Raw genomic sequence first — 56841 nt, 5'->3', positions numbered from 1 at the left:
TGTGCATCGCCGCGCCGATGAAGGCGAAGATCGCAATCAGCAATAAGGCATAGCGTTGCAGGATACACAGCGGACATGGCGCTTCGCCCAGCACCACCTGCATGTACAGCGCACCGCCGATCAGCGCCAGGCAGATCACACCCAGCAAGACCAGAAACCGTCGCTCGCGCCCCAAACGCAGTATTTCGTCACTCATCCCCGTATCCCTTTGCCAAAGTGGTGGTTTTCGTCTGTCCGCAAGTTTACACGCTGGCCGTGAGCGCACGCGGGCGGTTCGGTGGTTTTAACAGGAGGAATTAACGGCAGGGGAATTAACGGGGAATTAAACAGGGGGGGCTTGCTAGCTTGATCGTTCCCACGCTCCCGCGTGGGAATGCCTCACCGGACGCTCTGCGTCCGCTTTTGTGACGCGCAGCGTCACGGGCTGCATTCCCACGCAGAGCGTGGGAACGATCATTCACGATCATTCAATAAAGGTTTACTCCAGCGCCGCAGCCGGACCGAAGAACTCGTAACGGCTTTGTTTCTCCGGAACGCCCAACGCCTTGAGGTGACGTTTGATTGCGCCCATGAAGCCTTTGGGACCCAGGAAGTAAGCGTCCAGATCACGCTCTTCAGGCATCCAGGCAGCAAGCTGATCCTGACTCAACAGCCCGACCCGGTGCGCCGCCGGACTGACGCCATCATCTTCGGCGTAGCAGTAGAAACGCTTGAGTTGCGGGTGACGCTCGGCCAGGCCATCCACCCAATCACGGAAGGCGTGGACACCGCCATTACGCGCACAATGAATGAAGTGCACCGGGCGTTTGCTCGCCAGAGCTGCTTCAAGCATCGGCAAAGTAGGTGTAATGCCGACACCGCCACTGATCAGTACCAATGGTTTGTCGCTGGCGGTCAGGGTGAACTCGCCGGATGGCGGAAACAGCATGATGCTCGCGCCGACATGGAACCGGTCATGCAGGAAATTCGAGGCACGACCGCCAGCTTCGCGCTTGACGCTGATGCGGTACTGGCCGGCGTCAGCCAGGGCCGACAATGAATAGTTACGACGAATCTCTTCGCCATCGAGGATCAGTTTCATGCCGATATATTGGCCAGGCTCTGCCGCCAGAATCGGGCCCTTGTCTGCAGGCTCGAAGTAGAACGAAGTAATTTCCGAGCTTTCCTCGACCCGCGCGACCAGTTTGAATTCCCGCTCACCGCGCCAGCCGCCCGGTGCTTCGGCCTTCTGGTCATAGATCACCGTTTCAGCACCGATCAGGATATCGGCCAGCTGGTTATAGGCTGCGCCCCAGGCGCTTATGACTTCAGGGGTGGCAATCTCGCTGCCGAGCACTTCGGAAATGGCCCGCAGCAGGCAGCTGCCAACGATTGGGTAATGCTCAGGGAGGATTTGCAGGGCAACGTGCTTGTTGATGATTTTCGCCACCAGATCGCCCAATTGGTCCAACTGGTCGATATGCCGCGCATACATCAATACGCCGTTGGCCAGTGCCCGAGGCTGATCGCCACTGCTCTGGTGGGCCTGGTTGAACAACGGACGCACTTGCGGGTATTCAGAAAGCATCATGCGATAGAAGTGAGTGATCAACGCTTCGCCACCGCTTTCCAGCAGAGGGACGGTCGATTTGACGATGGCACGGTCTTGAACGCTAAGCATAAGGGCAACTCCTGAGCTTTTTGGTTTCCAGCTGACTACCCTTTACTCATCAGTTTCCATGCCAACAATTAAATCTATATAAATCAATAAGTTAATAAAATAGTAGTCATATCGACAATGCCTGATTTATAGTCATTAAGACTATATGGAGTCAATATGACTGCAAAATCACTGCTCACCGCCCTGCTCCCCCTGGTCTCCGACCTGTCCCGCGAACTGCCGGAGGGCGAGCGCTATCGACGCCTGCTCGAAGCCATGCGCGCTCTGCTGCCGTGTGACGCCGCCGCCCTTTTGCGCCTCGACGGCGAATGGCTGGTGCCCTTGGCGGTGGATGGCCTGAGCCCCGACACCCTGGGCCGACGCTTCAAGGTCAGCGAACATCCGCGCTTCGAGGCGTTGCTCAGCAGTCCCGGGCCAACCCGTTTCGCCAGCGACAGCGAGTTGCCGGACCCTTACGACGGTCTGGTGGACGGTCTCGACGAACACCTGGAAGTCCACGATTGCATGGGTTGCCCACTGTTTATCGACGAACGCCCTTGGGGTCTGCTGACCCTCGATGCGCTGGACCCGCAGCGTTTTGAACCCATCGAACTGGACGCCCTGCAGGCCTTTGCCAGCCTCGCCGCCGCGACCGTCAATGCCGCCGAGCGTATGGAGCGTCTGGCCCTGCGCGTCGAGGACGAACACCAGCGGGCCGAGGTTTACCGTCAGGCCAGCGGCCAGCAAAACCGCGAAATGATCGGCCAAAGCAAAACCCATAAACGCCTGATGGAAGAGATCAGCCTGGTCGGCGGCAGCGACCTTACGGTGCTGATCACCGGCGAGACAGGAGTCGGCAAGGAGCTGGTGGCGCAGGCGATACACGCGGCTTCGCCGCGAGCCGACAAACCGATTATCAGCCTGAACTGCGCCGCCCTGCCGGACACACTGGTGGAAAGCGAGTTGTTCGGCCATGTGCGCGGCGCCTTCACCGGCGCGATGAACGACCGCCGCGGCAAGTTCGAACTGGCCAATGGCGGCACGCTGTTCCTCGATGAAGTTGGCGAGTTGTCGCTGACCGTTCAGGCCAAGTTGCTGCGAGTGCTGCAAAGCGGCCAGCTGCAGCGATTGGGTTCGGATAAGGAACATCAGGTCGATGTGCGCCTGATCGCTGCAACCAACCGCGATCTGGCCGAAGAAGTGCGCAGCGGCCGCTATCGAGCCGACTTCTATCATCGCCTCAGCGTTTACCCGCTGCTGGTGCCGGCGCTGCGGGATCGCGGCCGTGATGTGCTGCTGCTCAGCGGCTTCTTCCTGGAACAGAACCGCTCGCGCATGGGCCTCAACAGCTTGCGCTTGACCAGCGATGCCCAGGCGGCGCTGCTGGCTTATGCCTGGCCGGGCAATGTCCGTGAACTCGAACACTTGATTGGTCGCAGTGCGCTGAAGGCGCTGGGCAATTGCCGCGAGCGCCCGAAGATCCTCAGCCTCAGCGCGGCGGATCTGGAGTTGCCGAATGTCGCGCAGCAAGCATCCCCGTCAGAGCCTGCCAGCTCCCCCGTGGCTTTACCCGACGTCGCCGGGGATCTGCGCCTGGCTACCGAGAACTACCAGCGTCAGCTAATCAGCGCCTGCCTTGAGCGCCACCAGAACAACTGGGCAAGCGCGGCCCGTGAGCTAGGCCTGGACAGGGCAAACCTTGGTCGAATGGCGAAACGCCTGGGGATGAAATAACACACATCCCCCGTAGCAGCTGGCGAAGCCTGCGTTCGAGGACGAAGTCCTCGCAAAACGGTCACCGTGTTCTACCTGTTACACCACGGTTTCAGGTTTTACGACTGCTGCGCAGCCGAACGCAGCCTTCGGCAGCTGCTACGAAGATCGCGCCGGTCTGGTTTACCGGGATTAACCCTAAAGCCAGCCCTGAACAAGTCGATAACCCGTTATCGATAGCTGTTCACGGCCCCGTTTCCGCGAACCACCTTATCCACAGAAGGTTTTTATGTCCTCCGATAAAGCCCGCGCAGACTCACTCTCGCTTCTGCTGTTTACCTTGCGCAGTGGCAAGCTGATGGCGATCAATCTGCTGAAAGTCAGTGAAATCATTCCCTGCCCGCCGCTGACCAAGCTGCCGGAGTCGCATCCACACGTCAAAGGCATCGCCACTCTGCGCGGCGCGTCGCTGTCGGTGATCGATCTGAGCCGGGCGATTGGTGAAAAACCGCTGGTCGACCCGGACGGCGGCTGCCTGATCGTCACTGACGTCAGCCGCTCCAAGCAAGGTCTGCACGTTCAGGCCGTGAGCAAGATCGTGCATTGCCTGACCACCGATATCCGCCCGCCGCCCTACGGTGCCAGCGGCGCCAAGTCGTACATCACTGGCGTAACCCAGGTCGACGGCACCCTGGTACAAGTACTGGATATCGAGAAAGTCATCCACGGCATCGCCCCGGTACGAATCGAAATAGCACCGACCGAACTGAGCATGGAAGATGCCGAAGTGCTGGGTAATGCCAGGATTCTGGTGGTCGATGACAGCCAGGTGGCGTTGCAACAATCGGTGCACACCCTGCGCAACCTCGGCCTGCAATGCCACACCGCGCGCAGCGCCAAGGAAGCCATCGATTGCTTGCTGGACCTGCAGGGCACTGAACAGCAAATCAATCTGATCGTCTCGGACATCGAGATGTCGGAGATGGACGGTTACGCCTTCACCCGTACCCTGCGCGAAACCCCGGACTTCGCACACCTCTACGTGCTGCTGCACACCTCCCTGGACAGCGCGATGAACAGCGAAAAAGCCCGACTGGCCGGAGCCAACGCGGTGCTGACCAAGTTCTCCTCGCCGGAGCTCACCAAGTGTCTGATCGAGGCTGCCAAAGCCGTCGCGGCTCAGGGTATTTGAGCCTTGGCCGAGGACTACTGCCTGCTGCTGCGTCGAGACCTCACCAAGGTTTTGCCGCCCGTCGCCTGGCCGGCCGGCATCAGCCTGACCGTTTACCGTGCGCCGCTTGCCAAGACGGTTCATGGGCTGATGGAGCTGGGTTATCGGCAGGGCGGCGGCAGCGTGCCGGCACTGGACATTTGGCGTGAACGCTTCGAAACCGATGCCGAGTATGACCCGGCCCTGTGTTTTATCGCCACGCACGCCCAAGGGATTGTCGGCGTCGCCCAATGCTGGACCAGTGCCTACATCAAAGACCTGGTGGTGCATCCCAGGGCTCAAGGCCAGGGGCTTGGGCGGGCTTTGCTGTTGCATGCATTCCGGGTTTTCCAGCAAAAACGCGAAGAGTATGTCGATTTGAAAGTGCTGGAAGATAACCATCGGGCCCGGCGCTTGTATGAAAGCGCGGGCATGCGTCTGGTGCGCAGAGAACTCGTTCCAGCGTAGCCCAGGCTGCGATCCTGGCGGTCCGGGATCCACCCAAGGATGACTGGCGCATAACTTGCTTCGTAACAGGCCTTTGCAGTGACTCTGTGGGTAATCCCGTCACCGCTCTCGTCTATCAATTGCAGCCGGCCGTTCAATGAATACAACGTTTTCCTGCGTAGGTTGCGGCAAGTGCTGCACCGACCATCACGTCCCCCTGACCCTCGCCGAAGCCCGGCAGTGGGCGGCTGACGGCGGCAACCTGATCGTGCTGGTGGAAGGCTTTCTCGGCAATGGCCTGGGCTTGCCTTTGCAGCAACGCGAGCATGCCGAACGACGTTCCTGTGTGGTGCCCAGCGGTGTGACCGAAGCTTATGTGGCGATCACCTTCGCCGCGTACAACGTTGGCCCCTGCCGGAATCTTGACGAAGACAACCTCTGCCGGATCTATGAACGCCGGCCTTTGGTGTGTCGCATTTACCCCATGGAAATCAATCCGCACATTACACTCAAGCCAGCCGCCAAGGACTGCCCGCCAGAATCCTGGGAAAAAGGCCCGCAGCTGATTGTTGGCGGCGAGTTGGTCGACCGGGAACTGGCCGGCTTGATCCAGCGTTCGCGCCAGGCTGATCGGGACGACATCCAGACCAAGGAAGCCATCTGCGAACTGCTGGGCATTCGGACTACCGCGCTCAAGGGCGACGGTTTTACCGCTTACCTGCCGGACATGACAGAGTTCGCCATGGCCATCGAGCAGATTGAAGCGCAGCCACCCGCGAGTTCGGCCAGCGAGTGGTTGTTCCATGTATCCGGGACAGATATCGCCGAACAAGTGCAGGCCGCCGGAGCGCAGGTGGCAACGACGCAGCCTTCAAACTACGCCTTCATCTCGCTGCGTGCGGCTTGATGCATCTGTGATCGTTCCCACGCTCTGCGTGGGAATGCAGCCGTAACGCTCTGCGTCACTGCCGAAAGCGGACGCGCAGCGTCCAGTGAGGCATTCCCACGCAGGAGCGTGGGAATGATCCAACGATCCATCCGGATCAATGACTCAGCGCTTCCCCATCGAGCGACGGGTGCCGGGAGGCGCTGCGCCCGGAGTCTTGGTGTGGCCGTTCTTGGCACCGTTTTTATACCAGGGCTGGCTGGCATTCTTCGCCGCGGCAAGTTCGCCCGGCTTGAACGGGAACTTGAACGCTGGGATTGCGGCTTTGTCTTCGGTGTCTGCGCTGGAGTCGACGCTGTTTTGCAGGTCAGCCTGTTCCTCGCTCTGGACGTCAGCAGCAGGCGGTTGTTTACGGGAAGTCATGAAAGCTCCAAGGGTGTAAAAATGGATCTGGCCGGAGTGACGGGCCGCAGAAGCCGGCAGTATACCTGTGCGACTGCGATCTTTAACCTGCGCACCGCGCGAATGGTCAGCCATTACTGACAGCGCTGTCAGTTAGCAGTCATTTTGCTGACCGGGTTTGAGGACTATAAGTAAGCCATTGATACTGGCCAAATCCCTCGACCACTTTGCTCTGGCGTCCTACAAGCATGCGTATTCAAGAAAAAACGGTGTTGATCGCAGGATTGCTGATTGCCTTGGCCGCAATGGCCACCTGGTTTGTGACCGGGCCGACCACCGCCAAACCGGCGGCGCCGAGCGCGATCCCCGTGCGGGTGATCAGCGTCGAGCAGAAGGACGTGCCACGCTATGTCAGCAGCATCGGCTCAGTGTTGTCGTTGCACAGCGTAATCATCCGGCCGCAGATCGATGGCATCCTGACCAAACTGTGGGTCAAGGAAGGCCAGCTGGTAAAAACCGGTGATCTGCTGGCCACCCTCGACGATCGCTCGATTCGCGCCAGCCTCGATCAGGCCCGCGCTCAGCTGGGGCAAAACCAGGCGCAGCTGCAAGTGGCCGAGGTCAATCTCAAGCGATACAAACTGCTAAGCGTCGATGATGGCGTCTCCAGGCAGACCTACGATCAGCAACTGGCGCTGGTGAACCAGTTGAAAGCCACCGCGCAAGGCAATCAGGCGGCCATTGACGCTGCGCAAGTCCAACTGTCCTACACCCAAATTCACTCTCCGGTGACCGGTCGAGTTGGCATTCGCTCCGTCGATGAAGGCAACTTTCTGCGCATGAGCGATACCCAAGGCTTGTTCTCAGTGACCCAGATCGACCCGATCGCCGTCGAGTTCTCCCTGCCGCAACAGATGCTGCCGACCCTGCAAAGACTGATCGGCGCCCAGACCCAAACCCAGGTCAACGCCTATCTTGGCGCCGACACCGATGGTGTAACCGGCGACTTGCTCGGTGAAGGTCATATGACCCTGATCGACAACCAGATCAACACCAACACCGGGACCATTCGCGCCAAGGCCGAATTCAGTAACGCCGGGCAAAAGCTCTGGCCGGGGCAATTGGTGACCATCAAGATCCAGACCGCCCTCGACAAAGATGCCTTGGTAGTGCCGCCATCCGTGGTGCAACGCGGGCTCGATCAGTATTTCGTCTATCGGGTCAAAGCCGACGAAGTGGAAGTGGTGCCGGTGCAGATGGTTTATCAGGGCAGTGACCTGAACATCATCAAGGGTGTGCAGCCCGGTGATGTGCTGGTGAGCGACGGCCAGTCGCGGCTCAAGGCAGGTTCCAGGATCGAGGTACTCAATGAGCCGACACCGGTCATTCAAACCGCGAAATCGGAGCTGCAACCATGAAGGGCCATGGCTCGGTTTCGGCCTGGTGCATCGATCACCCGGTCTCCACCCTTCTGCTGACCTTTGCGCTGGTGCTGCTGGGGCTGATCGCCTTCCCGCGGCTGCCCATCGCGCCGTTGCCGGAAGCGGAGTTTCCGACCATCCAGGTCACTGCGCAGTTGCCCGGTGCCAGCCCGGACACCATGGCCTCCTCAGTGGCCACGCCACTGGAAGTACAGTTCAGCGCCATCCCCGGCATGACCCAAATGACCTCCAGCAGTGCCTTGGGCTCTACCAACCTGACGCTGCAATTTACCCTCAATAAAAGCATCGACACCGCAGCCCAGGAAGTTCAGGCGGCGATCAACACCGCCTCCGGCAAGCTGCCCAAAGACATGCCGAGCCTGCCGACCTGGAGGAAACTCAACCCGGCCGACAGCCCGGTTCTGATCCTCGCTATCAGCTCGACGCAGATGCCCGGCACCGAACTCAGCGACTATGTGGAAACCCTGCTGGCGCGGCAGCTCAGCCAGATCGACGGTGTCGGCCAGATCTACGTCACTGGCCAGCAACGCCCGGCCATCCGCGTCCAGGTCGCGCCGGACAGACTGGCGGCCGTCGGTCTGACCCTGGCCGATATCCGGGTAGCCCTGCAGCAGGCTAGCTTGAATCTGGCCAAGGGTGCGCTATACGGCCCGTCGAGCATTTCCACGCTGTCGACCAACGACCAGCTGTTTCACCCCGAGGAGTATGGGCAGTTGATCGTCTCTTACAAGGACGGTGCACCGGTCCACCTCAAAGATGTCGCGCGGGTGATCAATGGCTCGGAAAACGCCTATGTTCAGGCCTGGTCCGGTGATCAACCAGGGTTGAACCTGGTGATCTTCCGTCAGCCCGGCGCCAACATCGTCGGGACCGTCGACCGCATCCAGGCTGAACTGCCGCGCCTGCAAGCGATGCTCCCGGCCACGGTGCAAGTGACCGTACTCTCGGACCGGACCAGGACCATCCGCGCCTCGTTGCATGAGGTGGAAATCACCCTGCTGATTGCTGTGTTTCTGGTGATCGCGGTGATGGCGCTGTTCCTGCGCCAGTGGTCGGCGACGATGATTGTTTCCAGCGTGCTTGGCGTGTCGCTGATCGCCAGTTTAGCGCTGATGTACGCGATGGGTTTCAGCCTGAACAACCTGACCCTGGTGGCGATCGTGATCTCCGTGGGTTTTGTGGTGGATGATGCGATCGTTGTGGTGGAGAACATTCACCGTCACCTCGAGGCCGGTGACGGCATGCGCGAGGCTGCAATCAAGGGCGCCGGCGAGATCGGATTTACGGTGGTCTCCATCAGCTTCTCGCTGGTGGCGGCGTTTATCCCGTTGCTGTTCATGGGTGGTGTGGTCGGACGGCTGTTCAAGGAGTTCGCCCTGACCGCGACCTCGACCATTTTGATTTCGGTGGTGGTGTCGTTGACCCTGGCACCAACCCTGGCCGCACTGTTCATGCGAGCCCCGGGACACAATGCCCATACCAAACCCGGCTTTGGCGAACGACTGCTGGCGCTCTACGAAAAAGGCCTGCGGCGCGCGCTCGCCCACCAACGGCTGATGCTCGGGATTTTCGGCCTGACGTTCGCCATGGCGATCGTCGGTTACGTGATCATTCCCAAAGGTTTCTTTCCGGTGCAGGACACCGGTTTCGTGCTCGGGACCAGTGAAGCGGCGGCCGATGTGTCCTACCCGGACATGGTGGCCAAACACCTGGCGCTGGCGAAAATCGTCAGCGCGGACCCGGCGGTTCAATCGTTCTCCCATTCCGTGGGCGTGACCGGCAGCAACCAGACCATCGCCAACGGCCGCTTCTGGATCGCCTTGAAAGACCGCAGTCAACGCGACGTCAGCGCCAGCCAGTTCATCGACCGGATCCGTGCGCAACTGGCCAAGGTTCCGGGGATCGTCCTCTATCTGCGGGCCGGCCAGGATATCAACCTCAGCTCTGGGCCGAGTCGCAGCCAATACCAATACGTGCTCAAGAGCAACGATGGACCAACCCTGAATACCTGGACCCAGCGTCTGACGGAAAAACTGCGAACCAACCCGGCGTTCCGTGACATTTCCAACGACTTGCAACTGGGCGGCAGCATTACCCGCATCAGCATCGACCGCAGCGCGGCAGCGCGTTTCGGCCTGAATGCCAGCGATGTCGACCAAGCGCTTTACGATGCGTTTGGCCAGCGTCAGGTCAACGAATACCAGACCGAGACCAACCAATACAACGTGATCCTCGAACTCGACGCCAAGCAGCGCGGCAAGGCCGAAAGCCTGAATTACTTCTACCTGCGTTCGCCCCTCAGTGGCCAGATGGTCCCGTTGTCAGCGCTGGCCAAGGTCGATCCGCCCACCGTCGGGCCGCTGTCCATTGCCCATGACGGGATGTTCCCGGCCGCCAACTTGTCATTCAACCTCGCCCCCGGCGTGGCGTTGGGCGATGCGGTGATCATGCTCAACCAGGCGAAGAACGAGATCGGTGCGCCCGCCTCGATCATTGGCAATTTCCAGGGCGCAGCCCAGGCGTTCCAAAGCTCGCTGGCCAGCCAGCCATGGCTGATTCTCGCGGCGCTGGTGGCGGTCTACATCATTCTCGGCGTGCTCTATGAGAGCTTCGTGCATCCACTGACGATCATCTCGACCTTGCCCTCGGCCGGCCTTGGCGCCCTGCTGATGCTGTGGATCTGGGGCCAGGACTTCTCGGTCATGGCGTTGATCGGCCTGGTGCTGCTGATCGGGATCGTCAAGAAAAACGGCATCCTGATGATCGACTTTGCCCTCGAAGCCCAACGCAAAGGTGGGCTAGCGCCGCAAGAGGCCATCTACCAGGCCTGTCTCATCCGGTTCCGGCCAATCATCATGACTACCCTCGCCGCGCTGCTCGGTGCCCTGCCGCTAATGCTCGGCTATGGCACCGGCGCCGAACTGCGCCAGCCGCTGGGGATCGCCGTAGTTGGCGGACTGCTGGTGAGTCAGGCGCTGACGTTGTTCACCACACCGGTCATATACTTGTGGCTTGAGCGGCTATTCCATCGGCCCAAACCAGCCCCAGTGCTGGCGACCACTGACTGAGGCGGGGTCATGCGCGTTCTGATTATCGAAGACGAAGAAAAAACCGCGGATTACCTGCATCGCGGTTTGACCGAACAAGGCTACACCGTGGACCTGGCCCGGGACGGCGTCGAAGGTCTGCACCTGGCGCTGGAAAGCGATTACGCGGTGATCGTGCTCGATGTAATGCTACCCGGCCTCGATGGTTTTGGCGTGCTGCGTGCGCTGCGTGCGCGCAAGCAAACCCCGGTGATCATGCTCACCGCCCGCGAGCGCGTCGAAGACCGGATCAAGGGCCTGCGCGACGGCGCCGATGACTACCTCGGCAAACCCTTTTCCTTTCTCGAACTGGTGGCGCGTTTACAGGCATTGACCCGCCGCAGCGGCGGTCATGAGCCGGTGCAGATCAGCATCGCCGACCTGTGGATAGATTTGATCAGTCGCAAGGCCAGCCGGGCCGGCACGCGCCTGGACCTGACCGCCAAGGAGTTTTCGCTGCTCAGCGTTCTGGCCCGGCGTCAGGGTGAAATCCTCTCGAAAACCGCTATTGCCGAAATGGTCTGGGACATCAATTTCGACAGCGATGCGAATGTCGTCGAAGTGGCGATCAAACGCCTGCGGGCCAAGCTCGACGGACCGTTCGAAGAGAAACTGCTGCACACCATTCGCGGCATGGGGTATGTGCTGGAGAGCCGTGGTGTCTAACTCCATTGCGTTACGTCTGAGCGGCATGTTCACCCTGGTGGCTTTACTGGTGTTCCTGCTGATTGGCTGGGCGCTCTATCAACAAGTCGACAAAGGCCTGGGCCTGCTGCCCGAAGCCGAACTGGTTGCGCGCTACAGCGTGCTCGAATCGGCCCTCAACCGCGATGGCACACCCGAACACTGGGTGAAGATCAACGCCAAGCTCAAGCTGCTCGGCGAAGAAGACAAACGCATCCGTTTCTGGGTGGTCAGCGGTGATGCCAGCTATGAATATGGCGCCCCGGACGCACAAATCCGCGCCTTTGCCCAAGGACCTTTGGGCATGCGTGACTTGACCTTGCCGGACCATCCTTATCCGCTGAAAGTGTTGGTCAGCCAACTCCCGGCCAAGGACCAGCAACCACCGCTGCGCTTTCTGATCGGCATCGACACCGAGACCTTCTCCCAGACCCAGCATCACTTGCTGATCGCCCTGATCAGCCTGGCCATCGTCGGTGTGTTACTGGCCTCGGTCTTGGGCTATTGGGTCGCGCGGATCGGTCTCAAGCCATTGATAAAGTTGTCCCAGGAAGCTCAACGTCTAGCGCCGCCGTTGCTGTCCGGACGCCTGCAACTGTCACCGTTGCCGCCGGAACTCAATCAATTCGTCAGCGCCTTCAACTCGACACTGGAACGGGTCGAGCAAGCCTATTCACGCCTTGAGTCGTTCAACGCCGATGTGGCCCACGAGTTACGCTCGCCCCTGACCAACCTGATTGGCCAGACCCAGGTCGCACTGACTCGCGGGCGTTCGGCCGAGCACTACTTCGAAGTCCTGCAATCGAACCTCGAAGAGCTTGAGAGACTGAGGTCAATCATCAATGACATGCTGTTTCTGGCCAGCGCCGACCAAGGCAGCAAAGCCACCAAACTCACCCCGACGTCACTGGCCGATGAAGTCGCGACGACTCTGGATTATCTGGACTTCATTCTCGAAGACGCTCAGGTGAAAGTCGAAGTCAGCGGCGACGCCAACGTGCAAATCGAAAAAGCCCATCTGCGTCGGGCGCTGATCAATCTGCTGAACAATGCCGTGCAACACACAGCCCCCGGACAAGTCATCCGTGTACAGATCGAGGTGCAAGAACACCAGGTTGCCATCGGTGTCGCCAACCCCGGCAAGGCTATCGCCAGCGAACACCTGTCGCGGTTGTTTGAACGCTTCTACCGGGTCGATGCCTCGCGCAGCAACAGCGGCGCCAACCATGGATTGGGACTGGCCATCGTCAAGGCCATTGCGTTGATGCACGGCGGCGATGTGTTTGTGCGCAGCAATGACGGAATGAATACATTCGGTATTTACCTGCCGATTTAGCCCCTGATGATCGTTGCGATCGTTCCCACGCTCCGCGTCCGCTTCGATTGTGACGCGGAGCGTCACGGGCTGCATTCCCACGCGGAGCGTGGGAACGATCAAGAGCGTGGGAACGATCAGGCTCCTGACTATTACCGTAAAGGCAACAGTCCTTTATGCAATCCGCTCTTTTTCCCGACCTTGAAGACCGTTATTTTTGCCGCACCTACTAACACTTGCTCTGCAAGAAGGTCTTCAAGATGTCCAACGCTATGGGTATTGCCAGCGCTTTCGTTTTGTCTTCTTTATTCCTGTCACCCTTTGCCATGGCCAAAGAGTCTCCAGCATTCATTGCGCAAAATGCCGCACGCGCCGATGCCTTCGAAAAGTCCCAGGCCAAGTTGACTGCCAAGGCGCAAAACCCTGAGCAATCCCGGCAAACGTCAGCCAATCAGGCGCAACCACAGGTTGAGAAAGACAGCTGATCAGCACCATCGCTCTGTTTCCCTCGACACTTCTCAGGGCTCTTTCTCCTGAGAAGTTGTCTTCAAAGCCGCTGCTATCAGCGGTTTTTTTTTCGCTGTGTATAAACACCAACCTGCCTGGTTTTCTCTTGAGAAACACCCGCCGTATTTATACAGGTGCAAAAAATAACAACGGCCATTATTGATCAAAGGCGTTCTACTTCACGTGAGTCGTGCATTCAAATTCAGCACTCGCTCATTGCACTCACTGTAACGATCGCCCCAAACGCCTATGCAGCAAACGACTCAACCGAAGACTTCGTTGAAGGTTCCAGCCTCAAGCTCGATGCTCAAGACCTGGTACAGCGCCGACGGTAAGAACGCCAGGCACCGGAAGCGCGATGTCGACGAATACCGAGTGATCGTCGATTACCCAATGAATGTGTTCTAAGCTCATATAAGCAAAAGGCCAGCACGTTTTGCTGGCCTTTTTTATGCTTGGGATTTATACATGCGCCATAGGCGTAACAGGTCTCTGTCACTCTGCCCGCTTCCCTCGCAACAACTTCATTACCGCCCAGACAGCAGAAGTCAGAACCATGAGTGTGAGCAGTGCAACATCCCCGCACCCGCCCCCCGTCAGCCGGTCGGAGTGGATCCTGATTCTCGGCAGTTCGCTGACTGTGATTGCCATTCTGAGCATCGTGACCTTTCTGCTGATCCGCGAACACCGTAGTGCCGAGTTAGCCGCAGCTCGTGCTGCCTCCAACATCGTGCAGTTGATCGACGCCGACGTGCTGCGCAATGTCGAGCTCTATGACCTGTCCTTGCTGGGATTGATTGCCGCTTCGCAGCGTACCGACCTCAGGACGGCTTCCCCGCAAATACGTCATCTGGCGATGTTCGATCGAGCAACTGCAGCCCCCCATAAGGGCGACATTCTGTTACTCGATCAACACGGCGACGTCCTCGCCGACTCGGCCTCAGTTGAACCGCGAACGGGTAACTTCGCCGACCGTGAATACTTTCAGTCCCATGTAAACAATCCCGACCCTGGAATGTTTATCAGCCGGCCGTTCAGGGCCAGACGCGCCAATCACGACTGGCTCATCAGCTTCAGTCGACGCATTTCATCCCAACAGGGCGAATTTCTCGGTGTCGCCCAAGCGGCCATGCGCCTGAGATACTTCAATCATCTGTTCAGGAGTTTGACTATCGATCGTGACAGTTCGGTCAATCTGATCAGCACTGACGGCGTCCTGCTGGCCCAGGAGCCGCCCCTGGCCGATGACCTGATCGGCAAGGACTTCAGTAACCGACCAAACTTCATGCGCATTCTGCGAGAAGGCAATGGCAGCTTTAACAGTGTCTCGAGCCTCGATCACCGTCAGCGGCTGTACACCTTCTCCCGGGTTGGCAAACTACCATTAATCGTCGTGGTAGCGCTCTCGACCGATGAGGTACTTGCCTCATGGAAGCGCACTGCAATACTGATCAGCAGCGCCACCGGCGCGCTTTGCATCGGCCTGCTCTGGCTGACCTGGCTGCTGTGCCGCGAGCTGCGTCTGCGCCACAGCGCCGAGCAGGAACTGGCGCAACTGGCCGCAACCGATGCACTGACCGGTGTGGCCAACCGCAGAACACTGGATCAGGTACTCAACCGTGAATGGGTTCGCGCACAGCGTTCGGGCAAGCCATTGTCGGTACTGATGATCGACGCGGATCATTTCAAGGCCTTCAACGACCGGCACGGCCATCAGGTCGGTGACGAGGCGCTGCGCACGGTCGCCAGTGTGATCAGCGAGCATATCCGTCGCCCGGCGGACCTTGTCGCCCGTTATGGCGGCGAGGAGTTTGCCGTGGTCCTGGCCGAAACCGATACCCTTGGCGCGTTGCGCATTGCCGAGAACATCCGCGCCGCCGTCGAAGTGCTTGCACCGATCAATGGCGACAATTTGCCAATCACCGTGAGCATCGGCCTGGGCACTTGGTCGGGAGAGCCCGGGGAAAGCCTGGAGACACTGCTGTTCGCTGCCGACACAGCGCTCTATCAGGCCAAATACAGTGGGCGAAATCGGGTGGTTACAGGCTGACATCCACGTTGTGAATAGCGGCCCCATCCAGGGCAAGCCTCGCGCCTGCAAGGAAACGCGGACACCTGTAGGAGCCGAGCTTGCTCGCGATGGCGGCAAATCTGACACTCCGCGTCATCGTTCATCGCGAGCAAGCTCGGCTCCTACAGGAATAAAAAAAGGCCACCCGAAGGCAGCCTTTAAAAACTAAAGAAAGAGAGTGTTACTTACACCGCCGCAACGGGACGCATGTAAGAGATCGGTGCAGTGCTGGCATCTTCGAAGGTCACGACTTCCCAGGCATCTTTCTGCTCAATCAATTTGCGCAGAAGCTGGTTGTTCAGTGCATGCCCCGACTTGAAGCCGCGGAACTCACCTATCAGGCTGTTGCCCAGCAGGTAGAGGTCACCAATTGCATCGAGGATCTTGTGCTTCACGAATTCGTCTTCATAGCGAAGGCCGTCTTCGTTCAGTACACCATCCGCGTCGACCACGATGGCGTTTTCAACGCTACCGCCGAGTGCGAGGTTGTGCTTGCGCAGGTACTCGATATCACTCATGAAACCAAAGGTCCGGGCGCGGCTGACTTCTTTTACGAACGAAGTGCTGGAAAAATCCACGCTGGCACTTTGAATGCGGTCACGGAACACCGGATGATCGAAATCGATCTCGAAGCTCACTTTGAAGCCTTCGAAAGGGACGAAAGTGGCGCGCTTGTCGCCGTCTTCCACTGTCACTTCACGCAGGATGCGGATGAACTTCTTGGCTGCGTCCTGTTCTTCCAGGCCGGCAGATTGAATCAGGAATACGAAGGGTCCAGCGCTACCATCCATGATCGGGACTTCGGACGCGGAGAGCTCGACGTAGGCGTTATCGATGCCCAGGCCAGCCATGGCCGAGAGCAAGTGCTCCACCGTGTCCACTTTGGTGTCACCGTTGACCAGTGTGGTCGACATAGTGGTTTCACCAACATTTTCCGCGCGAGCAGGAATCTGCACCACAGGGTCCAGGTCGGCACGACAAAACACAATGCCGGTGTCTACAGGTGCAGGCTTGAGGGTCAGGTATACCTTCTCCCCGGAGTGCAGACCTACACCTGTGGCACGGATAATATTTTTCAGGGTGCGTTGTTTAATCATGGCTTGGGCCGCTTCAGCGCAAATTGCGAACTGGTATCAACAAAGGCTGGCGATAATAGCAGACCAGGCCTTTGCTGAACACCAATCACCCTAATACCCCTGATACATTCCATCAATCGGCCTGGCGACGCAGGAATGCCGGGATGTCCAGATAGTCCAGATCATCCTGCGGATTCATCTTCGCCGCAGTCGCAGCACTGGCCTGAGCCTGGTTGCGCATCACGGTTGGACGGTCCAGATCGCGGTAGTTCACCGACGGCATTTCCTGACGCGAAGGTGCTGGCGATTGAGCGGCCATGGAGGTATGAACGGTATTGTCGATGACCTTTACAGGCTTCTCGATTTTAGCACCCAGACCTGTGGCAACCACAGTCACGTGCAGCTCGTCGCGCATGTCCGGATCGATAACAGTACCGACCTTGACCATTGCATGCTCGGAAGCGAAGGCTTCAATGATGCTACCAACGTCCGAGTACTCACCCAGAGACAGGTCGGGACCGGCGGTGATGTTTACCAGGATGCCGCGTGCACCTTGCAGGTTCACGTCTTCGAGCAACGGGTTGCGGATCGCCGCTTCAGTCGCTTCACGTGCACGGTTCGGACCGCTGGCGCAGCCAGTGCCCATCATCGCCATGCCCATTTCGCTCATCACGGTACGCACGTCGGCAAAGTCGACGTTGATCATGCCTGGGCGCTTGATGATGTCGGAGATACCGCGAACGGCACCGGCCAGTACATCGTCAGCCTTGGCGAAAGCCGACAGAAGGCTCGCGTCTTTACCGAGAATGGTCAGCAGTTTCTCGTTGGGAATGGTGATCAACGAGTCGACGCTTTCCGACAGCAGGCGGATGCCTTCATCGGCGATCTGCATGCGCTTGCGACCTTCGAACGGGAACGGACGCGTCACCACCGCAACGGTGAGGATGCCCATTTCCTTGGCCACTTCGGCGATGATCGGCGCAGCACCGGTACCAGTACCGCCACCCATGCCCGTGGTGATGAACACCATGTTAGTGCCCTGCAGCACTTCGGCAATACGCTCACGGTCTTCCAGAGCGGCCTGACGGCCCACTTCCGGATTGGCGCCAGCGCCCAGACCTTTGGTCACGCCGGTGCCCAGTTGCAGGATGGTCCGCGCGCCGATGCTCTTCAGCGCCTGGGCATCAGTGTTGGCGCAGATGAATTCAACGCCTTCAATGTTGCTCTTGACCATGTGATTGACAGCGTTGCCGCCGCCTCCGCCAACACCGATAACTTTAATAACCGGGCTTGCGGGGATGTTGTCTACGAGTTCGAACATTTTCCCTCTCCTTTCATTTCTCTAGTTTTTTCGCCTACTGCTGCCACTTTGAAACTGTCTTGCTGTAAATCTTTAGAAGTTGCCCTGAACCCAGCTTCTGAGACGATCGAATAGAGGCGTCTTGGCCTCGTCACTGCTGTAGCTGTCTCGGTTGCTGCTGATCCCGGAGAAGGACACGCCATCGGACTGTTTTTGCAGCCCGTACATCAGCAAGCCCACACCGGTGGAATAAATCGGGTTGCGCACGACATCGTCGAGGCCTTTGACGCCATGGGGTACGCCAAGGCGGACCGGCATGTGGAAAATCTCTTCGGCAAGCTCCACCGCGCCTTCCATCTTCGAAGTACCGCCGGTCAGCACGATGCCGGCCGGAATCAGGTCTTCATAACCGCTGCGACGCAGTTCGGCCTGGATCAGCGTGAACAGCTCGTCGTAACGCGGCTCGACCACTTCAGCCAGGGCCTGACGGGACAGCTCGCGCGGCGGACGATCACCGACGCTTGGGACCTTGATGGTTTCACCGGCACCGGCCAGTTTGGCCAGGGCGCAGGCGTAGCGAATCTTGATTTCTTCGGCGTACTGGGTCGGAGTGCGCAACGCCATGGCGATGTCGTTGGTCACTTGATCGCCTGCAATCGGGATCACCGCTGTATGGCGAATCGCGCCTTCGGTGAAGATCGCGATATCAGTGGTGCCGCCACCGATGTCCACCAGGCACACGCCAAGCTCTTTCTCGTCATCGGTCAACACCGAGTAAGCAGAGGCCAACTGCTCGAGAATGATGTCGTCGATTTCCAGACCGCAGCGACGCACGCACTTTTCAATGTTCTGTGCCGCGTTCACGGCGCAGGTGACCACGTGGACCTTGGCTTCCAGACGTACGCCGGACATGCCCAGAGGCTCACGCACGCCTTCCTGGTTATCGATTACGTAATCCTGCGGCAAGGTGTGCAAGACACGCTGGTCCGCAGGGATCGCCACAGCCTGGGCTGCGTCGAGTACCCGCTCCAGATCCGCCGAGCTGACTTCGCGATCACGAATCGCCACAATGCCGTGGGAGTTCAGGCTGCGAATGTGATTGCCCGCCACACCGACGAACGCCGAGTGAATGCGGCACCCAGCCATCAATTGCGCTTCTTCGATAGCGCGCTGGATCGACTGCACGGTGGATTCGATATTCACCACCACGCCCTTCTTCAGGCCACGGGATGGATGAGTGCCGATACCGACGATTTCCAGCGTGCCATCGGCCGCGACCTCGCCCACCAGTGCCACCACCTTGGAAGTGCCGATATCAAGACCGACGATCATTTTGCCGCTTTGCACATTAGCCATTGGTCCTGCCTCTTCTTAATTCTTCGCGACGGCGGGTTGGGCCGTCGTGGGCGCTACAGGTTCCCGCCAGCCGACGGCCAGGCCGTTGGCATAGCGCAGATCGATGCGCGCAATGTTCGTAATCTGTTCTTTCAGCGTTTTTTCATAAATGGCGATAAAGCGGCGCATCTTCTCGACCAGATGATCACGACCGAGCAACAGTTCGATCCCCGGACCGGCGCTGCCGGCACCGGTGGTCAGGAACCAGCTGCCCCGTTCACGCAGCTCCAGACGGGCAATCGAAAAACCCATCGGCCGAAGCATCTGGCTCAACACCTGGTACTGCTGCATCACTTGCTGTTGAGCGCGCTGCGGGCCGAACAGCTGTGGCAGGTGTTCGTAGTTCGCCAGCTCACGCGGGGTGAACGCCTCGCCCTGGTTGTTCAACAGTGCTTCGTCGCCCCAACGGGCCACGGGCAGTTGTTCTTCCAGGCGAATCACCACCTGATCAGGCCAGACGCGACGCACTTCGGCGTGGGCAATCCAGGGCATCGTCTCAAGCTCGGTACGCATGCTGGCCAGGTCAATGGTGAAGAAGCTCGAGGCCACGTAAGGGGCGATTCGCTGCTGCACGGCTTGCTGGCTGATGTAACTCAAATCACCCTGGACGTTGATCTTGGTGATTGGCCGGTCGGCATAAGGCAGCAAACGCTGCGCGCCTTCGTAGGTACCGAAGCCCAGAGCCACCAACAGCACCGGCCAGAACAAGCTTTTCAGAAAGCCGAAATTGGCTTTCGGCAGGCGCACCGACATCGGCTCTTTGGCCACCATACGGCTGGCACCACGCGGCACCGGCTTACGGCCAGGAGCGGGTTGCGGATGACGTAGCTGGTGGCCTTGCATGGTCTTAACCTCGCGGCTCTTTGTTACCGGCAGCGTTACTGGCAACACTTGCAGCCAGAATCGCCAACACCAACTGCTGGAAATCCAGGCCGGCAGCACGGGCTGCCATTGGGACCAGACTGTGGTCGGTCATACCCGGTGCAGTGTTGACTTCCAGAAACCAGAACTGCCCTTCGGCGTCCTGCATCACGTCAGCCCGTCCCCAACCGGCAATACCCAACGCCTCACAGGCTTTTGCCGTGAGGTCCATGAGTTCTTGTTCTTTTGCGCTATCGAGGCCGCACGGGATCCGGTACTGGGTATCGCTAGCCACATACTTGGCGTCGTAGTCGTAGAAACTGTGGGTCGTGCCCAGGGCGATCGGTGGCAACACCTGGTCACGCAGGGTGGCGATGGTGAACTCCGGACCTTGAATCCATTGCTCGACCAACACTTGCGAATCGTAGGTACTGGCCGCTTTCCAGGCGTCGATCAACTCGGGCGTGGAATTCACTTTGGCCATACCGATACTTGAACCTTCATGGGCCGGTTTGACGATCAAAGGGAAGCCCAGTTCCGTCGCCGCCAAAATACAGTCGGCTTCGCTGCTCAGTACCGCGTGACGCGGCGTAGGAATACCCAGGCTGTGCCAGACCTGCTTGGTCCGCAGCTTGTCCATGGCCAGCGCCGAGGCGAGGATGCCGCTGCCGGTGTAAGGAATGCCCAGGCATTCGAGCAGGCCCTGCATACTGCCGTCTTCACCGCCACGACCGTGGAGAATGATGAAGGCGCGGTCGATTTTCTCGCTCAGCAAACGTTGCAGAAAATCATCACCGACATCGATGCCGAAGGCGTTCACACCCGCGCTTTGCAATGCATCGAGAACGGCGTTGCCGGATTTGAGCGAAACCTCGCGTTCGGCGCTCTTGCCACCGAACAGCACGGCAACGCGGCCGAAGTCTTTCGGCTCGATCGTCGAGAACAGGTTGGCGTAGGCAGCAGTCATTTCAACTTCCCCTGACCGGCAGCGGCAACGGCACCCGCAAATAGCGGACTGATCAATAGTTTTGGTGCGAGACCACCGATATCACCGGCGCCCTGGCAGAGCAGAATGTCGCCGGCACGCAGCAGCGGTTTGACCAGCGGTGCCAGTTCGACGCCACGCTCGATGTAGATCGGGTCGAGCTGACCGCGTTGACGAATGCTGTGGCACAGTTGACGACTGTCGGCACCTGGAATCGGTTCTTCACCGGCCGGGTAGACTTCCATCAACAGCAACACATTGGCATCAGCCAGCACCTGCACGAAATCGTCATACAGGTCACGAGTGCGACTGAAACGGTGCGGCTGGTAAACCATCACCAGACGCCGATCCGGCCAGCCACCGCGCACGGCTTTGATCACTGCGGCCACTTCGGTCGGGTGGTGACCGTAGTCGTCAACCAGCATCACGCTGCCGCCTTCCACCGGCAGCTCGCCGTACACCTGGAAGCGTCGGCCCACACCCTGGAAGCCCGACAGGCCCTGAACGATGGCTTCATCGCTGATGCCCTCGTCGGTGGCGATACAGATGGTTGCCAGGGCGTTCAATACGTTGTGGTTACCCGGCATGTTCACCGAGACATCCAGCGGCTCGCGGTCACGACGCAGCACGGTGAAGAAGGTCTGCATGCCTTGCTGGCGAACATTGATCGCGCGCACGTCGGCTTCTTCGCTGAAGCCGTAGGTGACTGTCGGGCGTTTGACCTGCGGCAGGATCTCGCGCACGACAGGATCGTCCAGGCAGACCACAGCCAAACCGTAGAACGGCAGGTTGTGCAGGAACTCGACGAAGGTTTTCTTCAGTTTGTTGAAGTCGCCGTCATAAGTCGCCATATGGTCGGCGTCGATGTTGGTGACGACCGCTACCAGTGGCTGCAGGTGCAGGAAGCTGGCATCGCTTTCATCAGCTTCGGCGATCAGATAACGGCTGGTGCCCAGCTGTGCGTTGGTGCCTGCTGCATTCAGCCGGCCACCGATGACGAAGGTAGGGTCCAGACCACCGGCCGCGAACACCGAGGCGATCAGGCTGGTCGTGGTGGTTTTGCCGTGAGTACCGGCAACGGCGATGCCGTGGCGATAACGCATCAGCTCGGCGAGCATTTCGGCGCGCGGCACTACCGGAATCCGGCGCTCCAGAGCAGTGGCGACTTCCGGGTTGGAAGTGTTCACGGCGCTTGAAACCACCAGGACATCGGCGTTCGCCGCGTTCTCGGCGCGGTGGCCGATATAGATGTGCGCACCGAAAGACTCGAGACGCTCGGTCACCGGCGAAGCTTTCAGGTCGGAGCCGGAAACTTCATAGCCCAGGTTCAACAACACTTCGGCAATCCCGCACATACCGACGCCACCGATACCGACGAAGTGGATACGACGGATACGGCGCATTTCCGGTTGAGGCATGGCTTTCTGATTCTCAACCACGGGCCACCTCCAGGCAGATATCGACCACGCTACGGGTGGCATCGGGTTTGGCCAGGCGACGGGCAGCGCTCGCCATGCTATTGAGTCGTTCCGGTTGCATCAAAACCTCTGTCAGGCGAGCAGCCAGATCGGCTGCGCCAGTCGTTCTTTGCGGCATCAGGAAGGCAGCGCCTTCACGAGCCAAATAATCGGCATTGCGGGTCTGGTGATCGTCGATTGCGTGGGGCAAAGGCACCAGCAACGAGGGCAGACCGGCGGCAGCCAGTTCACTGACGGTCAGCGCGCCTGCGCGACAAACCACCAGGTCGGCCCAGCCATAGGCTTGGGCCATGTCTTTGATGAAGGGTTGCACTTGCGCATTGACGCCAACGGCGCGATAGCGCTCGGCGGTCACTTCATCATGATTTTTTCCAGCCTGATGAAACACTTCCGGGCGCAGCTCGACAGAGACTTGCGCCAGGGCTTCAGGCAACAGTTTGTTCAGCGGCTCAGCCCCCAGGCTTCCGCCCAGGATCAGCAAACGCGCCTTGCGTCCGGCTAAAGCCTGGCGCGGTGTTTCGAGGAACAGCTCGGTACGCACCGGGTTACCGGTGGTCCGGCGGCTGTTCGATGCCCCGAAGGTATCCGGGAAAGCTTCGCAGACTCGGGCAGCCAGCGGCACCAGCAGCCGATTGGCGGTACCAGCGACGGCATTTTGTTCGTGAACGATTACTGGCACGCCAGCCAGTTTGGCCGCAACGCCACCGGGACCGGTGACATAACCGCCAAACCCCAGGACACAGACCGGCTGCAACTGACGAATGATCTTGCGCGCCTGCCAGATCGCCTTGAGCAGTACGAACGGCGCCTTGAGCAAGGACAATTTACTTTTGCCGCGCAGGCCGCTGACGTTGATCAGATGCAGGGCAAGACCGGCGTTTGGCACCAGCTCGTTCTCGATCCCGCGTGGCGTGCCCAGCCAGTGCACGGTATAGCCGCGCGTCTGGAATTCACGGGCACAGGCCAGCGCCGGGAATACGTGCCCGCCTGTACCGCCAGCCATGATCAGCACATTAGCGCCCATGAGTCGGCTCCTCAGCGAAGTCGCTCTCGTTGAACTCCATCTCCTCACTGCCCAAATGAGTTCTACTTTCCCATTCGATACGCAGCAACAAACCGAGGCAGGCGCAGCAAATAACCAGGGAACTGCCGCCATAACTGAGGAACGGCAAGGTCAGACCTTTGGTCGGCAGCAAGCCGACGTTCACACCGATGTTGATCAGGAACTGGCCGATCCACAGGAACGACAAGCCGTACGCAACATAAGCCGCAAAGAATTGCTTGGCCTTTTCTGCCCACAACCCGATGTACATGCCACGTATGCAAACGAAGACGAACAGGCCGATGGTCGCCAGCGAGCCAACCACGCCCAGCTCTTCAGCCAGGACCGAGAATACGAAGTCAGTGTGGGCTTCGGGCAGGTAGAACTGTTTCTGCACGCTGTTGCCCAGGCCGACGCCGAACCATTCACCACGCCCGAAAGCGATCAGCGCCTGAGTCAACTGGTAGCCGGAACCGAACTGGTCGGCCCACGGGTCGGTAAAGGTAATCAGACGCGCCATACGGTAGGGCTGGGCCTGAACCAGAATCGTCACCGCAGCCACCGCCAGCACCACCATCAAGGTGAAACGGAACAGCCCGACCCCCCCGAGGAACAGCATCGCCGCTGCGGCGCCCATCATCACGACGGTGGCCCCGAAGTCCGGCTCCATCAGCAGCAGACCAGCCATAGGCAGCAATACGATGAACGGTTTGAAGAAGCCCATCCAGCTTTCGCGGACTTCCTTCTGACGGCGTACCAGATAACCGGCCAGGTAGAGCACCACGAAGACTTTGGCGATCTCGGAAGGCTGGACGTTGAAGAAGCTGAAACCAATCCAGCGCATCGAGCCGTTAACCTCACGACCGATCCCGGGCAGCAGCACCATGACCAGCAAACCGAAGGCGCCGATCAGCATCAGCCAGCCCAGACGTTGCCAGGTTGCAATCGGGATCATCATGGTCACGACGCAGGCACCGAGGCCGAGGACCAGATAAACAAGGTGGCGAATCATGTGGTACAGCGTGTTGCCGGACTGTACCGCGGCGACTTCCGAGGACGCCGATGTGATCATGACCAGGCCAAGACCGAGCAGCGCCAGACAACCGGCAAGCATCGGGAAGTCGAGGTCGATACCGCGACCGGTGATGATCGGCGATGGGTACGGCTTGATGATATTCGCGAAGATCATTTCAAGCCCTCCACGGCCCGGGCGAACAAGTGCCCACGCTCCTCGTAGTTCTTGAACATGTCGAAACTGGCGCAGGCCGGAGACAGCAACACAGCGTCGCCCGGTTCGGCGACAGCCTTGCAGCGCTCAACGGCTTCAATCAGCGAATTGACGCGAATCAGCGCAACCTCGTCGCCGATCGCCTTGGCAATCAACTCCGAGTCACGGCCCATCAGCACCACGGCACGGCAGTTGGCCGCAACCGGAGCGCGCAGGTCCTTGAAATCCGCCCCCTTGCCATCGCCGCCAGCAATCAGCACCAACTTGCCGGCGATGTCTGCACCCAAGCCTTCAATGGCGGCCAAAGCGGCGCCCACGTTAGTGGCTTTGGAATCGTTGTAGTAGCTCACGCCATTCAGGTCCCGGACCCACTGGCAGCGATGCTCGAGGCCGGCGAAGGTGCGCAGGCTCGACAGCATGGCGTCGAACGGCAGACCCACGGCATGCCCCAGGGCCAGGGCCGCCAGGGCGTTGGACTGATTGTGAGCGCCACGAATTTTCAACTCGCGAACCGGCATCAGGTTCTGGAATTCGAAGGCCAGATACTTCTCGCCGTTCTCTTCACGCAGACCGAAAGCCTTGAAGTCAGGCTGGCTCAAACCGAAGGTCCAGCACGGCAGCCCCTCGCCCATCAACGGACGGGTCAAGGCATCCTGACGGTTAACTACAACCTGCCTGGCACCACGGAAGATCCGGTGTTTGGCCAGGTGATACGCCGGCAGACCGCTGTAGCGGTCCATGTGGTCTTCGCTGACGTTCAATACGGTGGCGACTTCCGCACCGAGTTGATCTGTTGTTTCAAGCTGGAAACTCGACAGCTCCAACACGTACAGCTCGACGTCGTCGCTGAGCAGGTCCAGCGCTGGCGTGCCAAGGTTGCCGCCGACCGCAACACGCTTGCCGGCCGCCGCTGCCATTTCACCCACCAGCGTGGTCACGGTGCTTTTCGCGTTGGAACCGCTGATGGCGACGATCGGCGCTTTCGCGTTACGCGCGAACAGCTCGATATCACCGGAAAGTTTCACGCCACGGGCTGCTGCCGCTTGCAGCGCCGGCGTCGCCAAGGCCAGGCCCGGGCTCACGTAGAGCTCGTCGGCACGGCACAGGAACTCAACGTCCAGCTCGCCACAACGCACGTCCACGTGCGGGTAATCACGGCGCAGCGTGACCAGCTCCGGCGGATTCTCCCGCGTATCGGCCACAGCAAACGACACACCCCGACTCGCCAGGAAGCGAACCAGGGACATGCCGCTCTTGCCGAGGCCGACAACGATGCGGAAGTGGTCAGAAGCGATCAGAGACACTCGTTCTACCTCAGCTTCAGGGTGGCAAGGCCGACCAGGACCAGAATCACGGTGATGATCCAGAAGCGGACGATCACGCGCGGCTCGGGCCAGCCCTTGAGTTCAAAGTGGTGGTGAATCGGCGCCATGCGAAACACACGACGACCGGTCAGCTTGAAGGAAGCAACCTGAATGACGACAGACAGGGTCTCCATCACGAACACGCCGCCCATGATGAACAGGACGATTTCCTGACGGACGATGACTGCAATGGTGCCCAGCGCCGCACCCAGCGCCAGCGCACCGACGTCGCCCATGAAGACTTGTGCCGGGTAGGTGTTGAACCAGAGGAACCCAAGGCCGGCACCGATCAACGCGCCGCAGAACACAATCAGCTCACCCGCGCCCGGTACATAAGGGATCAGCAGGTATTCGGCGAACTTCACGTTACCCGAGAGGTAGCAGAAGATCCCCAGCGCGCCGCCGACCATGACGGTCGGCATGATCGCCAGGCCATCGAGACCATCGGTCAGGTTGACCGCATTACTCGAGCCGACGATGACGAAATAGGTCAGCACCACGAAGCCGACGCCCAGCGGAATGCTTACATCTTTGAGCATTGGCAGGATCAGCGTGGTTTCAACCGCGCTTGGCGCAGTCATATACAGGAAGACTGCTGCACCCAGGCCAAACACCGATTGCCAGAAATACTTCCAGCGACTTGGCAGACCACGAGAGTTCTTCTCGATCACCTTGCGGTAGTCATCGACCCAGCCAATCGCGCCGAACAGCAGTGTCACCAGCAGCACGACCCAGACGTAACGGTTATCCAGGTCAGCCCAGAGCAATGTGCTGACAGCGATTGCGGAAAGGATCAACGCACCGCCCATGGTCGGCGTGCCCGATTTGGACAGGTGCGATTGCGGCCCGTCGTTACGCACCGACTGACCGATCTGGCGATTCTGCAAGGTGCGGATCATCCATGGCCCCAGCCACAGCGACAACGACAACGCGGTCAGCACACCGAGGATCCCGCGCAGGGTCAGGTACTGGAAGACCGCGAAGCCTTTGTAGAACTGTTGCAGATACTCAGCCAGCAGCAGCAGCATTAATGTTTCTCCCCGCTGGAACCACACAAAGCCGCGACGACGTTTTCCATCACCGCGCTGCGCGATCCCTTGATCAAAATTGTGGTGTTTGTATCGTGTTCGGCACCCAGCGCTTCGATCAGCTCGGCCTGAGTGGCGAAGTGATAAGCCTGTTGGCCAAAAGCTGCCACGGCGTGAACCATCATCGGCCCAACGGCGTAGAGCGCAGAAACCTTGCCGGCGGCATAAGCGCCAACGTCACGATGCCCCTGCTCCGCCCACGCGCCCAACTCGCCAATATCTCCGAGCACCAGAACGGTGCGTCCGGAAAAGCCGGCAAGTATATCAACGGCAGCGCACATAGAGGTGGGGTTCGCGTTGTAAGAATCATCAATCACGCGCATGCCGTTGGTCGCCAGTTGCGCGACGGCACGGCCCTTGACCGGTTGCACCGCATTCAACCCCGTGGCGATGCCGATCAGCGACACACCCAAGGCATGGGCAGCCGCTGCCGCCGCAAGGGCATTGGCAACGTTGTGGTTGCCAAGCAGGTTCAGCTGAACATGCTCGACACCTTGCGGGCTGTGCAGCTTGAAGGACGGGCAACCGCGTGCGTCACGATCCAGATCGCTGGCATGGAAATCGGCACGGCTGTCGTTCAAGGCAAAGGTCAGCACCTGGCGACCGGCGGCACGCTTCTTCCAGATATCAAAAGCCTTGTCGTCGAGGTTCAGAACGGCGAGGCCATCGGCGTCCAGCCCTTCCAGAATCTCGCCCTTGGCTTCAATGATTTTTTCCGGCCCGCCGAATTCGCCGACGTGGGCAGTCCCGGCGTTGTTGATCACGGCCACATGCGGTTTGGTCATGCCGACGGTGTAGGCAATCTCGCCGATACGCGAAGCACCGAGTTCGATGACTGCCGCAGTGTGTTCCGCGGCCAGCTCGAGCAAGGTCAGCGGAACGCCGAGGTCATTGTTCAGGTTGCCACGGGTCGCCAGTACCGGCCCGCGCGTGCGCAGGATGCTTGCGAGCATTTCCTTGACCGTGGTTTTGCCACTGGAGCCGGTGATTGCCGCGACCGGGTTCGAATACGCAGCGCGGTTCAGCGCGCCGAGTTCGCCCAAGGCCTGACGAGTATCCTTGACCAGCAGTTGCGGCAATGTGCTGTTCGCCACTTCACGCTCGACCAGAGCTGCGACCGCGCCTTTGCTGGCAACGTCGTTCAGGTAGTCATGACCATCGAAACGCGGCCCGGTCAGGGCGACAAACAACTGGCCCGGCTTGATCGCCCGACTGTCGATGCTGACGCCATCGAAATTGCAATCGGCAGTCAGCACACGGCCGGCCAACGGGCCGGCCACTTCGCTCAACTTCAAGGCTTTAAGCATGGGCCACCTCCCATGCGGTCAAGGCGCGGTCGGCCTCCACCAGATCAGAGAAGTCATGGCGCACGCCGTTGATTTCCTGATAGTCCTCATGACCTTTACCGGCCAGAACGATCACATCGTCGGCCGACGCACTGGCTATCAGTTGGGCAATGGCCTGGCCGCGACCGGCCACGAATGTGACTTTATCCACAGCGCTGAAACCGACGCGGATATCGTCGAAAATTCTCGAGGGAGCTTCGGTGCGCGGATTGTCGTCGGTGACCAATACACCGTCCGCCAGACGCTCGACTATTTGCGCCATCAACGGGCGCTTGCCGCGGTCGCGATCACCACCGCAACCGAACAGGCACAGCAACTTGCCCTTGGCATGAGGACGCAGGGCCGTCAGAACTTTTTCCAGCGCGTCCGGGGTGTGGGCGTAATCGACCACTACCAGCGGCTGAGTGCCGCCACCCAGGCGCTGCATGCGACCGGCCGGGCCTTCGAGTTTCGGCAGCACTTGCAGGATCTCGTCCAGCGCGTAGTCCAGACCGAGCAAGGCGCCGACAGCCGCCAACACGTTGCTCAGGTTGAAACGACCGAGCAAGGTGCTGCGCAAATGGTGTTCGCCCTGAGGTGTGACCAATGTGGCGCGCACGCCTTCGTCGTCGAACTGCGCTTCACGGCAATACAGGTAAGCGCTGGAATTTTCCAGGCTGTAGCTGATCAGGCGTGACTCATGTTTTTCGGCGGCCAGTTGCCGACCAAAATCGTCGTCGAGATTGATCACCCGGCAGCTCAGATCAGCCCAGCCGAACAGCTTGGCCTTGGCGTCGGCGTAGGCATCCATGGTCCCGTGATAATCCAGGTGATCCCGGGACAGGTTGGTCATCACCGCCACATCGAACGCCAGAGCGGTGACGCGGCCTTGATCCAGACCATGGGAGGAGACTTCCATCGCCACGGCTTTCGCACCCGCCTTTTTCAGGTCCGCCAGGGTCGCCTGCACGGCAATCGGATTGGGCGTGGTGTGCAGGCCACTTTGCAGCGCACCGTAAAAACCGGTACCCAATGTGCCGACGATGCCGCAATGCTGGCCGAGCAAGTCCAGTGCCTGCGCAACCAATTGGGTCACACTGGTTTTACCGTTGGTACCGGTCACACCGACCAGATTCAGGTTGCGGCTCGGGTCACCATAGAAACGCCCGGCGATATCCGACAGCTGCGCCGCCAGGCCTTTGACCGGAATCAGCGGCACATCGGTAATAGGCAGAACAGTAGCGCCGTCGACTTCATAGGCCACGGCCGCCGCACCGCGCTGCAAGGCGTCGACAATGTGTGCACGGCCATCCACTTTACCGCCAGGGACCGCGAGAAACAGGTCGCCTGCGCGAACATTGCGGCTATCGAGCGTCAGCTCGCGAATCAACAGATCACGACCGGCGTGGGCAAAAATCTTGTTCAGGCTAAGAGACATTAACCGCGCCCTCCTTTAGCTGGTGCTGCATTAGCTGGTGCTGCATTCGCTTGTTGCACAGGCGGCAGGTTATCCGGTGAAATATTCATCAAGCGCAGGGTCCCGGACATCACTTTGCTGAACACCGGCGCAGAAACCAGACCACCGAAGTAACCGGCCTTGCTTGGCTCATCGATGACCACCACGATCGCGTAACGCGGGTCGCTCATCGGACCGAAGCCAGCGAACAGCGAACGGTATGAATTCTCGGCATAGCCCTTGGTGCCAACCGAAGTCTTACGTGCGGTACCACTCTTGCCGGCCACGTGATAAGCCGGCACTTGTGCGCGGAACACGCCACGCGGCGCTTCAATCACTTGCTGCAACATGCCTTGCATGGTTTTGGCGACTTTCTCCGGAATCACTTGGGTTGTTTCTGGAGCCTTGTCAGTCTTGATCAGGGTCAGCGGTGCAATCCGCCCGTTGTTGGCCAACGCCGAGAAGGCGTGAACCAGCTGGATCGCAGTCACCGACAAGCCGTAGCCGTAGGACAACGTGGCCGTCTCGGCCTTTTTCCAATCCCGATAGTTCGGCAGGTTACCGACGCGCTCTCCCGGAAACCCCAGACCGGTGTCCTGACCGAGGCCGACCTTCTGCATCAGGCGGAAAATCGCTTCACCGCCAATATCGAAGGCAACCTTGCTCATGCCCACGTTACTGGAGTTGATCAGAATGCCGGTCAGATCGAGTACCGGCCCTTCAGTCTTGGAAACGTCGCGAATGGTGTACTTGCCAAGCTGCAACGTACCTGGGTAGACCTCGACCGTATCGCTGGGTTTCCAGCGCCCGGTTTCCAGGGCTGCACTCATGGAGATCGGCTTCATGGTCGATCCCGGTTCGAACACATCGATCATGGCGCGGTTACGCATCATGATCGGTTGCAGGTTGCGACGATTGTTCGGGTTGTAAGTGGGCTGGTTGACCATGGCCAGGATCTCGCCGGACTTTACATCCATGATCACCAGGCTTCCGGCCTTGGCTCCGTTTTCCACAATGGCATTACGCAGTTCGCGGTTGGCCAGATATTGCAGGCGCAGGTCAATTGACAACGCCAAGGGCTTACCAGCCTTGGCGTTTTTGGTGACCTGGACATCCTGGATCAGTCTGCCGCGCCGGTCCTTGATGACCTGGCGCTTGCCCGCCACACCGGCCAGCCACTCATCATAAGCCAGCTCGACACCTTCGCGGCCGTGGTCATCAATGTCGGTAAAGCCGACCATGTGCGCGGTGACCTCACCGGCCGGGTAGAAACGCCGGAACTCTTCGATGCCATAAACACCAGGCACTTTCAAATCAAGCACGGCCTGACCCTGCTCGGGGGTCAAACCACGCACCAGATAGATAAATTCTTTATTGGCCTGCGCCTCGAGGCGTTCGCTCAGCGCTTTGGGATCCTGCCCCATCGCAGCCGCCAATTCTGGCCACTTGTCCTTGGCCAGTTGCATTTCCTTGGCGTTGGCCCACAGGGTGGTCACCGGCGTACTGACAGCCAGAGGTTCACCGTTACGGTCGGTAATCAGACCGCGGTGGGCTGGAATCGGAATATGACGAACGCTGCGCGCATCCCCCTGCCCCTTGAGGAAGTCACGGTCAACGACTTGCAGGTCAATGATGCGCCAGGCAATCGCCGACACCATCACTGCCAGCAAACCCAGCACCACGCGGAAGCGCCATGGATAAAGGGCGCCTTCGAGTTTCATCATGGCGCCACCATACGGACTTCAGCCGCGCCAGGAATTCGCATCTTCAGCTGTTCGGAGGCCAGCACTTCGATCCGGCTGTGGGCGGTCCAGGTGCTCTGTTCAAGAATCAACCGGCCCCACTCGGCTTGCGCCTTGTCGCGCACGCTCAACTCGTTGTAGAGGGCGTTGAGCAGTTGACGGTTCCAGTGGGCGCTGTAAGACACCGCAATCGCGGACACCAACACGCCTATAAACAGCAGCAGCATGAAAAAGCTTCCGCCTGGAAGCGGTTTGGCGAAGAGCTTGCTCACCGAAGCTTCTCCGCGACGCGCATGACAGCGCTACGAGCGCGTGGGTTGGCCTTGAGCTCGGCCTCGGAAGCGAACTGCGCCTTGCCATGGATCTTGATTTTTGGCACGAAGGTTTCGAAACGCACCGGCAGGTTACGCGGCAGGTTATCGGCTTCGCCCTTGACCAGACGACGCATGAACAGTTTGACGATGCGGTCTTCCAGCGAGTGGAAGCTGATAACGACCAGACGGCCGCCCACTTCAAGGGCTTCCAGCGCGGCTTCAAGGCCGGTTTCCAGATCGCCCAACTCGTTATTGACGTGAATGCGCAAACCCTGGAACGCCCGGGTAGCCGGGTGCTTGCCCTTTTCCCAGGCCGGATTGGCAACTTTCAGGACTTCGGCCAGATCGCCGGTACGTTCGAACGGCTTGATTACACGACGCTCGACGACCGCGCGCGCCATGCGCCCGGAGAAACGTTCTTCACCATATTCCTTGAACACCCGGGCGATTTCTTCCGCCGCGGCCGTGGCGATAAACTCGGCTGCGCTGACACCGCGACTCGGGTCCATGCGCATGTCCAGCGGGCCATCGTTCATGAAGCTGAAGCCACGCTCTGGATCATCGAGTTGTGGCGAGGAAACGCCCAGGTCGAGCAGAACGCCGTTGATCTTGCCGGCCAGACCGCGATCGGCAATTTCCGAACCCATCTCGGCAAAGCTGCGCTGCACAATGACAAAGCGGCCGTCTTCGGCCGCCAGCGCTTGCCCTGTGGCAATCGCTTGAGGATCTTTGTCGAATCCCAGCACTCGACCATCGGGGCCGAGCTGGCTGAGTATCAGGCGACTATGCCCGCCGCGCCCGAACGTGCCGTCCAGATAGCAGCCATCAGGACGTACGGCGAGAGCCTCGACGGCTTCGTCAAGCAGTACGGTGATGTGGTTAAAGCCGCTATCAATAGTCACAGGATCAAATCACGCAGTTCATCAGGCATGGCGCCCGGTTGTTGAATGGCAGCCAGGTCCGCAGCAGAAACGGCGTCCCAGGCATCCTCGTCCCACAATTGGAACTTGTTCAGTTGGCCAACCAGCATTGCGCGCTTATCCAACCTGGCATATTCGCGCAAACGTGGCGGAACCAGAAAACGACCACTGCCATCAAGCTCGAGGTCGACGGCATTACCGATCAGCAAACGTTGCAAGCGACGGTTTTCTTCGCGCAGCGAAGGCAGTGCGCGCAGTTTGGTTTCAATCAGCTCCCACTCATCGAGGGGATAAACGCATAAACAAGGATCAACGGCATCGATGGTGACGATTAATTGCCCGGAACTTCGCGAAACGAGCTCGTCACGATACCGGCTCGGCATGGCGAGACGGCCTTTTGCATCGAGACTGATAGCGTTGGCTCCGCGAAACACGTCAGCGTTTCTCCAAATATTAGCGTTTTGCGCTCAAAAAACCCACTTCATGCCACTTTCCGCCACTTGCGCACACTATAGGAATGCGCCCACCACACCGTCAAGGCGCGGAGTGACGGAAAAGCCTTACAGATCGGAGATTTAGGAGACTAAAGGGAGGGGTAGAAAGAATTTGGCGGATGTTTTAACTCGTTAACTTCAACCAGCTCATAAAGCTACGATCAGAAGTTAAAGTGATTTGTTAAGAGTAAGATTTTTTTGGTATTACAAAAGCGCTTCTGCTATGGATCCAAGCAGGGAGGGAAAAAGGTGGAGAGTCGATCTGTAAGCCGGGTTCTGTCGAGGACAGTCATTCGTCTACGATGGCCATCACTGGACATCTTTAGCAACCTACCCGGTTCCAGCGCGGGCCACGCCTTGGAACCCTATTTGGTCTTGCTCCGAGTGGGGTTTACCTAGCCACGAACTGTTGCCAGTCGTGCGGTGCGCTCTTACCGCACCTTTTCACCCTTACCGGCACCGAAGTGCTTAGGCGGTTATTTTCTGTGGCACTTTCCGTAGGCTCACGCCTCCCAGGCATTACCTGGCACTCCGCCCTATGGAGCCCGGACTTTCCTCCCCCCCCTAATTTTCATAGAGGGCAGCGACTGTCCAATCGACTCTCCGTCGCAAAGATTAACGGCAGAACCGCTCAAGAACAAGCGCTAAAAGCCTTTTGCCACTCCGCGACCTGCGACCTACTCGCCTTTCTGCTTGTCCAGGGCAACCTGATACAAGACATTTTTGCGCTCGCCGGTAATTTCCGCCGCCAATGCCGCAGCTCGTTTGAGCGGCATCTCTTTTAGCAACAAATCGAGAATGCGCATCGCCTCGCTACTGACCGCCTCGTCGCTTACCGGCGTGGACCACCCCTCCACCAGCACAACGCACTCACCGCGCTGCTGATTGCTGTCGCCTTCGACAAAAGCCCGCAAGTCCGCCAGCGGCAAACCCTTGAGTGTCTCGAAGGTTTTGGTCAACTCCCGAGCCAGCAACGCCAGACGCCCAGCGCCAAATACCAGCTCCATATCCTGCAGGCACTCAAGAATCCGGTGCGGGGCTTCGTAGAAAATCAGTGTGCGCGACTCTTCCTTCAAGAGCTCCAGGCGAGCGCGACGCCCCACAGCCTTGGCCGGCAGAAAACCCTCAAAGATAAAACGATCAGAGGGTAAACCTGCCGCAGACAAGGCGGCGATCAGCGCGCAGGCGCCCGGCACAGGCACCACATTGATACCGGCAGCCCGGGCCTGACGAACCAGATGGTAGCCGGGATCGGAAATCAGCGGCGTACCCGCGTCGGAAATCAGCGCCACGTTGTCGCCGGCCAGCAATCGAGTAATAAAACGACTGCCTTCGTCGCGTTCATTGTGCTCATGACACGCCGCCAGCGGTGTCGAAATACCGAAGTGCTGCATCAGCCGCAAGGAATGACGCGTGTCTTCGGCGGCAATCAACGCCACCTCGCGCAATATTTTCAGCGCCCGCGCACTGATATCGTCCAGGTTGCCGATGGGCGTCGCCACCACATAAAGCGAGCCAGCAGCGGAATTCAAAGCACCTGGAGCAGTCAAAGCGCACACCTCTTGATCGGTAAAAGCGCCATTGTAGCCTGTTGAGGCCTTCGCAATGCGCTCCACAGACACCTTGTAGACCTGCGTTTTTCAGTCTTTCCCGAAGTCCTGCAACATTTACACGACCTAATTTAACGGTTTAACGCCAGTAACATCGCGCCCCGGCCAGTGCTTGGGTACAATTCCACGCTAATTTGATCGAGTATCAGGAACACTTACATGATCGCTTGCCTGCGGCTGTTCTCTGCCCTCTGCCTCGCTGCCCTGCTGGCGGCTTGCGCCAGCTCGCCCTCGTCCAGCCTTGGCGAACTTCCACGAACTCCGGAAGCCAGTATCGAGCAGTTGCTCGAACAGGCCGCCGCCAACAAAACGCCCGAGAAAGCCGCCTTGCTGCGCTTGAGCGCGGCGGACCTGGCCTATCACCAAAACAAGGCCGGTCAGGCTGCGCAGATTCTTGCGCAAGTCCCGCTGGAACAACTCAAGCCTGGTCAACAGGTTTTCGCCAGCACCCTGGCGGCCGAACTGGCCATGACCCGCAACCAGCCCAAGGCGGCGCTGGCAGCTTTGGGCCACCCAAGTCTGCAGCGTCTGGGCGAGTTGCCGGTCGAGCAACAGATCCGCACCGACAGCGTACACGTTCTCGCGCTTGAGGCTGATGGCCAGACCCTGGCCGCCGCGCGGGAACGCACCCTCATCGCCCCGTTGCTCAGCGGCGATGCCGCCAGTAAAAACCACGAAACGATCTGGGCCCTGATTGCCGCCCTGCCTGCCGAACAATTGCAACCCACCAGCAATGACGATCTCGGTGGCTGGATGAGCCTGGCCCTGGCAGTGAAAAACGCCGGCACTCTGGAACAACAACAAGCCGCCATCGATAAATGGCGCGCGCAGCACCCTAATCACCCTGCCGCCATTCAACTGCCACTGCCATTGACCAAGCTCAAGGAACTGGTCAGCCAACCACTGAGCAAAATCGCCCTGCTGTTGCCACAGGACGGCCCGCTGGCCTCGGTCGGCAAAGCGCTGCGCGAAGGCTTCGTGGCTGCTCACTACCAGGCTCAACAAGCCGGGCAGAAACCGCCAAGCATCGAGTTTTATGACAGTTCGCGCCTGACCTCGCTGGACGATTTCTATCGCAAGGCGCAGGCCGACGGCGTGCAACTGGTGATCGGCCCGCTGGAAAAACCGCTGGTCAAACAACTCAGCGCTCGTGCGCAACTGCCGATCACCACTCTGGCTCTGAACTACAGCGAAAGCGAACAAGGACCGGCGCAGCTGTTCCAGTTCGGCCTTGCCGCCGAAGATGAAGCCCGCGAAGTGTCTCGCCGCGCCCGCGCCGACGGCCTGCATCGCGCTGCCGCCATGGTGCCGAAAGGTGAATGGGGTGATCGCGTACTCAAAGCCTTCCGCCAGGATTGGGAAGCCAACGGCGGTACCGTGATCGGCGTCGAACACGTCGACCAGCCGGTTGCTCTGGCCCAGCAGATTGCCGACCTGTTCCAGCTGCGTCAGAGTGAAGGTCGCGCCAAGAGCCTGCAAAACACTGTAGGTTCGCAGGTGACCGCACAACCTTCGCGTCGCCAGGACATCGATTTCATTTTCCTCGCCACTACCCCGCAGCAAGCCCAACAGATCAAGCCGACCCTGAACTTCCAGTACGCAGGTGACGTGCCGGTTTACGCCACCTCGCACGTATTCAGCGCCAGCGGCGATCAAAACCAGTACAACGACATGAATGGTGTGCGCTTCTGCGAAACACCATGGCTGCTGGATGCCAACGATCCACTGCGCAAGCAAGTGACTGCACAATGGCCACAAGCCGGCGGCAGCCTGGGTCGCCTGTACGCAATGGGCGTCGATGCCTATCGCCTCGCGCCGCGCCTGGGTCAGCTCAAGGCACTGCCAGACAGCCGCATTGAAGGGCTGTCAGGGAGCCTGAGCATGAGCCGGACACAGCGCGTTCAGCGCCAGCTGCCCTGGGCCCAGTTCGTCAGCGGCCAGGTTCAACGCCTGCCGGATACCCCACGCTGATGCCTGACAGGTCACGCCAACAAAGCGGAAAAGATGCGGAAAGCCAGGCGCTCAAGCATCTCCAGCAACAAGGTCTGCGCCTGCTGGCGCAGAACTGGTTGTGCAAACGCGGCGAGCTTGATCTGGTCATGCTTGACGGCGATACAGTAGTATTCGTTGAAGTCCGCTATAGACAACACACGCAATGGGGTGGCGCACTCGGCAGCATCGATGCACGCAAGCGCCAGAAGCTGATACTCGCTGCGCAGTATTTTTTGCTGCGCGAGTCGCGCTGGGCCAATCACCCCTGCCGTTTCGATGTGGTCGCAATAGACAGCACCACCGGCGCAGCACCTCATTTGAACTGGCTACGGAATGCCTTTGACAGCTGATCGAAGCGCTCAAGCCGAGCCGAACACTTTCACTGAACAATTTTGCTCTTTGCTTTGCGGGCTGCACATTCATGTGCCGGAAAGCCGCGCTACTTAAGGTCACACAGATGGACATGCAATCCCGTATTCGCCAGCTTTTTCAGGCCAGTATCGATACCAAGCAACAGGCGATGGACGTACTTGCACCGCACATCGAGCAAGCCAGCCAGGTGATGGTCAACGCCCTGCTCAACGAAGGCAAAATGCTCTCTTGCGGAAACGGCGGCTCTGCGGGCGACGCACAGCATTTCTCCTCCGAACTGCTCAACCGCTTCGAGCGCGAGCGCCCAAGCCTGCCAGCCATCGCACTGACCACCGACAGCTCGACGATCACCTCGATCGCCAACGACTATAGCTACAACGAAATATTCTCAAAACAGATCCGCGCCCTCGGCCAACCTGGCGATGTTTTGCTGGCGATTTCTACCAGCGGCAACTCGGCGAACATTATTCAAGCGATCCAGGCCGCACACGATCGCGAAATGATTGTCGTAGCATTGACGGGACGCGATGGCGGCGGCATGGCCTCGCTGCTCTTGCCTGAAGACGTCGAAATCCGCGTACCGGCCAATGTCACTGCACGTATTCAGGAAGTCCACCTGCTGGCGATCCACTGCCTTTGCGACTTGATCGACAGCCAACTGTTCGGGAGTGAAGAATGACCCCTAATCGCCTCGGCCTACTGGCCTTGACTCTATGCCTGAGCATCAGCGGCTGCACCACGATGGTTAGCGCCAGCCGCGAAAAACCCATTGAAGATGATCGCGGCACCCGCACCATCGGCAGCAAGATCGACGATACCTTGATCGAAACCAAGGTCGGCGTGAACGTCGCCAAGGCCAATCCGGAGCTGGACAACAACTCGCACATCGTCGTCACCAGCTTCAACGGCGTCGTCCTGCTGGCCGGACAGACTCCGCGCGCCGACCTCAAGGCCCAGGCCGAACAAGCCGCCAGCTCTGTCCAGCGTGTGAAGACGGTGCACAACGAGCTGCAAATTCTGCAGCCCTCCTCGCTCCTGGCGCGCCAGAACGACACCTGGCTGACGACCAAGATCAAGACCCAGATGCTCACCGACGCCAGCATTCCTGGCTCGCGCATCAAAGTCGTGACCGAGAATGGCATCGTCTATCTGCTGGGACTGGTAACCAAACAGGAAGCCGCCCAGGCCACCAACCTGGTGCAGGGCGTTTCCGGCGTGCAGAAGATCGTGAAGTTGTTCGAGTACATCGACTGATATCTGCGCACCGACTTGCTGGCGATGACGTCCTTGAGATCGCCATCACCCTGTAGGAGCACGGCTTGCCGGCGATAGCGTCCTGAAGATCGCCATCGCCGGCAAGCCGTGCTCCTACAGTAATAAAAAAGGCGATCCTTGCGGATCGCCTTTTTTATTACTTGACCACTTTCAGGCTTGGCCGACCGCTTGGACGCGGTGGCTCGCTGTCAGGTGGCGAACCGTCATCATCCGGCTCAACCTCGTCATCGTCCTCTATAGACGATTCCAGATCGAAGACCATGCCTTGGCCGTTCTCGCGAGCATAAATGCCCAGGATGGCGGCTATAGGCACGTAAAGCGTGTGCGGCACACCGCCGAAACGCCCTTCGAAGCTGACCGCATCGTTATCCATGTGCAAATGCCTCACAGCACTGGGCGATACGTTCAGGACAATCTGTCCGTCACTGGCAAAGCCCTGAGGCACCTGCACTGACGGGTACTCGGAATTGACCAGTATGTGCGGGGTGCAATCGTTGTCCACAATCCACTCATAGAGCGCGCGGACCAAATAAGGTCGACTGGAGTTCATAGCGGCTCCTTAAGCCTTAGCGCATATCGCGTTCGACACCAGACAGACTCGCCTGGAAAGCCTCACGCGCAAACTGACGCTCCATATAGTCAAGCAGCGGCTTGGCTGGCCGCGGCAATTCAATACCTAGAATCGGTAAACGCCAGAGTATTGGCAATAGGCAGCAATCGACCAGACTTTGTTCCTCACTGAGGAAAAACGGCTTGTCGGCGAACAGTGGCGAAACACCGGTGAGGCTTTCGCGCAACTCTTTACGAGCCTGTACGCGAGCGGCTTCTTTACTGCGCGGATCCAGAATCAGATCCACCAGCCCACACCAATCGCGCTGAATGCGATGAATCAGCAAACGGCTATTGGCACGTGCCACCGGATAAACCGGCAGCAATGGCGGATGTGGGTAACGCTCATCCAGATATTCCATCACCACGGTTGACTCCCACAACGCCAGATCGCGATCGACCAGGGTGGGCAAGCTGCCGTAAGGGTTCACCTCGATCAGCTTTGGCGGATGACGTCCCGCCTCTACAGAAATGATCTCGGCGCTGACACCCTTCTCTGCGAGCACGATGCGTACCCGGTGGGAATAGTGGTCGGCGGGGTCGGAGTAACAGGCCAACCGATTGGTCACGCCCATGGCGGTCCTCCTCGCTTGTAGAAATTATCGGGAGCAGAAAAACGAGCGCGCCCAAAGGGCGCCTCCCGTAACGCCTGGATGATCCAGACACGTTACACGTTTAGAGACGCCCCTGGGCGCGCACGATTAACAGCAATTACTTACAGCTCTATCAATGAACGTCCTTCCAGTATTCGCGCTTGAGCAGATAAGCAAATACGAAGAAGAAGGCCAGGTAGAGTAACACGTACGTACCGATGCGCTGATGCTGCAGCTTCACCGGGTTGGCCGAATAGGCCAGGAAGGTCACCAGATTCTTGACCTTCTCGTCGAACTGCTCTTGGTTCAGTGTGCCGGTTTTCGGCAATACCGTCAGCTGATCGCACGCTTCATGAGTCAAAGGCGTACCAGTCAGCGGATCGAATTGCTTCTTGCCGTTTTCGACGATTTGAACTTGTTTGCAGCCTACGACCTGACGGCCTTGCAGCCCCGCCAGAACGTTAGGCATACCGACATTCGGGAATACCTTGTTGTTCACACCCCAAGGACGTGCCGGATCTTCGTAGAAAGAACGCAGGTAGCCGTAGAGCCAGTCAGTACCACGAACGCGAGCCACCAGGGTCAGATCGGGCGGAGCCGCACCGAACCAGGCTTTTGCGTCAGCAGGCTGCATGCCAGTGCTCATGTGGTCACCGATCTTGGCGCCAGTGAGCACCAGGTTCTTGAGCATCAGATCATGAGGAATACCCAGATCGTCGGCGACGCGCTCATAGCGCTGGAACTTGGCACTGTGGCACCCCATGCAGTAGTTGGCGAACGTACGCGCGCCATCCTGCATTGCAGCCTTGTCGGAGACGTCGATATCGACCTTTTCCAGCTCAGGACCACCATGCTCGGCTGCGAAGGACAATACAGGCATAGCAGCAAGAATCAGTACAGCAAATAGCTTTTTCATCAGCCAGTCACCCTTTCCGGAACCGGTTTGGTCTTCTCGAGCCTGGTGTAGAACGGCATCAGAATGAAGTAGGCGAAGTACAGGAAGGTACATACCTGCGACAGCAACGTACGTTCCGGAGTTGGCGCCATGACACCCAGCCAGCCAAGAATCACGAAGGCGATGCAGAAGACCCACAACCAGATCCTGCTCAGCCAGCCCTTGTAGCGCATGGACTTGACCGGACTACGATCGAGCCAGGGCAGGACGAACAGCAAGGCAATCGAAGCACCCATGGCGACAACGCCCAGGAGCTTGTCGGGAATCGCACGCAGGATCGCGTAGAACGGCGTGAAGTACCAAACCGGCGCAATGTGTTCCGGGGTCTTGAAGGCGTTAGCCACTTCGAAGTTCGGCTTCTCGAGGAAGTAGCCGCCCATTTCCGGGAAGAAGAACACGATCGAGCAGAAGATGAACAGGAACACCACCACGCCGACGATATCTTTCACGGTGTAGTACGGGTGGAAAGCAATGCCATCCAGCGGTACGCCGTTTTCGTCTTTGTGCTTCTTGATGTCCACGCCGTCAGGGTTGTTCGAACCGACTTCGTGCAGTGCCAGAACGTGCAGCACAACCAGACCGAGAATCACGATCGGCAAGGCGACAACGTGCAGGGCGAAGAAGCGGTTCAGGGTAATACCCGAAATCAGGTAGTCGCCACGAATCCACTGGGTCAGGTCGTTGCCGATGACCGGGATCGCACCGAACAGCGAGATGATCACCTGAGCACCCCAGTACGACATCTGGCCCCAAGGCAGCAGGTAGCCCATGAAGGCTTCAGCCATCAGTGCCAGGTAGATCAGCATGCCAAATACCCACACCAGCTCACGCGGCTTCTGATACGAACCGTAGAGCAAGCCACGGAACATGTGCAGATAGACCACGATAAAGAACGCCGAAGCGCCGGTGGAGTGCAGCAGACGCAGGATCGAGCCATACTCGACGTCGCGCATGATGTATTCGACGGAAGCAAATGCTTCTTCTGCCGATGGGTTGTAGCTCATGGTCAGCCAGACACCGGTAACGATCTGGTTAACCAGAACCAGCAGTGCCAGGGAGCCAAAGAAATAGAAGAAGTTGAAGTTCTTCGGGGCGTAGTACTTGCTGAGGTGGTCTTCCCACATTTTGGTTGCGGGAAAGCGTGCATCAATCCAATCCATGAATTTGCTCATCACGCCTTCTCCGTATCGACGCCAATAACAACGACGCTGTCCGACTCATAGGAATGCGGTGGTACTGGCAGATTCAGCGGCGCAGGTTGCGACTTGTAGACGCGGCCGGCCAGATCGTAGTGAGAACCGTGGCAAGGGCAGAAATAGCCACCCACCCAATCCTTACCCAGATCCGCTGGCGCCACTTCCGGACGGAAGGTCGGTGAACAGCCCAGGTGTGTGCAGATACCGATCAGCAGCAGAACTTCTGGCTTGATCGACCGCGTTTGCGGGTCGACATAGGTCGGTTGCGTAGAGTTCTTGGAGGTCGGGTCAACCAGCTGCCCCTCGATCTTTTTAAGATTCCCAAGGATTTCCTCGGTACGGCGGACGATGAATACCGGCTGACCGCGCCACTCAGCAATCATCTGCTGGCCTGGATCGATCTTGCTGATATTCACTTTCACCGGTGCACCTGCGGCTTTCGCCTTGGCACTGGGAAACCACGACCCCACGAACGGGACCGCAGCCCCCACCGCTCCTGCAGCACCCACAACGGATGTGGCTGCTACAAGGAAGCGACGCCGGCCTGCATTCACGCCGTCATTGCTCATTCAGTCCTCTCCCATCAGCTTTGTGGCCTGTTAAATCAGGCATCTACTAAGTAAAAATCTGAACTTATAAAAATTTTGCAGAATGGTAAAGAAAAGCCCCTATTCTGACAAGGTAATTACCATCCTGCCCCAGCGGCAAGCCTTGTAGTATAGGGGGTCTACGGATGTGGCAAGTTGTCACACTAAAAAACATCGCCCATAAAAAACGCCCAGCTCCGTGAGGAAACTGGGCGCTTTTGAACGCAAAAGCGAATTAACGCTTCGAGTACTGCGGACGCTTACGCGCTTTACGCAGACCAACTTTCTTACGTTCAACTTCACGCGCATCGCGAGTAACGAAACCGGCTTTGCGCAGAGCACCACGCAGAGTTTCGTCGTACTGCATCAGAGCGCGAGTGATACCGTGGCGGATTGCGCCAGCTTGACCACTTACACCACCACCGATCACAGTGACGTAGATGTCGAATTTCTCGACAGTCTCAGTCAATTCCAGCGGCTGACGAACTACCATGCGGGCAGTTTCGCGACCGAAGAAATTATCCAGGGAGCGGTTGTTGATGGAGATGTTACCAGTACCCGGACGCAGGAAAACGCGTGCGGTTGCGGTCTTGCGACGGCCAGTGCCGTAATTTTGAGTCGCCGACATAATGAACTATTCCGTTAAAACTTCAGTTCTTGGGGCTGCTGAGCAGTATGAGGGTGAGCAGCGCCCGCATAGACTTTCAGCTTACGATACATGTCGCGACCCAGCGGGTTCTTAGGCAGCATGCCTTTGACCGCGGTCTCGATCACGCGCTCAGGGGCTTTAGCGATCAGCTTTTCGAAGTTGATCGACTTGATGCCGCCCGGGAAACCGGAGTGGGAGTAGTAGATTTTGTCGGTGGTTTTAGCACCGGTTACACGAATCTGCTCAGCATTGATAACGACGATGTAGTCGCCGGTGTCAACGTGAGGAGTGTACTCAGGCTTGTGCTTGCCACGCAGACGGCTCGCGATCTCGGTGGCCAGACGACCCAGGGTCTGACCAGCAGCGTCGACGACAAACCAGTCGCGCTTTACTGTTTCCGGTTTAGCAGTAAAAGTTTTCATTCTTTATAGCCTCAGGGGCCGCCCTGTAAATTAGACGGCGGATCTTACTGAATAGTGCGTACTTTGACAAGTCAAAGGCAGCCGGATACAGACGCTTTCGGGGGCTCGGGTCGGCGCGTCCGTTCAACGGCAAGATTCTTCGGCGGCGGCGCATCACTTCCACTGCAGAAAGAGGTGCGTAATTATGCAGATTGCGAAAAGATTTTCAACCTGCTTTTATGATTGTTTTGCCCAAGGAGCACCCGATGGATTATCGCAAGCTAGGCCGAACCGATCTGAATGTGAGCGCCATCTGTCTCGGGACCATGACCTGGGGCGAGCAAAACAGCGAGTCTGAGGCCTTTGCCCAGATCGAACGGGCCAAGAGTGCCGGGATCAATTTCATCGACACCGCCGAGATGTACCCGGTGCCGCCAAAAGCCGAAACCTATGCCAGCACCGAGCGTTATATCGGCAACTGGTTCAAGACTCGCGGCGATCGTGCCGACTGGGTGCTGGCCAGCAAGATCGCCGGCCCCGGCAACGGAATCGACTACATTCGCGGCGGCCAGCTCAAGCACAACCGCAAGCACATCGTTGAAGCGCTGGATGCCAGCCTCAAGCGCTTGCAGACCGACTGGATCGACCTTTATCAATTGCACTGGCCCGAGCGCAGCACCAACTTCTTCGGTCAACTGGGCTACAAGCACAAGGCCAATGAAGACTTCACCCCACTGGAGGAAATCCTTGAAGCGCTGGACGAGCAGGTCAAGGCAGGCAAGATCCGCCATATTGGCCTGTCCAACGAAACTCCGTGGGGCACCATGAAGTTCCTTGCGCTGGCCGAAAGCCGTGGCTGGCCGCGTGCGGTGTCGATCCAGAACCCGTACAACCTGCTCAACCGCAGCTTTGAAGTGGGCCTGGCGGAAATCGCCATCCGCGAACAGTGCGGGCTGTTGGCTTATTCGCCGCTGGCGTTCGGTTTCCTCTCTGGCAAGTATGAAGGCGGGGCACGCCCGGCCAAAGGTCGCTTGAGCCTTTACAGCCGCTTCAGCCGCTACTTCAATCCACAGTCGGAAGCCGCTTGCAGCCGTTATGTCGCCCTGGCTCGCGAACACGGCCTGGATCCGGCGCAAATGGCCCTGGCGTATGTGACCCAGCAGCCGTTCGTGACCAGCAACATCATTGGCGCCACCACCCTTGAGCAGCTGGACAGCAACATCGCCAGTGTCGATTTGAAGCTGTCGGATGAAGTCCTGGCGGGGATTGAGGCGATTCACAAGGATCACCCGAACCCGGCGCCATAATTTTCAGCACTGATCGTTCCCACGCTCCGCGTGGGAATGCATCCCGTGACGCTCTGCGTCACATTCAGAAGTGGACGCGGAGCATCCATGGCGGCATTCCCACGCGGAGCGTGGGAACGATCGTTATAAAGACCGCGCAATAATCTCTTTCATGATCTCGTTGGTCCCCGCATAGATCCGCTGCACGCGCGCATCCGCCCAGGCGCGAGCGATCGGGTATTCCCACATGAAGCCGTAACCGCCATGCAACTGCACGCATTCGTCGAGCACTTTGCATTGCAGGTCAGTGCCCCAGTACTTGGCCATCGCCGCCGTCGGCACGTCCAGCTTGCCCTTCAGGTGCAGCTCCAGGCAGCGGTCGACGAAGACCCGGCCGATCTGTATTTCAGTGGCCATCTCAGCCAGCTTGAAGCGGGTGTTCTGAAAATCGGCGATCGCCTTGCCGAATGCCTTGCGCTCGCGGGTGTATTCCAGGGTCCACTGCAACGCCGCCTCGGCCGACGCCAGACCGCCTATGGCAACCGTCAGGCGCTCCTGGGGCAACTCCTGCATCAGATAGGCGAAGCCCATCCCGGCCTGCCCCAACAGGTTCTCCTTGGGTACGCGCACGTCCTGGAAGAACAGCTCCGAGGTGTCCTGGGCCTTCATGCCGACCTTTTCCAGACGCTTGCCCTTGGCGAAGCCCGGGGTGTCCGCCTCCACCAGGAATAGACTGGTACCTTTGGCTCCGGCCTTGGGGTCGGTCTTGGCCACGACAATCACCAGATCGGCAAGAAACCCATTGGTGATGAACGTTTTCGAGCCATTGATCACGTACTCGTCACCGTCCAGCACCGCGGTAGTCTTCACCCCTTGCAGGTCGGAACCGGCGCCTGGCTCGGTCATGGCAATGGCCGTGACCATTTCGCCGGAAACCAGTTTTGGCAGGTATTTGTGCTTCAAGGCTTCACTGCCGTAATGCAGGATGTACGGAGCAACGATGTCCGAATGCAGCGAAAAGCCGATGCCGGTCAACCCGAGACGACCAACCTCTTCGATCACCACTGCGCTATAGAGGAAGTCCGCTCCCAGCCCGCCGTATTCTTCCGGCAGATGCGAGCAGAGCATCCCCGCCTCCCCCGCCTTGTTCCACAGTTTGCGATCGATGTACCCCTGTTTTTCCCACTGCGCATGGAACGGAACAGCCTCTTTTTCGAGAAAGGTACGTACGCTGTCGCGAAAGAGTTCGTGCTCGGAACTGAACAAGGTTCTGGGGATCATGCACACACCTGTAATTATTGTTAGCCGGGATTGACTCACAGAGCCTATGCCGCCTATCCATCACAGGACACTGGACACATCCGACAAAAAATAAGACGATCCAGCCGTTTGGTGACCACTTTCCCCTATAAGAATAATTGAATTATGTCTATCCAACTCTCCACGCCCCTGCGGCGTGTCAGCATCCTGGCTATTGATCGGGTTTTTGCGTCAACCCTCATGCAAGCCAAGGATTTTTTCCATCTGGCCAGCCTGCGTTATGGCAAACAACTCGGCCACGGCCTGACCCCGGCATTCGAAACCCGTCTGGTCAGCCCCGATGGACAATCGGTGTGTAGCTTCAGCGATGTGATTTTGCCGGTGGACGGCGGCCTGGAAAATACCGACGTGATCATCCTCCCGGCCTTCTGGGACGACTTCGAAACGCTCTGCCAGCGTTATCCACAAGTGATGCCATGGCTGCGCGAACAACACGCACGCGGTGCCGTGCTCTGCGGCGAAGCCACCGGAGTGTTCTGGCTTGCCGAAGCCGGCTTGCTCGACGGCAAGGAAGCGACCACCTACTGGCGCTTCTTCAATGCCTTCAGCGAACGCTTCCCAAAGGTCCAGCTCAATCAGGACAAGCACCTGACCGACGCCGACAACCTGTACTGCGCTGGCGGCACCACGTCGGCCTGCGACCTTTATATCTACCTTATCGAGCGCTTCTGCGGCGCCAACGTCGCCCAGGCCGTGGCCCGGGACATTCTCTACGAAGTACAACGCAGCTACGCCCCCGGCCGAATCGGTTTCGGCGGGCAGAAACTGCACCAGGACGTGATCATCCTGCAGATCCAGCACTGGCTCGAAGAACACTTCGCCGACAAGTTCCGCTTCGAGGACGTCGCCCGCGAACACGGGATGAGCATCCGCAACTTCATGCGCCGTTTCCAGACCGCCACCGGCGACAAGCCGCTGCACTACCTGCAACGCCTGCGCATCGAAACCGCCAAGGGCCTGCTCTCGGCCAGCCGCAAAAGCATCAAGACCATCAGCTATGAAGTCGGCTATGACGATGCCAGCTTCTTCGCTCGATTGTTCCGCCAGCACACCGAGCTGTCACCGAATCAGTATCGGCAGCAGTTTCAGCAGGCGGCATAGCACCAGCCAACAAGCTGATCGTTCCCACGCTCTGCGTGGGAATGCATCCCGTGACGCTCCGCGTCACATGCCAAGGCGATTGCTGCGCGTCCATGGCGGCATTCCCACACGGGAGCGCGGGAACGATCAGCTGGAGCGACGCGCCAAGCACAAAAAAAGGGCCTGCAATGCAGACCCTTTTTTATTTTCGGAAACGTCCTACGGCTTGTGCGCCCGCGACAGAAATTCGTGGGACTGCATTTCCAGCAAACGGCTGAGGGTGCGCTGGAACTCGAAGTTCAAGCGACCGCCGGTGTAGAGGTCTTTGAGCTCGACTTCAGCGGAGATGATCAGCTTGACGTTACGGTCGTAGAACTCGTCGACCATGTTGATGAAGCGTCGGGCGATGTCGTCGGTGGTGACGGTCATCTGCTCGACGCCACTGAGCAGCACGGCGTGGAAGATCTTGCCCAGCTCGATGTAGTCGTTCTGGCTGCGAGGGCCGTCGCAGAGTTCGCGGAAGTCGAACCAGGCCACGTCATCGCAGGTGCGCAAGGCACGGATTTCGCGGTTTTCAATCATCAGCACATCGTTTTCGACGGCCTGAGTGCACTCCGGAGTCAGGGCACGGAAGCTCTTGCGCAGGCTTTCGTTGGCCGCTTTGTCCAGCGGGTAGTGGAACAGCTCGGCCTGTTCGAGATGACGCAGGCGATAATCGACGCCGCTGTCGACGTTGACGATATCGGTGTTCTGCTTGATCAGGGCGATAGCCGGCAAGAAGCGCGCACGTTGCAGACCATCTTTGTACAGACCGTCCGGGACGATGTTCGAGGTGGCAACAAGCGTTACACCATTCTTGAACAGCTCTTCCATCAACGTGCCAAGAATCATGGCGTCGGTGATGTCGGAAACGAAGAACTCATCGAAACAGATCACCCGTGCTTCGTCTGAGAAGCGCTTGGCGATGATGGTCAGCGGGTTTTTCTCGCCGCTGAGGGTCTTCATCTCTTCGTGCACGCGCTTCATGAAGCGGTGGAAGTGAGTGCGGACCTTTTCCTTGAACGGCAGGGCTTCGAAGAAGGTATCGACCAGATAGGTCTTGCCGCGGCCGACGCCACCCCAGAAGTACAGCCCCTTGACCGGCGCCTGATCTTTTTTGCCAAACAGTTTACCGAACAGGCCCGGCTTGCTATGCGAAGCCGCGACCAGATCGTCGTACAGGCGTTGCAAATGACGTACCGCAGTTTCCTGGGCGGCATCATGGAAAAATTCCGGGCGTTTCAGATCAGCTTGATATCGTTCTAGGGGGTTCATAATTCGTTAGCAAGGCAACAAAAACGGGCCGTCACTGTAGCGACGGCCCTTGAGAATGGCAATCAACCCTTAGTCGGGCAGACCTCCGATTAGTCCTGCGCAGGTGTCAGAGCAACCCGCAAGGCGTCGATGGCAGCATCGCGAGCAGCGCTGTCAGCGAAGGTCGGGCTGTCTGCCACGCACTCGCCTTCCAGCCAGACACTGAAGCTCAGGTTGTCGCTACGCAGGTCCAGTGCCTGACCGGCTTGCAGTTGCTTGGTCACTGCACCTGCTGCCTTACCGTCGGCAAAGTTGCGCGACAGCAGCAGTTGCTCACCATCAGCCGCCAGCAGACGGAAGCGGAAACTGCCGTCGTCTTCACGAAAACTGACGAAGCGCGCGGCTTTCGCAGCTTTCTTCTTGGTGGTCGTGGTGACTTGCACCTGATTGACGAAAGAACGCAGGCCAACCGCTTCACGCAGTTCATTGAGGAATGGCATTGCAATGGCGCGCGCCTTCCTGGCACCGGCCTGGAGGATGTCTTCCAGATCCGCCGGACGCTCGATCAACTGGTAATAGCGTTCGCGGGATTCGCCCAGCTCGTTGTCGAGCAGTTGGAACAGACGATTTTTTGCTTCACCCCAACCCAGCCCCTGCAGCAGTTCGCTGCGAAATTCGTCGGACTGCGCCGGCGTGGCGAAGGCCTGGAACAAGGTGAACAGGTGCGAGTTGTCCGGGTCTTTGGCTTCGCCGGGGGCGCGGGAGTCGGTGACGATCCGCGAAATGGCGTCCTTCATTTCCTTGACGCTGCTGAACAACGGTATGGTGTTGTCGTAGCTTTTGGACATCTTCCGGCCGTCGAGACCTGGCAGTGTGGCCACGCTCTCTTCGATCAGTGCCTCGGGCATGGTGAAAAATTCTTTGCCCTGGCCGAACAGGTGGTTGAAGCGCTGGCCGATGTCGCGAGCCATTTCTACGTGCTGGATCTGATCGCGACCGACCGGCACCTTGTGTGCGTTGAACATCAGAATGTCCGCCGCCATCAGCACCGGGTAGCTGTACAAGCCCATGGTGATACCGGCATCCGGGTCTTCACCGGTTTCGACGTTTTTGTCCACCGAGGCCTTGTAGGCGTGGGCGCGGTTGAGCAGGCCCTTGGCCGCGACGCAGGTCAGCAGCCAGGTCAGCTCAGGGATTTCCGGGATATCGGACTGGCGATAGAACGTTACCCGATCCACATCCAGACCACCGGCCAGCCAGGTCGCGGCGATTTCCAGACGCGAGCGCTGGATGCGCAGCGGGTCATCGCATTTGATCAGGGCGTGGTAGTCGGCCAGGAAGTAGAACGAATCGGCATTGCTGTCGCGGCTGGCAACGATCGCCGGACGGATGGCCCCGGCATAGTTGCCCAGGTGCGGCGTGCCGGTGGTGGTGATGCCGGTGAGGATACGCGTACGAGTAGTCATGGGTAATCGCTTGTCAGACTGCAATCAATTCGAAAGGCGCGGCAGTATCAGATCTTTGAGGTCCGTCAGCTTGCCGTGAAAAAAGTGTCCGCATTCTGCCACTTTCAGCAGCTCATGGGGACGATCAAGGGCATCGGACCAGTCGTAGACCAGTTGCGGATCGATCACTTCGTCGGTTTCTGGCTGAATCAGGGTCAGCGGACAGTTTTGCGGCAACTGATCCTGATCGCCCAGACGCATGACCGCAGGTGCGACCATGAACAAGTGAGCCAGTGTTTCACCCTTGGCTTCCAGGCGACCACCAAGGCTGGCCGCGACGAAACCGCCGAAGGAAAAACCGAACAGGGTGATGGGCAGCTCAGGATGCCGGGCCCGAAACCATTGTGCCGCCGCCAGTGCATCATCGACTTCACCGCAGCCCATGTCATGGCTGCCAGCGCTGGCGCCAACGCCACGATAGTTGAAGCGCAGGGTGATCAAGCCAGCGTCACGCGCCGTGCGCTGCAGGGTCGAAACAACTTTATTGAGCATGGTGCCACCCTGCACCGGATTCGGGTGACAGATCAGCGCCAGGCCACGGGCGTCGGGCTGATCCAGGTGCAAGGCTTCCAATTGACCAACCGGGCCATCGATAAATACAGGGGTTTCGCGCATAAGCAAGGAAGGAACTCCGTGACCTCGAATTGGGTCGACTCGTCTAGCTAAAAGTCTGTGCCTGGCATGATTGCGATCTCGTCGCGGTATACAGCGCAGGTCCGAGCCGTTAACGTAAAGCAAAGCCGTTTATAGAGGAAGGACTCGTGGAACACTCGCTCTTAGTTTGGTTGTTGCCGACTCTTGCCCTGGTTGCCGGTGTCGTCATTGGATTCCTGGTCGCTCGCCTGCTGCCCAATGCCGCGCCTAACCGCACGCAGCGTCAGCTGGATGATATTCAGGAACGTTTTGACAGTTATCAAAATGAAGTGGTCACCCACTTCAACAGCACCGCAGCTTTGGTACAGAAGCTCACTCAGAGCTATCAGGACGTACAAGAGCATCTCGCCGAGGGCGCCAACCGTCTGGCCCTGGACGAACTGACTCGCCAACGCTTGCTGGCCGCTCTGCACGCCGATTCGGTACAAGCGCCACGGGAACGTCTGACACCACCGCGCAGCCAGGAAGCGCCGAAAGATTACGCGCCAAAATCGCCGAACGCTCCCGGCATGCTCGATGAGCATTACGGCCTGAAGAAATAATCAGGGTTCAAGCGTAAAAAAAGCCCGCCCGATCTACTGAAGATCGGGCGGGCTTTTTTGTACCTGAGCGTCAGGGCTTATTGCTGATATTGCTGGCCTTGCTGCTGACCTTGCTGCTGATACTGCTGACCAGGAATCGGTTTGAGGTTGACCTCTACCCGACGGTTCTGCGCACGGCCGTTGACGTCGGCGTTGCTGGCGATCGGGCTATCCGGACCGGCACCGCGAGCCGACAGGTTGGCACCGCTGACACCCTGGGACGTCAGGTAGGTCGCTACGCTTTGAGCGCGACGCTGCGACAAGTCCATGTTGTGCTGACGGCCGCCGGTGCTGTCGGTGTAACCCACGATTTCGATCTGATTCTGGTTGAACTCCTTGAGGGAGCCGGCCAGGTTGTTCAGCGGCTGATAAAAGCTCGGGGCGATGTTCGCCGAATCGGTGCCGAAGGTGATGTTGCCCGGCATGATCAGCTTGATCTGATCACCCTGACGCTGCACTTCTACACCGGTGTTGGCCATGCTCGCACGCAGTTTCTTTTCCTGCTGATCCGCGTAGTAACCATAGCCGGCGGCGGATGCACCCACCACCGCGGCGCCAATCAGCGCACCCTTGCCACGGTTGTTGTGGTCGATGGCAGCTCCGGCCAGCGCACCGGCCAAGGCTCCCAAACCACCGTATTTGGCAGTTTTGCTCATGCCCGTGGAACCTGTGGAGTTGTCGGCCTGACCCTGGTTGTCATACGGGTTCTGGTTCGCACAGCCAGACAACAAGGCCACGGCAGTAGCGACAATAATCAAACGACGCGAGGTGAACATGGAAAGCTCCTACTTTTTTTGCATTCTGTGGTGCAAGGACGTTGGCAATAGACCCGTGCTGGCGTTGGAACACGACCGACGGTAAAAATTCCGTAAGTCCGTCTACGCCAGAAAATCAGGCTCGTACAAAAGGGTTTTCGCGCATTTCATCACCCAGACGGGTATCGGGACCATGCCCGGCAACCACTGTCGCCTCCTCGTCCAGGGTGTACAGACGCTGCTTGATCGAGCGCACGATGGTCGCCTGATCGCCGCCCCACAAGTCCGTACGCCCCACTCCGCGACGAAACAGCGTGTCACCGGCAATCAGCAGCTTAGCCTCAGAAAACCAAAAGCTCATGGAACCTGGCGTATGACCGGGCGTGTGCAGCGCAACGCCGCAGCCACAGGCCAGCTCTTCGTCATCCGCCAACCAGCGATCCGGCGACGGGACTGGCGTGTAAGGCACGCCGAACATGCTGCACTGCATCTCCAGGTTGTCCCAGAGGAACTGATCCTCTTTATGCAGATGCAAGGTGGCGCCGGTTTTTTCCTTCAATTGACCGGAGGCGAGGAAATGATCGAGATGGGCGTGGGTATGGATAATGCTCACCACCTTCAGACCCAATGCATCGAGCCGTGCCAGGATCAACTCATGATTGCCACCCGGATCGACGACGATAGCCTTTTTCGTGATCGGGTCGCCAATGATCGTGCAGTTGCACTGCAACGGGCCGACGGGGAAGGTTTCGCGGATAAGGGCGGGGGGCTGGGACATCGGGGGCATGCTCGGAAATCAGTGATGGGGCGATTCTGGCACAAAAGATGAGTTGCCTGATCCAGAGTCTTCGCGGGCAAGCCTCGCTCCTACATGAGATGTGCGTCGGGCCAGAATTGTGGGACCGTCTGATACTCGTAGGAGCGAGGCTTGCCCGCGAAGAGGCTGAACAGTCAAAGTGCGAGCTCAAACCTGTCTTCACCTTCCAATGTAAGCAGAAACTTTTTGGCTCCGAGCCCACCTGCAAATCCCGTGAGAGCACCCGATGCACCGATGACGCGATGGCAAGGCGCGACAATTGAGATCGGGTTTCTTCCATTTGCAGCGCCAACCGCTCGAACTGCCTTTGGGTTGCCGATTTGCACGGCGATTTGACTGTAACTGCGGGTTTCGCCGAACGGGATGGTCAGCAACGCTTGCCAGACCTTTTGCTGGAAGTCAGTGCCGGCAAAGTCGAGCTCCAGCTCAAAGCGGTTGCGGTTGCCCGCGAAGTACTCGTTGAGTTGGCGCTCGGCCTCCAGCAACACCGGGCTGTGGATATCTTCTTGCAGGGTGGCGAAGCGAACCCGGTCGGGTTTGTCGTTCTCCCAGAGGATGGCGCAGAGTTTGTTGCCCTTGGCCACCAGGGTGAGTGTGCCGACGGGCGAGTTCATCAGTTTGAATACGTACGACATGGGTGACTCCTTGATCCGACAGGCGCTTCAGACGTCACTGGACGGTGAAGGCGATCGTTCATCGTTGTCAGAGGACGTATTCACAATAATTTGTGGTTCAACCGCAAGAACTACGTTTCTTGCGGTTGAACTTGATGATTGCTCCCATGCTGCCGCGTGGGTATGCGGCTGTGACGCTTTGCGTCACGGGACGCGGAGCGTCCCCAGAGGCATTCCCACGCAGAGCGTGGGAACGATCAAGCATGCGTGTACCTGGCGGGCAGCCGATCAGTGCGCTTCCTCCAACTCATGATGCAGCAAGCCGAATATCTCGCGTTTCATTTCGATGAACGAGCGCTCCATGACCATGTCCAGGGTGCGCGGGCGGTCGATGGGTACGTCGAGGATTTTTTTGATTCGCCCGGGCTTTGCGCCCATGACGTACACCCGGTCGCCCAGGAGGATGGCTTCGTCGATGTCGTGGGTGACGAACAGCACGGTCTTTTTGCTGTTGCCCCACACCCGCAGCAACAGTTGCTGCATTTGCAAGCGGGTCTGGCTGTCGAGGGCACCGAAGGGTTCGTCCATCAGCAGGATTTGCGGGTCGTTGGCCAGGGCGCGGGCGATGGCTACGCGCTGCATCATGCCGCCGGAGAGTTGCTTGGCGTAGTTGTCGGCGAAGCTCGTCAGGCCGACTTCGTTCACGTAGTAGTCGACAATTTCCTTGCGCCGGGCAGCGGGCATGCCGCGACGTTTGAGGCCGAATTCGACGTTTTGCCGCACCGTCAGCCACGGAAACAAGGTGTAGCTCTGGAATACCATGCCGCGATCGGCGCCGGGGCCTTCGACTTGCTGGCCACCCACGTAGATCTCCCCCTCCGTGGGTTCGGCCAGGCCGGCCGTCAGGTACAGCAGGCTGGATTTTCCGCAGCCCGACGGCCCCACCAGCACCGCGAATTGCTGGTCCGGCACTTCAAACGAGACCTTTTCCAGCGCTGTGAAGATGCCGCCGTCGGGCTTCTGGTAGCGCAGGCTGACCTTGTCCACTTGCAACCGTGGCGCGGCCTGTACCGAGGTGGCAGCAGGGGTGACGAAGCGATGATTGGCAGCGGTTACTGAGCCCATGCGGCGATCCTCAGACGAAGGAAGCGGAACAGTTGATCGGTGATCAGGCCCAACAGGCCAATGATCGCAATGGCGAGAAAGATCACATCCACTTGAAAGCCGCGCATGGCTTTCAGGCTCAGGTAACCCAGGCCACTGGAGGCCGCCACCAGTTCGGCGACGACCAGATAGGTCCAGGCCCAGCCCATGGTGACCCGCAGGGTATCGAGCACACCCGGCAGCGAGGCCGGAGCGATGACATGCAACACTGCATCGCGACGGCTCGAACCGAGGGTGTAGGAGGCATTGATCAGGTCCTTCGATATGCCTTTCGACACATCGGCAATCATCACCAGCTGCTGGAAGAACACCCCGAAAATGATCACCGAAACCCGCTGCTCCAGGCCGATGCCGATCCACAGGATGAACAGCGGCACAAAGGAGGTCACCGGCAGGTAGCGGATGAAGTTGACCATGGGTTCGAGGAACGCTTGAACGATGCGGAAGCTGCCCATCAGCAAACCCAAGGGCACTGCCACCAGCGACGAGACGATGAAGCCGACCATAACCACTTCCAGGCTGGCCCACACATGCACCCCCAGTGTGCCGTCGCGCCCCAGACGCAGCGCGGCGTCCAGCACCGCCCCCGGGGTCGGCAGAAACATGCCCGGCACCACGCCGCCGTAAGACAGTCCCGCCCATAACCCGATCAACAACACCCAGGCCATGGCGCTGGCACTCAAGATCACTTGCGCCGGCAGACCGGTCTTGGGCGTGACGCAGCGGCTCAACCATGAATTTCGCTTGAACATGCTGACCTCCTAGAGCGGGGTGACGAAGCGGTTGTCCACGAGGTCGTCATTACTGACGTTGTAGGGTTTGCCCTGAAGTTCGCTGGCAGTTTCGTTGGCCAGTTTGATCAGCGCCGCGCTGTCGCCCGGTTTGCCCAGCGAGCCGAGAAGCTTCTCGCTCATGGTCTGATCGTAGAAGCGCACGCCCTTGGCGGCGGCAGCCAGTTCTTTGGGATCCGACAGGTAACCGCCGACACCCTTGGCCATGATTTTGTAGGCCTCTTCGGGATGTTCCTGGGTGTACTGCACGGCTTTGTACAAACCGGCGACCAACGCTTTGACGTCTTGCGGTTGTTTTTCAATGACCGCGCAGTTGAGCGCTACCACATCGACAATGACGCCGGGGGTGGAACTGCTGTCGATCAGCACCTTGCCTTGTTGCTTGTCACGGACCATCGACAGATGGGGTTCCCAGGTCACGGCAGCCGGTACCCGGCCAGCGATGAACGCGGTGGCAGCGTCATCAGCAGTCATGTTCTGAACGATCAGGTCGCTCATTTTCATGCCGTTCTTTTTCAGCAGGTACGACAGCCAGAACTGCGACACCGAGCCTTCGTTCACGGCGATGGCCTTGCCTTTGAGCTCCTGCAAATTCTTGACGTCCTTGCCGACCAGCACACCGTCGCCACCATGGCTTTCATCCAGCGCCGCCACCGCTTTGAAGCAGAACTGCGGACGGTACTTGAGTACTTCGTCGATGGTCGAGGCCGAGCCGGACAGCTGACCTGAAGCTTGAGCGGCCATGTACATCGAAGCCTCTTCAACGACTGGCAGTTCGACCGTCAGGCCATTCTCCTTGAAGTAGCCCAGATCCTGAGCGAGGTAGAGGGTGCCATAGCCGACCCAGGTGGTATGGCCGATGGACAGGGTGCCGGCCTGGGCGCTGGTGGCGACGCAGGTGGCGATGGCGGTGATCGCCAGGGGATGGGCGAAACGGATTAGCAAGGACTTGATCATGAAGCACTCCCACAGCTATTGATTTAGTTTTGTCTTGCGGGGCAGTACGGCCAGCGGCCTTGAACAGGTGCAACGTGCGGTCTCTGTCTGGACCTTGAAGTGGTCAGCGTTCGGCTGACTGGCGTGATCGATGTTGACCCAAGCCCGGGGATAGGAAAATGAGGAAATATGTCGCCGGGAACGATGAAAAACCTCGGTAGCGCGCACTGCAAAAGGGCGCCGTGGGCGGGGCGCCCGGGGTGGGTGCGGTTTGGGGAAAAGAAGATCGTTCCCACGCTCTGCGTGGGAATGCCGCCATGGACGCTCTGCGTCTGC

55 protein-coding genes and 1 other RNA gene (1 of these 56 cut by a window edge) are annotated in these 56841 nt (G+C 58.9%); 18 read left to right on the top strand and 38 right to left on the bottom strand.

Annotated elements, in window-relative coordinates:
- Together AC07O1_RS13295 and hmpA are read right to left on the bottom strand one after the other, a co-directional pair.
- Positions 1-196, bottom strand: the 5' portion of a protein-coding gene (locus AC07O1_RS13295; protein WP_494991883.1) for a disulfide bond formation protein B. Its footprint begins 314 nt before the window's first position; only the first 196 of its 510 coding nucleotides appear in the window; it begins with the start codon at positions 194-196; its stop codon lies off the left edge, out of view.
- A 282-nt stretch (positions 197-478) separates the two neighbouring features.
- Positions 479-1660, bottom strand: a complete 1182-nt coding sequence (gene hmpA / locus AC07O1_RS13290) for an NO-inducible flavohemoprotein (protein ID WP_494991882.1) — start codon at positions 1658-1660, stop codon at positions 479-481.
- Between the two features lie 156 nt (positions 1661-1816).
- Here hmpA and norR point away from each other — a divergent pair, with 156 nt between their 5' ends.
- From norR to AC07O1_RS13270, 4 genes are all read left to right on the top strand, one after another.
- Entirely contained in the window at positions 1817-3373 is a 1557-nt protein-coding gene (gene norR, locus AC07O1_RS13285; protein WP_495089046.1) for a nitric oxide reductase transcriptional regulator NorR, read from the top strand.
- Between the two features lie 268 nt (positions 3374-3641).
- On the top strand, positions 3642-4544 hold the full coding sequence (locus tag AC07O1_RS13280; protein WP_495089045.1) for a chemotaxis protein CheV: 903 nt from the start codon (positions 3642-3644) through the stop codon (positions 4542-4544).
- 3 nt (positions 4545-4547) lie between these two features.
- Positions 4548-5030: a GNAT family N-acetyltransferase gene (locus tag AC07O1_RS13275; protein WP_495089044.1), complete on the top strand. Its 483-nt coding sequence runs from the start codon at positions 4548-4550 to the stop codon at positions 5028-5030.
- A gap of 136 nt (positions 5031-5166) precedes the next feature.
- On the top strand, positions 5167-5916 hold the full coding sequence (locus AC07O1_RS13270; protein WP_495089043.1) for a YkgJ family cysteine cluster protein: 750 nt from the start codon (positions 5167-5169) through the stop codon (positions 5914-5916).
- A gap of 144 nt (positions 5917-6060) precedes the next feature.
- Here AC07O1_RS13270 and AC07O1_RS13265 read toward each other — a convergent pair whose 3' ends face one another.
- On the bottom strand, positions 6061-6318 hold the full coding sequence (locus AC07O1_RS13265) for a hypothetical protein (RefSeq protein WP_494991877.1): 258 nt from the start codon (positions 6316-6318) through the stop codon (positions 6061-6063).
- 227 nt (positions 6319-6545) lie between these two features.
- On the opposite strand from AC07O1_RS13265, the gene AC07O1_RS13260 reads away from it, so the two are divergent.
- From AC07O1_RS13260 to AC07O1_RS13230, 7 genes are all read left to right on the top strand, one after another.
- Positions 6546-7715, top strand: a complete 1170-nt coding sequence (locus AC07O1_RS13260; RefSeq protein WP_495089042.1) for an efflux RND transporter periplasmic adaptor subunit — start codon at positions 6546-6548, stop codon at positions 7713-7715.
- Positions 7712-10807 (top strand): multidrug efflux RND transporter permease subunit, encoded by a 3096-nt coding sequence (locus AC07O1_RS13255; protein WP_495089041.1) that lies wholly within the window; start codon positions 7712-7714, stop codon positions 10805-10807. Before AC07O1_RS13260 ends, AC07O1_RS13255 begins: the two co-directional genes overlap by 4 nt.
- 9 nt (positions 10808-10816) lie before the next feature.
- The gene (locus AC07O1_RS13250; protein WP_489376411.1) at positions 10817-11491 is read left to right on the top strand and encodes a heavy metal response regulator transcription factor; all 675 of its coding nucleotides are present in this window, start codon (positions 10817-10819) and stop codon (positions 11489-11491) included.
- Positions 11481-12845, top strand: a complete 1365-nt coding sequence (locus AC07O1_RS13245; RefSeq protein WP_494991873.1) for a heavy metal sensor histidine kinase — start codon at positions 11481-11483, stop codon at positions 12843-12845. Before AC07O1_RS13250 ends, AC07O1_RS13245 begins: the two co-directional genes overlap by 11 nt.
- Positions 12846-13084: 239 nt before the next feature.
- Positions 13085-13309 carry a hypothetical protein gene (locus tag AC07O1_RS13240; RefSeq protein ID WP_495089040.1) on the top strand — a complete coding sequence of 75 codons (225 nt, stop codon included), beginning with the start codon at positions 13085-13087 and terminating at the stop codon, positions 13307-13309.
- A 271-nt stretch (positions 13310-13580) separates the two neighbouring features.
- Complete coding sequence (locus tag AC07O1_RS13235; RefSeq protein WP_495089039.1) at positions 13581-13739, top strand: hypothetical protein; 159 nt, start codon at positions 13581-13583, stop codon at positions 13737-13739.
- Positions 13740-13887: 148 nt separating this feature from the next.
- Complete coding sequence (locus AC07O1_RS13230) at positions 13888-15381, top strand: diguanylate cyclase (RefSeq protein WP_495089038.1); 1494 nt, start codon at positions 13888-13890, stop codon at positions 15379-15381.
- 206 nt (positions 15382-15587) lie between these two features.
- Here the strand turns inward: AC07O1_RS13230 and lpxC are convergent, their stop codons facing one another.
- From lpxC to rsmI, 18 genes are all read right to left on the bottom strand, one after another.
- The gene (lpxC, locus tag AC07O1_RS13225) at positions 15588-16499 is read right to left on the bottom strand and encodes a UDP-3-O-acyl-N-acetylglucosamine deacetylase (protein WP_495089037.1); all 912 of its coding nucleotides are present in this window, start codon (positions 16497-16499) and stop codon (positions 15588-15590) included.
- Between the two features lie 112 nt (positions 16500-16611).
- The gene (ftsZ, locus tag AC07O1_RS13220) at positions 16612-17799 is read right to left on the bottom strand and encodes a cell division protein FtsZ (RefSeq protein WP_489073363.1); all 1188 of its coding nucleotides are present in this window, start codon (positions 17797-17799) and stop codon (positions 16612-16614) included.
- Positions 17800-17871: 72 nt separating this feature from the next.
- Positions 17872-19134: a cell division protein FtsA gene (gene ftsA / locus AC07O1_RS13215; RefSeq protein ID WP_489376406.1), complete on the bottom strand. Its 1263-nt coding sequence runs from the start codon at positions 19132-19134 to the stop codon at positions 17872-17874.
- Positions 19135-19149: 15 nt separating this feature from the next.
- Positions 19150-20016: a cell division protein FtsQ/DivIB gene (locus AC07O1_RS13210; RefSeq protein WP_494991869.1), complete on the bottom strand. Its 867-nt coding sequence runs from the start codon at positions 20014-20016 to the stop codon at positions 19150-19152.
- A gap of 4 nt (positions 20017-20020) precedes the next feature.
- Positions 20021-21001 carry a D-alanine--D-alanine ligase gene (locus AC07O1_RS13205; RefSeq protein ID WP_495011166.1) on the bottom strand — a complete coding sequence of 327 codons (981 nt, stop codon included), beginning with the start codon at positions 20999-21001 and terminating at the stop codon, positions 20021-20023.
- Positions 20998-22437, bottom strand: coding sequence for a UDP-N-acetylmuramate--L-alanine ligase (gene murC / locus AC07O1_RS13200; RefSeq protein ID WP_494992140.1), 1440 nt, complete (start codon positions 22435-22437; stop codon positions 20998-21000). The genes AC07O1_RS13205 and murC overlap by 4 nt, the downstream gene beginning before the upstream one ends.
- 13 nt (positions 22438-22450) lie before the next feature.
- Positions 22451-23521: an undecaprenyldiphospho-muramoylpentapeptide beta-N-acetylglucosaminyltransferase gene (gene murG / locus AC07O1_RS13195; RefSeq protein WP_494991867.1), complete on the bottom strand. Its 1071-nt coding sequence runs from the start codon at positions 23519-23521 to the stop codon at positions 22451-22453.
- Entirely contained in the window at positions 23511-24728 is a 1218-nt protein-coding gene (gene ftsW / locus AC07O1_RS13190) for a putative lipid II flippase FtsW (RefSeq protein ID WP_494991866.1), read from the bottom strand. The genes murG and ftsW overlap by 11 nt, the downstream gene beginning before the upstream one ends.
- Positions 24725-26071, bottom strand: coding sequence for a UDP-N-acetylmuramoyl-L-alanine--D-glutamate ligase (murD, locus tag AC07O1_RS13185; RefSeq protein WP_494991865.1), 1347 nt, complete (start codon positions 26069-26071; stop codon positions 24725-24727). The genes ftsW and murD overlap by 4 nt, the downstream gene beginning before the upstream one ends.
- A 5-nt stretch (positions 26072-26076) precedes the next feature.
- On the bottom strand, positions 26077-27159 hold the full coding sequence (gene mraY, locus AC07O1_RS13180; protein ID WP_494991864.1) for a phospho-N-acetylmuramoyl-pentapeptide-transferase: 1083 nt from the start codon (positions 27157-27159) through the stop codon (positions 26077-26079).
- Entirely contained in the window at positions 27159-28526 is a 1368-nt protein-coding gene (locus AC07O1_RS13175) for a UDP-N-acetylmuramoyl-tripeptide--D-alanyl-D-alanine ligase (protein ID WP_494991863.1), read from the bottom strand. The genes mraY and AC07O1_RS13175 overlap by 1 nt, the downstream gene beginning before the upstream one ends.
- Positions 28519-29982 (bottom strand): UDP-N-acetylmuramoyl-L-alanyl-D-glutamate--2,6-diaminopimelate ligase, encoded by a 1464-nt coding sequence (locus tag AC07O1_RS13170; protein WP_494991862.1) that lies wholly within the window; start codon positions 29980-29982, stop codon positions 28519-28521. The genes AC07O1_RS13175 and AC07O1_RS13170 overlap by 8 nt, the downstream gene beginning before the upstream one ends.
- Positions 29982-31721, bottom strand: coding sequence for a peptidoglycan D,D-transpeptidase FtsI family protein (locus AC07O1_RS13165; RefSeq protein ID WP_494992139.1), 1740 nt, complete (start codon positions 31719-31721; stop codon positions 29982-29984). The genes AC07O1_RS13170 and AC07O1_RS13165 overlap by 1 nt, the downstream gene beginning before the upstream one ends.
- The gene (ftsL, locus tag AC07O1_RS13160; protein ID WP_494991861.1) at positions 31721-32014 is read right to left on the bottom strand and encodes a cell division protein FtsL; all 294 of its coding nucleotides are present in this window, start codon (positions 32012-32014) and stop codon (positions 31721-31723) included. The genes AC07O1_RS13165 and ftsL overlap by 1 nt, the downstream gene beginning before the upstream one ends.
- Positions 32011-32958 (bottom strand): 16S rRNA (cytosine(1402)-N(4))-methyltransferase RsmH, encoded by a 948-nt coding sequence (rsmH, locus tag AC07O1_RS13155; RefSeq protein WP_494991860.1) that lies wholly within the window; start codon positions 32956-32958, stop codon positions 32011-32013. Before rsmH ends, ftsL begins: the two co-directional genes overlap by 4 nt.
- Positions 32955-33410, bottom strand: a complete 456-nt coding sequence (mraZ, locus tag AC07O1_RS13150) for a division/cell wall cluster transcriptional repressor MraZ (protein WP_493136269.1) — start codon at positions 33408-33410, stop codon at positions 32955-32957. Before mraZ ends, rsmH begins: the two co-directional genes overlap by 4 nt.
- Before the next feature lie 309 nt (positions 33411-33719).
- Positions 33720-34073: RNase P RNA component class A (gene rnpB, locus AC07O1_RS13145), an RNA gene on the bottom strand.
- 74 nt (positions 34074-34147) lie between these two features.
- Positions 34148-35020, bottom strand: a complete 873-nt coding sequence (gene rsmI, locus AC07O1_RS13140; protein ID WP_495089036.1) for a 16S rRNA (cytidine(1402)-2'-O)-methyltransferase — start codon at positions 35018-35020, stop codon at positions 34148-34150.
- A gap of 219 nt (positions 35021-35239) precedes the next feature.
- On the opposite strand from rsmI, the gene AC07O1_RS13135 reads away from it, so the two are divergent.
- The 4 genes from AC07O1_RS13135 (at position 35240) to AC07O1_RS13120 (ending at position 38698) form a co-directional block, all read left to right on the top strand.
- Positions 35240-37051, top strand: coding sequence for a penicillin-binding protein activator (locus AC07O1_RS13135; RefSeq protein WP_495089035.1), 1812 nt, complete (start codon positions 35240-35242; stop codon positions 37049-37051).
- Positions 37051-37422 (top strand): YraN family protein, encoded by a 372-nt coding sequence (locus AC07O1_RS13130; protein ID WP_494991857.1) that lies wholly within the window; start codon positions 37051-37053, stop codon positions 37420-37422. Before AC07O1_RS13135 ends, AC07O1_RS13130 begins: the two co-directional genes overlap by 1 nt.
- A 107-nt stretch (positions 37423-37529) precedes the next feature.
- Complete coding sequence (locus AC07O1_RS13125) at positions 37530-38123, top strand: phosphoheptose isomerase (RefSeq protein ID WP_007904374.1); 594 nt, start codon at positions 37530-37532, stop codon at positions 38121-38123.
- Complete coding sequence (locus AC07O1_RS13120) at positions 38120-38698, top strand: BON domain-containing protein (RefSeq protein ID WP_495089034.1); 579 nt, start codon at positions 38120-38122, stop codon at positions 38696-38698. Before AC07O1_RS13125 ends, AC07O1_RS13120 begins: the two co-directional genes overlap by 4 nt.
- 157 nt (positions 38699-38855) lie before the next feature.
- Here AC07O1_RS13120 and AC07O1_RS13115 read toward each other — a convergent pair whose 3' ends face one another.
- From AC07O1_RS13115 to rplM, 7 genes are all read right to left on the bottom strand, one after another.
- Positions 38856-39269 carry a ClpXP protease specificity-enhancing factor gene (locus AC07O1_RS13115; RefSeq protein WP_495011170.1) on the bottom strand — a complete coding sequence of 138 codons (414 nt, stop codon included), beginning with the start codon at positions 39267-39269 and terminating at the stop codon, positions 38856-38858.
- A gap of 16 nt (positions 39270-39285) precedes the next feature.
- Positions 39286-39903 carry a glutathione S-transferase N-terminal domain-containing protein gene (locus tag AC07O1_RS13110; RefSeq protein ID WP_494991854.1) on the bottom strand — a complete coding sequence of 206 codons (618 nt, stop codon included), beginning with the start codon at positions 39901-39903 and terminating at the stop codon, positions 39286-39288.
- Positions 39904-40054: 151 nt separating this feature from the next.
- Positions 40055-40837, bottom strand: coding sequence for a cytochrome c1 (locus tag AC07O1_RS13105; RefSeq protein ID WP_494991853.1), 783 nt, complete (start codon positions 40835-40837; stop codon positions 40055-40057).
- Positions 40837-42048 (bottom strand): cytochrome b, encoded by a 1212-nt coding sequence (locus AC07O1_RS13100; RefSeq protein WP_494991852.1) that lies wholly within the window; start codon positions 42046-42048, stop codon positions 40837-40839. The genes AC07O1_RS13105 and AC07O1_RS13100 overlap by 1 nt, the downstream gene beginning before the upstream one ends.
- Entirely contained in the window at positions 42048-42641 is a 594-nt protein-coding gene (gene petA, locus AC07O1_RS13095; protein ID WP_494991851.1) for a ubiquinol-cytochrome c reductase iron-sulfur subunit, read from the bottom strand. Before petA ends, AC07O1_RS13100 begins: the two co-directional genes overlap by 1 nt.
- 253 nt (positions 42642-42894) lie before the next feature.
- A complete protein-coding gene (rpsI, locus tag AC07O1_RS13090) occupies positions 42895-43287 on the bottom strand; it encodes a 30S ribosomal protein S9 (protein WP_002555064.1) in 393 nt (130 codons plus the stop codon).
- Positions 43288-43301: 14 nt separating this feature from the next.
- Positions 43302-43730 carry a 50S ribosomal protein L13 gene (gene rplM, locus AC07O1_RS13085; RefSeq protein ID WP_019693576.1) on the bottom strand — a complete coding sequence of 143 codons (429 nt, stop codon included), beginning with the start codon at positions 43728-43730 and terminating at the stop codon, positions 43302-43304.
- Positions 43731-43975: 245 nt separating this feature from the next.
- Here rplM and AC07O1_RS13080 point away from each other — a divergent pair, with 245 nt between their 5' ends.
- On the top strand, positions 43976-45016 hold the full coding sequence (locus tag AC07O1_RS13080; protein WP_495089033.1) for an NADP(H)-dependent aldo-keto reductase: 1041 nt from the start codon (positions 43976-43978) through the stop codon (positions 45014-45016).
- 123 nt (positions 45017-45139) lie between these two features.
- Here AC07O1_RS13080 and AC07O1_RS13075 read toward each other — a convergent pair whose 3' ends face one another.
- Positions 45140-46276, bottom strand: a complete 1137-nt coding sequence (locus AC07O1_RS13075) for an acyl-CoA dehydrogenase family protein (protein ID WP_495089032.1) — start codon at positions 46274-46276, stop codon at positions 45140-45142.
- A 243-nt stretch (positions 46277-46519) separates the two neighbouring features.
- Here AC07O1_RS13075 and AC07O1_RS13070 point away from each other — a divergent pair, with 243 nt between their 5' ends.
- Entirely contained in the window at positions 46520-47416 is an 897-nt protein-coding gene (locus AC07O1_RS13070; RefSeq protein ID WP_494992138.1) for a GlxA family transcriptional regulator, read from the top strand.
- A 198-nt stretch (positions 47417-47614) separates the two neighbouring features.
- On the opposite strand, the gene zapE is transcribed toward AC07O1_RS13070, so the two are convergent.
- The 3 genes from zapE to AC07O1_RS13055 form a co-directional block, all read right to left on the bottom strand.
- Positions 47615-48709, bottom strand: a complete 1095-nt coding sequence (zapE, locus tag AC07O1_RS13065; RefSeq protein ID WP_494991847.1) for a cell division protein ZapE — start codon at positions 48707-48709, stop codon at positions 47615-47617.
- Positions 48710-48798: 89 nt separating this feature from the next.
- Positions 48799-50154 carry a tryptophan--tRNA ligase gene (locus AC07O1_RS13060; RefSeq protein WP_494991846.1) on the bottom strand — a complete coding sequence of 452 codons (1356 nt, stop codon included), beginning with the start codon at positions 50152-50154 and terminating at the stop codon, positions 48799-48801.
- 24 nt (positions 50155-50178) lie between these two features.
- Positions 50179-50808, bottom strand: a complete 630-nt coding sequence (locus AC07O1_RS13055; protein ID WP_494991845.1) for an alpha/beta hydrolase — start codon at positions 50806-50808, stop codon at positions 50179-50181.
- Positions 50809-50954: 146 nt separating this feature from the next.
- Between AC07O1_RS13055 and AC07O1_RS13050 the strand changes: the two genes are divergently transcribed.
- On the top strand, positions 50955-51389 hold the full coding sequence (locus tag AC07O1_RS13050) for a Z-ring associated ZapG family protein (RefSeq protein WP_494991844.1): 435 nt from the start codon (positions 50955-50957) through the stop codon (positions 51387-51389).
- Positions 51390-51466: 77 nt separating this feature from the next.
- Here AC07O1_RS13050 and AC07O1_RS13045 read toward each other — a convergent pair whose 3' ends face one another.
- The 6 genes from AC07O1_RS13045 to AC07O1_RS13020 form a co-directional block, all read right to left on the bottom strand.
- The gene (locus tag AC07O1_RS13045) at positions 51467-52204 is read right to left on the bottom strand and encodes a YiaD family glycine zipper/OmpA-like lipoprotein (protein WP_495089031.1); all 738 of its coding nucleotides are present in this window, start codon (positions 52202-52204) and stop codon (positions 51467-51469) included.
- Positions 52205-52319: 115 nt separating this feature from the next.
- A complete protein-coding gene (locus AC07O1_RS13040) occupies positions 52320-52961 on the bottom strand; it encodes an MBL fold metallo-hydrolase (RefSeq protein WP_495011173.1) in 642 nt (213 codons plus the stop codon).
- Positions 52962-53134: 173 nt separating this feature from the next.
- A complete protein-coding gene (locus AC07O1_RS13035) occupies positions 53135-53635 on the bottom strand; it encodes a methylated-DNA--[protein]-cysteine S-methyltransferase (protein ID WP_495089030.1) in 501 nt (166 codons plus the stop codon).
- Positions 53636-53902: 267 nt separating this feature from the next.
- The gene (locus tag AC07O1_RS13030) at positions 53903-54739 is read right to left on the bottom strand and encodes an ABC transporter ATP-binding protein (protein ID WP_495089029.1); all 837 of its coding nucleotides are present in this window, start codon (positions 54737-54739) and stop codon (positions 53903-53905) included.
- Positions 54727-55530, bottom strand: coding sequence for an ABC transporter permease (locus AC07O1_RS13025; protein WP_495024469.1), 804 nt, complete (start codon positions 55528-55530; stop codon positions 54727-54729). Before AC07O1_RS13025 ends, AC07O1_RS13030 begins: the two co-directional genes overlap by 13 nt.
- A 9-nt stretch (positions 55531-55539) precedes the next feature.
- Entirely contained in the window at positions 55540-56526 is a 987-nt protein-coding gene (locus tag AC07O1_RS13020; protein ID WP_494991838.1) for an ABC transporter substrate-binding protein, read from the bottom strand.
- Between the last annotated feature and the right edge of the window lie 315 nt (positions 56527-56841).

This window comes from Pseudomonas sp. GW821-FHT07G10, from assembly GCF_059418545.1.
This window is presented reverse-complemented; position numbering and strand designations above follow the sequence as displayed.

What these genes read in the sequence shown, in the direction of transcription:
- AC07O1_RS13045 (WP_495089031.1), bottom strand. Translation starts at nt 52,204, where the DNA reads ATGTTCACCTCGCGTCGTTTGATTATTGTCGCTACTGCCGTGGCCTTG.
- AC07O1_RS13120 (WP_495089034.1), top strand. Translation starts at nt 38,120, where the DNA reads ATGACCCCTAATCGCCTCGGCCTACTGGCCTTGACTCTATGCCTGAGC.
- AC07O1_RS13240 (WP_495089040.1), top strand. Translation starts at nt 13,085, where the DNA reads ATGTCCAACGCTATGGGTATTGCCAGCGCTTTCGTTTTGTCTTCTTTA.
- AC07O1_RS13040 (WP_495011173.1), bottom strand. Translation starts at nt 52,961, where the DNA reads ATGTCCCAGCCCCCCGCCCTTATCCGCGAAACCTTCCCCGTCGGCCCG.
- AC07O1_RS13135 (WP_495089035.1), top strand. Translation starts at nt 35,240, where the DNA reads ATGATCGCTTGCCTGCGGCTGTTCTCTGCCCTCTGCCTCGCTGCCCTG.
- ftsA (WP_489376406.1), bottom strand. Translation starts at nt 19,134, where the DNA reads ATGGCTAATGTGCAAAGCGGCAAAATGATCGTCGGTCTTGATATCGGC.
- AC07O1_RS13105 (WP_494991853.1), bottom strand. Translation starts at nt 40,837, where the DNA reads ATGAAAAAGCTATTTGCTGTACTGATTCTTGCTGCTATGCCTGTATTG.
- zapE (WP_494991847.1), bottom strand. Translation starts at nt 48,709, where the DNA reads ATGAACCCCCTAGAACGATATCAAGCTGATCTGAAACGCCCGGAATTT.
- hmpA (WP_494991882.1), bottom strand. Translation starts at nt 1,660, where the DNA reads ATGCTTAGCGTTCAAGACCGTGCCATCGTCAAATCGACCGTCCCTCTG.
- ftsW (WP_494991866.1), bottom strand. Translation starts at nt 24,728, where the DNA reads ATGATCTTCGCGAATATCATCAAGCCGTACCCATCGCCGATCATCACC.
- AC07O1_RS13255 (WP_495089041.1), top strand. Translation starts at nt 7,712, where the DNA reads ATGAAGGGCCATGGCTCGGTTTCGGCCTGGTGCATCGATCACCCGGTC.
- AC07O1_RS13280 (WP_495089045.1), top strand. Translation starts at nt 3,642, where the DNA reads ATGTCCTCCGATAAAGCCCGCGCAGACTCACTCTCGCTTCTGCTGTTT.
- murG (WP_494991867.1), bottom strand. Translation starts at nt 23,521, where the DNA reads ATGGGCGCTAATGTGCTGATCATGGCTGGCGGTACAGGCGGGCACGTA.
- petA (WP_494991851.1), bottom strand. Translation starts at nt 42,641, where the DNA reads ATGAGCAATGACGGCGTGAATGCAGGCCGGCGTCGCTTCCTTGTAGCA.
- AC07O1_RS13080 (WP_495089033.1), top strand. Translation starts at nt 43,976, where the DNA reads ATGGATTATCGCAAGCTAGGCCGAACCGATCTGAATGTGAGCGCCATC.
- AC07O1_RS13205 (WP_495011166.1), bottom strand. Translation starts at nt 21,001, where the DNA reads ATGACTGCTGCCTACGCCAACCTGTTCTCGACGATCGAGCCGAAAGAC.
- norR (WP_495089046.1), top strand. Translation starts at nt 1,817, where the DNA reads ATGACTGCAAAATCACTGCTCACCGCCCTGCTCCCCCTGGTCTCCGAC.
- AC07O1_RS13170 (WP_494991862.1), bottom strand. Translation starts at nt 29,982, where the DNA reads ATGTCTCTTAGCCTGAACAAGATTTTTGCCCACGCCGGTCGTGATCTG.
- AC07O1_RS13125 (WP_007904374.1), top strand. Translation starts at nt 37,530, where the DNA reads ATGGACATGCAATCCCGTATTCGCCAGCTTTTTCAGGCCAGTATCGAT.
- AC07O1_RS13270 (WP_495089043.1), top strand. Translation starts at nt 5,167, where the DNA reads ATGAATACAACGTTTTCCTGCGTAGGTTGCGGCAAGTGCTGCACCGAC.
- AC07O1_RS13250 (WP_489376411.1), top strand. Translation starts at nt 10,817, where the DNA reads ATGCGCGTTCTGATTATCGAAGACGAAGAAAAAACCGCGGATTACCTG.
- AC07O1_RS13235 (WP_495089039.1), top strand. Translation starts at nt 13,581, where the DNA reads ATGCAGCAAACGACTCAACCGAAGACTTCGTTGAAGGTTCCAGCCTCA.
- AC07O1_RS13075 (WP_495089032.1), bottom strand. Translation starts at nt 46,276, where the DNA reads ATGATCCCCAGAACCTTGTTCAGTTCCGAGCACGAACTCTTTCGCGAC.
- AC07O1_RS13130 (WP_494991857.1), top strand. Translation starts at nt 37,051, where the DNA reads ATGCCTGACAGGTCACGCCAACAAAGCGGAAAAGATGCGGAAAGCCAG.
- AC07O1_RS13260 (WP_495089042.1), top strand. Translation starts at nt 6,546, where the DNA reads ATGCGTATTCAAGAAAAAACGGTGTTGATCGCAGGATTGCTGATTGCC.
- AC07O1_RS13110 (WP_494991854.1), bottom strand. Translation starts at nt 39,903, where the DNA reads ATGGGCGTGACCAATCGGTTGGCCTGTTACTCCGACCCCGCCGACCAC.
- AC07O1_RS13030 (WP_495089029.1), bottom strand. Translation starts at nt 54,739, where the DNA reads ATGGGCTCAGTAACCGCTGCCAATCATCGCTTCGTCACCCCTGCTGCC.
- ftsZ (WP_489073363.1), bottom strand. Translation starts at nt 17,799, where the DNA reads ATGTTCGAACTCGTAGACAACATCCCCGCAAGCCCGGTTATTAAAGTT.
- AC07O1_RS13035 (WP_495089030.1), bottom strand. Translation starts at nt 53,635, where the DNA reads ATGTCGTACGTATTCAAACTGATGAACTCGCCCGTCGGCACACTCACC.
- AC07O1_RS13100 (WP_494991852.1), bottom strand. Translation starts at nt 42,048, where the DNA reads ATGAGCAAATTCATGGATTGGATTGATGCACGCTTTCCCGCAACCAAA.
- AC07O1_RS13175 (WP_494991863.1), bottom strand. Translation starts at nt 28,526, where the DNA reads ATGCTTAAAGCCTTGAAGTTGAGCGAAGTGGCCGGCCCGTTGGCCGGC.
- AC07O1_RS13020 (WP_494991838.1), bottom strand. Translation starts at nt 56,526, where the DNA reads ATGATCAAGTCCTTGCTAATCCGTTTCGCCCATCCCCTGGCGATCACC.
- AC07O1_RS13060 (WP_494991846.1), bottom strand. Translation starts at nt 50,154, where the DNA reads ATGACTACTCGTACGCGTATCCTCACCGGCATCACCACCACCGGCACG.
- AC07O1_RS13055 (WP_494991845.1), bottom strand. Translation starts at nt 50,808, where the DNA reads ATGCGCGAAACCCCTGTATTTATCGATGGCCCGGTTGGTCAATTGGAA.
- lpxC (WP_495089037.1), bottom strand. Translation starts at nt 16,499, where the DNA reads ATGATTAAACAACGCACCCTGAAAAATATTATCCGTGCCACAGGTGTA.
- AC07O1_RS13115 (WP_495011170.1), bottom strand. Translation starts at nt 39,269, where the DNA reads ATGAACTCCAGTCGACCTTATTTGGTCCGCGCGCTCTATGAGTGGATT.
- AC07O1_RS13265 (WP_494991877.1), bottom strand. Translation starts at nt 6,318, where the DNA reads ATGACTTCCCGTAAACAACCGCCTGCTGCTGACGTCCAGAGCGAGGAA.
- murC (WP_494992140.1), bottom strand. Translation starts at nt 22,437, where the DNA reads ATGCCTCAACCGGAAATGCGCCGTATCCGTCGTATCCACTTCGTCGGT.
- rpsI (WP_002555064.1), bottom strand. Translation starts at nt 43,287, where the DNA reads ATGTCGGCGACTCAAAATTACGGCACTGGCCGTCGCAAGACCGCAACC.
- AC07O1_RS13025 (WP_495024469.1), bottom strand. Translation starts at nt 55,530, where the DNA reads ATGTTCAAGCGAAATTCATGGTTGAGCCGCTGCGTCACGCCCAAGACC.
- rplM (WP_019693576.1), bottom strand. Translation starts at nt 43,730, where the DNA reads ATGAAAACTTTTACTGCTAAACCGGAAACAGTAAAGCGCGACTGGTTT.
- mraY (WP_494991864.1), bottom strand. Translation starts at nt 27,159, where the DNA reads ATGCTGCTGCTGCTGGCTGAGTATCTGCAACAGTTCTACAAAGGCTTC.
- AC07O1_RS13210 (WP_494991869.1), bottom strand. Translation starts at nt 20,016, where the DNA reads ATGCAAGGCCACCAGCTACGTCATCCGCAACCCGCTCCTGGCCGTAAG.
- AC07O1_RS13165 (WP_494992139.1), bottom strand. Translation starts at nt 31,721, where the DNA reads ATGAAACTCGAAGGCGCCCTTTATCCATGGCGCTTCCGCGTGGTGCTG.
- AC07O1_RS13230 (WP_495089038.1), top strand. Translation starts at nt 13,888, where the DNA reads ATGAGTGTGAGCAGTGCAACATCCCCGCACCCGCCCCCCGTCAGCCGG.